This window comes from Amycolatopsis vastitatis (genome assembly GCF_002234595.1).
Classification (GTDB): domain Bacteria; phylum Actinomycetota; class Actinomycetes; order Mycobacteriales; family Pseudonocardiaceae; genus Amycolatopsis; species Amycolatopsis vastitatis.
In genome coordinates this window covers 1-57,671 of sequence record NZ_NMUL01000010.1, presented here as the reverse complement: position 1 = coordinate 57,671, position 57,671 = coordinate 1, and the positions used below count along the sequence as shown (strand labels likewise).

Here is a 57,671-nt window from a genome sequence, read left to right as displayed (position 1 = left end):
ACGTCCACGGTGAACACGATCGCTTCGCAACCGGCGTCCTCCGCCCGGCGCACGAGCTCCAGCGACCGCTTTTCCTCGCGCAGCCAGTACAGCTGGAACCAGGCCCGGCCGCCGACGGCCGCGACCTCCTCGAGCGGAACGCTGCTCAAGGTGCAGATGGTGTACGGCACCCCGGCGTCGCGAGCCGCGCGAGCGGCCGCCAGCTCGCCCTCGGGATGGAACAACCGCTGGTACGCGACCGGCGCGACCGCCATCGGGAGCGCGGCGCGCCGGCCGAAGAACTCGGCCTCGGTGGTGCTGCCGGTCAGGTCGCACAGCATCCGGGGGATCACGAAGATCCGTTCGAGTGCCGTGCGGTTGGCCGTCAGCGAAGCCTCGGCGCCGCTGCCCCCGGCGAGAAAGTCCCAGATCTCGCCGGGGAGGACGTCCCGGGCGGCACGTTCGAGGTCGGCCAGGGAGACGTACGTCATCGCCGGACGGCGCCGAGCTCGCTCTGTCCGGTCCGCTCCAGCTCCACGGCCTCGTACAGGGCCTTGATGTTGGAGCTGCCGAAGGTCCCCGCGCCCTGCCGCTCGATGATCTCGAAGAAGATGGTGTGGCGCGGGTGCGTGGAGGCGGCGAAGATCTGGAACAGCTGGCCGCCGTGGTCCTCGTCGGCGAGCACGTTCGTCGACCGGAGGTCGTCCAGCGTGTGCGTCTGCAGCTCGATCCGTTCGCCGAGCATGTCGTAGTAGGTCCCCGGAGTCTTCAGGAACTCCACCCCGCGCCCGGACAGCGCCCGGACCGCACCGACCGCGTCGTCGGAGTTGAACGCGATGTGCTGGACGCCCGCCCCCTGGTGGGCCTTGAGGAACTCGTCGATCTGGCCGGGGTCGGCGTTGCTGTCGGGCTCGATCAGGGTGAGCGTGACCGCACCCGACGCGCTCTGCACCACCGTGGAGTTCATCGCCTGCCTGCCGACCACGATGTGCTCTTCGAAGATCTGCCGGAACCCGAAGGCCCGCTCGTAGAACGCCACCGTGGGGCCGAGGTCACCCGAGTTCAGGCAGACGGCGAAGTGGTCGAGACCGAGCAGCTCCACGTCTCCCCCGCTCCGGCCGGCGAACTCCGGTGCGGCGGCTTCGCCGCTCTGGACCAGGGTGTGCACGACGTCGCCGAACCCGCCGATGGTGGCCGTGACGATCGGGCCGTCCGGGCCGGCGTCGGCGAGCCGCACGGGTTCGCGCACGGCGGCGGCCCCGCCCCGCACCGCGGCCTCGAAGGCGGCGGTCACGTCCGGAGTGCGCAGCGCGATGTCGGCCACGCCGTCGCCGTGCGTCTGGAGGTAGGAGGCCGCCGGGTGCCGGTCCGACGTCGGTTCCGTGAGCACCAGCTTGATCGGCCCCTGCCGCAGCGTGACGCTCCGGTGGTCCGCCGACCGGTCGGTACCGGCGACGGCGAAGGCGTACTTGTCCACCCAGGTGAACGTGGCCGCCTCGAGGTTTTCCACATACATTTCGACGTAGTCGATCTCGAAATTCTGGACAGTCGAATCGGAAGTCAAGACATTCCTCCGTTAAATAGAAGTAACGCTCATTCCCCAGGATGGCTCCAAGCCCCTTGCGTATCAACGGTGTCCGGTTGACACCGCGGACGGCCACAGCGCCTCGGAGTCCATAGTGGACGGATGGGTCAGCGCGCCGTGAACCGCACCGGGAGCTCCCGGTACCCCTGCACGACGATCGCCCGCAACCATTCCGGCTCCCGTTCCAGCTCCACCCGGGACACCCGCTCGGCCAGCACCCGCAGCACGACCGACAGCTCGATGCGCGCGAGCGCGGACCCGAGGCAGTGGTGCATGCCGTGCCCGAAGGTGATGTGCCGGTTGGGTTTTCGCTCCGGCACGAACGCGTCGGGGTCGTCGAACTCGGCGGGGTCCCGGTTCGCGGCGGGCAGCCACGCCACCACCGGGGTGCCCGGCGGGAGGTCACGGCCGTTGATCGTGACGTCGGCGGTCGTCACCCGGAGCACGTGCATCGCGGGCGAGGTCCAGCGCAGCACCTCCTCCACGACGGTGTCGGCGTCCGCGCTCCCGTCCCGCAGCGCGGTCAGCAGGCCGGGCACCGTCGCCAGCGCGTGCACCGCGCCGGTGATCGCGTGCCGCGTGGTCTCGTTGCCGCCGATCAGCACGTTGTCGCAGTTGAGCAGCACGTCGTCGATCGTGAGCTCGTCGTCGGTCACCAGCGTGCTGACGAGGTCGTCGCCGGGGTCCTTGCGGCGCGCGGTGATCAGTTCGTCGAAGTAGACGAGGATCTCGGTGTGCGCCTGCCGTGGCGTCATCCCGTCGAACAGCTCGTCCTCGCCGCCGAACGCGTGGTTGGTCAGGTCGATGAGCATGTCCTCGTCCTCGGCGGGCACGCCGAGGATCTCGCACACGACCGCGGCGGGAATGCGAGGGCCGATCGCCGTGGCCACGTCGCACACCCCGCCGTCGAGCACCCCGTCGAGCAGGCCGCCGACCTCGGTCCGCACCCGCTCCGCCAGCTTGCGCGCGGCCGCCCGGGACAGCAGCGGCCCGACGAGCTTGCGCAGCTTGCGGTGCTGCTCGTGTTCGGAGACCACCATCATCCGGCCGCCCGAGTTGTCGGGGTGGTCGCGGTCGAAGCCGATCATCATCCCGTACTCGGAGGTGAGCGGCGCCGACGGCGCGAGGACCGCGGCGCACGCCCGGTGCGAGAACACCGACCAGAAGCCGCCGGGGGAACTGCCCGGTTCGCTCCACACCATCGCGTCTTCCGCCGCGAGCTCGCGCCAGCGGGTGTGCCGCTCCAGGGTCGTGTACAGGTCGGGGTTGCCGAGGTCGACGGCGTTCGTCGTCTGCATGAAGGGTCTCCAGGTCACGTCAGGGCGGCGTCGAGCACCTTGGCGAGCTCGGCCACGGTGGGCGCGTCGAAGAAGGCCTGCACCCGCAGGCGGACCCGCAGGCTTTCGCGGATGCGGGACACCAGCCGGGTGGCGAGCAGCGAGTGGCCGCCGACGTCGAAGAAGCTGTCCTCCACGCCGACGCTGCTGACCCCGAGCACTTCGGCGAACAACGCGGCCAGGTGGATTTCCGTCGGCGTGCTCGGCGGCCGCCCGGAGACCGCGCGCCCGGCGTCCTCCCGTTCGGGAGCGGGCAGCGCGGCCCGGTCGACCTTGCCGTTCGGGGTGGTGGGCAGCTGCGGCAGGCTGACGACCACGTCGGGGACCAGGTAGGCGGGCAGCTGCTTCCGCAGCGACGGCAGCAGGTCTTCGGCACTCACCCGCGTGCCCCCGGCACCGACCACATGGGCCACGAGCCGGTTGTCGTGCTCGGTCACCACCGCCTGGGCCACCCCGTCCACCGCGAGCAGCGCGGACTCGACCTCGGCAGGCTCGATCCGGTGACCGCGCACCTTCAGCTGGTCGTCGGCCCGGCCGACGAAGACGAGCTGGCCGTCCGGGCGTGCCCGGACCCGGTCACCGGTGCGGTACATGCGCTCCCCCGGGCCGGCGAACGGGTCCGGCAGGAACCGCTCGGCGGTCGCGGCCGGCCGGTGCAGGTAACCGCGGGCGAGGCCGGGGCCGGTCATGTACAGCTCGCCCACGGTCCCGTCCGGGACGGGGGCCAGCCGGTCGTCCAGGACGTAGGTGTGGACACCGGTGATCGGCCTGCCGATCGGCGGCGTGCCGTCACCGGTCAGCGGGTCGCTCGCGGTCACCGCGACCGTGGCCTCGGTGGGGCCGTAGGCGTTGATCATGACGCGGCCGGAGGCCCAGCGTTTCGCGACCGGAGCCGGGCACGCCTCGCCCGCGACCAGGAGGGTCAGCCCCGGGGGCAGGCCGCCGGCTTCCTCCAGCGGTGCCAGCGCGGACGGCGGCAGCGTCACGTGGGTGATGTGCTGGTCCCGGACCAGCCGGGCGAGCGGCTCGCCGGGGATGAGGTCCGGCGCGGGCGCCAGCACCAGGCAGGCGCCGGCCAGCCAGATCGGCCAGAACTCGGCGACGGCGGCGTCGAAGCTGGGGGAGGCGAAAGCCAGCAATCTGCTGTCGGGCAACAGGTTCTGGCGGTGCACGTAGTCGGCGGCCAGGTTCGGGATGCCCCGGTGCGTGACCACCACGCCCTTCGGCTGCCCGGTCGAGCCCGAGGTGAAGATGACGTACGCGGGGTGACTGGGCAGCAGCGGGGCGAGCCGGTCGGAGTCGTCCAGGTCCGGCTCGGGACGGCCGGTTTCCGCCGGCGCCACGCTCAGCACGACGGGAGCGCCGGCCGCGTCCTGCCCGGGCAGGCACAGCAGGCACTGCGCCGCCGTGTCGGCCAGCATGTGCTGACGGCGTTCCTCCGGGTAGTCCGGGTCGATCGGCACGTACGCACCGCCGGCCTTGTGCACGGCCAGCATCGCGACGGCGAACTCGATCGACCGCGGCATCGCCAGTGCGACCAGCCGCTCCGGGCCCACCCCGTGCGCCACGAGCCGCCGCGCGAGCCGGTTGGCCTGCGTGTTGAGCTCGGCGTAGGTCAGCGTGGTGGTCCCCATCGCCACGGCGGGCCGGTCCGGCACCGCGGCGGCGGCCGCCTCGAACAGGGCGGGCGCCGTGGACGGGGGCACGATCGCGCCGGTCATGCGGTCTCCTCTAGAGGTCTTTCGGGGGGTCCGGGTGGCGAAGCCCCCGGCCCGGGGCGAAGCCCCGGCTGCAATACAGGTCTTTCGGGGGTCCGGGTGGCGGAGCCCCCGGCCCGGGGCGAAGCCCCGGCTGCAACACAGGTTTCGGGGGGCCGGGTGGCGGAGCCCGGTCGTCACACTCGCCGTTCGGCGGGGGTCCGGGTGGCAGCGCGCCCGGCCCCGGTCGGCACAGCGGGTTCGGTGCGGAGGAACCGGATCAGCTCGCGGTTCACCATCTCGGGCTTCTCCAGGTAGCCGAAGTGCCCGCACCCCGGGATCGTGCGGTGTGTGGCGCCGGGGATCGCGTCGGCCAGTTCGGCTCCGGCGGACGGCGGCGCCACGAGGTCGTGCTCGAACGAAACGACGTGGCAGGGCACCTTGATCCCCCGGTAGGCCTCGCGGCGGTCGGGCAGCGCGCTCAGCAGCAGCTGCGCCCGGACGCCCGGCCCCCGGTTCTCCGACGCCGCGAACAGGTCGAGCCAGTCGGCGGCGAGGTCGTCGTCGGCGAGCGTCGCGGGGCCCAGGTTGTGCATCGCGCGCACGGCGGCGCGGTAGCCCGGCGGCAGCTCGGTCCCCTGTTCGATCAGTTCCGCCTCGGCCTCCGCGAGCACCCGCTGGACGTGACTGCTCCGGCCGCAGGCCGCCATCAGCACGACGGCGTCCAGCAGGTCCGGGCGGGCGAGGGCCAGCTCCTGCGCGATGTACGCGCCCATCGACGTCCCGACCACGCGGCACGGCGTCGCGTCGAGGTATTCGAGCAGGGCGGCCACATCCGCGACGAGGTCGTCGACGGTGAACCCGTCCGCGCCTTCGTCGCTGGGCGCGATTCCGCGATTGTCCATGGTGATCACCCGGAAACCGGCGGCGCGCAGCGCGGGTACCTGGTGCAGGTCCCACACCGAGCTCGGCGCCCCGGTGCCGGTCAGCAACAGGACCGGCGGGCCGTCCCCCTGGTCGTGGTAGGACAACCGGATCCCGTCTCGAGTCGTCATCAGCATGCTGCTCCTCCCCCGTGGAGATATCGGAGGTCATCCCACGCCGGTGACCGTACCGGCAAAGATCGAGTCATCGGAGTGGCCAGGAATGGACACGGACGGAAATACGCGGAAACGACCGGCGTCCACGGCTTTTGCTTGACACCTCGAAGGCGTGACTAAATCCTAGTATTCATGGATTCTTACGGTCTGTCCACTCAATTGAGCATGGAAACGCTGCACGGATCGCTCAACGATCCGGCCATCTCGTCGATGAACCTGCTGAACGAATTGATCGACGAATACCCTGTGGCCATTTCCATGGCGGCAGGCCGGCCGTACGAAGAGTTTTTCGACATCCGCCTCATCCACGAGTACCTCGACGCCTACTGCGAACACCTCCGCCGCGACCGGAAACTCGACGAAGCGGGGGTCACGCGCACGCTCTTCCAGTACGGCACCACGAAGGGCGTCATCGCCGATCTCGTCGCCCGCAACCTCGCCGAGGACGAGGGCATCAAGGCCGCCCCGGAATCCGTGGTGGTCACCGTCGGCGCCCAGGAAGCCATGTTCCTGGTGCTGCGCACGCTGCGGGCGGCCGAGCACGACGTGCTCCTGGCGCCCGCCCCCACCTACGTCGGCCTGACCGGGGCGGCGCTGCTCACCGACACCCCGGTCTGGCCGGTCCGGTCGACCGAGAACGGCATCGACCCCGACGACCTGGTCCTGCAGCTGAAGCGGGCCGACGAACAGGGCAAGCGGGTCCGGGCCTGTTACGTGACCCCGAACTTCGCCAATCCCACCGGCACCAGCATGGACCTGCCGGCCCGCCACCGCCTCCTCGAGGTCGCCGAGGCCAACGGCATCCTGCTCCTCGAGGACAACGCGTACGGGCTCTTCGGGGCCGAGCGCCTGCCCACGCTCAAAGCCCTCGACCGCTCGGGGACCGTGGTCTACATCGGATCCTTCGCCAAGACCGGCATGCCCGGCGCCCGCGTCGGCTACGCCGTGGCGGACCAGCAGGTGGCCGGGGGCGGCCTGCTCGCCGACCAGCTGTCGAAGCTCAAGGGCATGCTCACGGTGAACACCTCCCCCATCGCCCAGGCGGTGATCGCCGGGAAGCTGCTCCTCAACGACTTCAGCCTGACCAAGGCCAACGCCCGCGAGATCGCCGTCTACCAGCGCAACCTGCGGCTCATGCTCGGCGAGCTCGAGCGGCGGCTCGGCGGCCGCGCCGGCGTCCGCTGGAACACTCCGACGGGCGGGTTCTTCGTCACCGTCACCGTTCCTTTCACCGTCGACGACGACCTGCTGGCCGTCGCCGCCCGCGACCACGGCGTGCTGTTCACCCCGATGCACCACTTCTACGGCGGCAAGGGCGGGTTCAACCAGCTCCGGCTGTCGATCAGCCTGCTCACCCCGGAACTGATCGAGGAGGGCGTCTCCAGGCTCGCCGCGCTCATCACCGCACGCCTCTGACGACGACGGCCTCCGCTTCGGCGGAGGCCCCCAAAACGAATCGTGGGCAGCCGCCGAAGCGGCTGCCCACTCTTGTCTTTCGCCTTTCACGGACGGTCGCTGCCCGAAAGCACCGCCACCAGCAAGACGTCCTGATGACGTCCCCCGGCGAACACGAGCGGGACTCGCTCGGTCACGTCGAATCCGGCTTGCCCGAGCTCCCGCACCACCCGGTCCGCGTCGACGAGCCGGATGCGGCTCGTGCAGACGGGGAAGGGGTCCGCCGTTTCGTCGGCGGGGCAGACGGTGACCTCACGGGTCTCCTCGGCGGGGATCAGCCTGGTGTGCAGCACGTACCGCCGGCCACTCGCCCCCGGGATCTCCTGGGAACGCTCCAGCGTCTCCGGTTTGCCTGCGTTCTTCTCCGGAACACCGACCAGGAACTTCCCGCCGGGCTCCAGATGATCGCGGACCGACGCGTACAGACCGGCCCGGCCCGCACCGCCCAGGAGGTTGATCGAGCCCGGGCTGACGACCACCGTTCCGAAGCGCTTGCCCACCGAGAAGGCGCTCATGTCCCCGCGAACCACGGTGCACCGATCACGAGCGCTCGCCGGCGCGGCGGTCAGCCGCTCACGGAGAACGGCGAGCATGGCGGGTGACAGTTCGAGAACCGTCATTTCCCGGCCGAGCTCGAGGAGCGGGAAGGTCAGCCGGCCCGTTCCGGCCGCGAGCTCCAGCACCGGTCCGGGCGACGGCCGGATGCGGGCCGCGTATTCCCGGGCTTCCCAGGGGTCCTCATGCATGATGTCGCGATAGATGCCGGCAGCCTCCTCTCCGTAGAAATCGCACAGAACGCCTCGTTCCCCCGCCGCGGCCAGCAGCACGTCCGCCCGAGCGGTACGCGCCGGTCCGCTCACCATTTGATCACTCACCGGACCAGAATACGGTTTGTGATTTTCTTCGACACTGGTGAGAAATGGACAAATCAGGCCCTCGTTACGAGTCCCCAAAAAACGAAAAAATGGGCAGCCGCCGAAGCGGCTGCCCATTCTTGTGTTTCCGAAGTACGGCGTCAGATCAGGTAGCCCTCGAGGAACGCGCGCTCGGGAACGGTGAACCGCCGCGGCTTGCCGGTGTCCGGGTCGACCGGCGCCGCCGTCGAGCGGGCCTCGAGGAACACCTCGTCGGCCGAGCGGACCTCCCCGGCCAGCTCGCAGCTGGCCCAGCTGACCTTGGTCACCCACGACTCGATCCGCACCGCGCGGTCCCGGAACTTCAGCGGTTTGCGGTAGGCGACCTCGTGCCGGACGATCACGAACCCGACCGACGGCAGCCCGTCGCTGTCCTCCCGCAGCGCGCCCGCGAAACCGAGGTAGAGGTCGATCCGGGCGTCCTCCAGGTACTCCAGGAACCGGGCGTTGTTGACGTGGCCGTGGGCGTCGATGTCGGCGAAGCGGATCTGGCGGTGGTAGACGTGCCGGGAACCGCTCCCCGCTTCGACCGGAAGGGCGGGGGCCGTGGGCTCGGTGACGACCTCGGTCATCGGGTATCCCTCATCTTCGTCGTCTTCGTAACGGATGACAGGGCGGGCCGTGGCACCGGCCCCGGGCTGTGCGCCGCCGCCCCGGGACTTCGGAAGTCCCGGCTCACCCTCCTTGCGGGACCCCTTCCACCTTCACCGGTCCGGCGTTGGCGTCGAAGGAGTTGCCGCTGTACGCGGGGCCCAGCACGGAAGCGGCATACGTGACGGGCGCGGCCAGGATGGCCGCGGCACCGAGCGCGAGCCCGGCCCTGACCACAGCGGCGGAGGCGGGCTTGCCCACCCGCCCCAGCACCAGCACGACGATGGCGGCCACGCCGAGGGCGAGCGTGCTCAACAGCGCCAACGGCAGGAAGCCGAGATAATCGGACCACAACCAGGCGGCCCAGACCAGCTCGGCCAGGACCGCCGCCGGCAGCAGCCAAGCCGCCCTGCCGCCGCGCCGGTACGCCTGGGAGAACCGCACGATGCCCAGGCCGGCCAGTGCGGCGACCGGCGGGGCGAGCGAGGCGACGTACGCGGTGTGCGGGACATCGGTCGCGCTGAAGGTCAGGCCGAACGTCAGCAGCCACACGCCCCACATCACCAGCCCGCCGCGCTCCGGGTCGGTGCGTTCCGCGTGGCGGCGCCACCAGAGGCCGCACAGCAGGGCCAGCAACGTCAGCGGGTACAGCCAGCCGATCGCGATGCCGAGGCGCCCGGCGAGCAGCTTGGCCGCGCCGCCGTCCGCTTCCGGGCCCGCGCCGGGTGCCGCGGCCGGCCCGTTGCCCGGCGTTCCGGCCGGGCCCTGGGGCGCCCCGGGCAGACCTTCCCCGTTCAGCTCACCGGGCGTGAGGTGCTGTCCCGGGCCGACGACCGCCCTGACGCGGCCGTTGTTCGGCACGGTCCCGGGCAGCGCGATGCCGAGGCGGCTGAGACCGTTGTGCCCGAACACCATGGTGAAGGCGCTGTTGTTCGTCGTGCCGTTGATGGCGGGCCGGGCGCCGGCCGGCGTGAAGGTGTAGAGCGCGATCCACGACAGCGACACCGCGATCGTCACCACCCCGGCCACCGCCAGGTGCCCCAGCCGGCGGCGCAGCCCGGCCGGCGCGGCCAGCAGGTACCCGATCGCCAGCGCGGGCAGGATCATCCACGCCTGCAGCATCTTGGCCTGAAAGCCCAGCCCGACCCAGACGCCGGCCCACACCAGCGACCGCAGCCGGGCTTCCATGACGGCACGCTGGTACGCGTCGGCGGCGAGCACCAGGCACATGACCAGCGCGCCGTCCTCCATGCTGTGCCCGAACATCGACGCGGCCACCGGCGTGAAGGTGAAGATGCCGGCGGCGAGCAACCCGGGCACCACGCCCGCCCACCGCCGCACGACCCGGTACATGACCAGCACCGAGATCACGCCCTCGATCACCTGCGGCAGCGCCAGCGACCACGCGTGATACCCGAAGATCCGGGCGGAGACGGCCTGCGGCACGAACGACCCGGCGAGCTTGTCGAGCGTGACCGTCGCGTTCGCGTCGATGGCCCCGTAGAACAGCGCTTTCCAGCTCTCGGACATGCCCTTGACGGCCTGCGAGTACAGCGGCGCGAAGTCGGCCCGCGGCAGATTCCAGGCATGGAGCACCGCCGCCACGGCCGCGATGGCCAGCAGCGCCGGCCGGGCCCATCCCGGCTGACCGGCCGGCGAGCGCCACACCATCCAGCGGGGAGACCGGCCGCCGGGCACGGCGTCCCGGGACGACGAAGGCAGAGAAGCGAGTACTTCGGACAACTCCGATGCCTCCAGGTGTGACGTGTCGGTGGTGGCCGGTCAGGACCCTCATCCCACGCGAGCGGCGACGAGCACACTCCGCTCCAGGTGACCGGGCAAATCCCTGCCGGGCCGTGCGCCTTCGCCCGCGGCCGGGAGATGAGGGGTGATGCGGTGCCGGCGGTCAGGCCGCCCTACGCCGGAACCGACGGCTTTTCGCGGCTGACCGAGCCCAGCAGCAGTTCGGCGGCCACGCTTGTCCCGTCGGTGCGGATCGTGCCCGCCACGGTCATCGCCTTGGCGCGGGTTTCCGGGGCCAGGACCGTGGTGAGCGCGGCCGACAAGGAGCCGAAGGTCGGGGTCTTGTCCTCGTGCACACCGATACCGAGCTCGGCCACCCGGCGGGCGAAATACGGCTGGTCCGCCTTCTGCGGCACCACGACCTGGGGAACACCGGCCCGGGTGGCCACCGTCGTCGTGCCGGCGCCGCCGTGGTGCACGACCGCGGCCACCCGGCCGAACAGCACCCGCTGGTTCACTTCGCCGACGGCCAGGCAGTCGGCGCCGTCGTCGATCAACGCCAGCTCCGCCCAGCCGTGGGCAAGAATCACGCGGTGGCCCTGGGCGCGGATCGCTTCGATGGCCACCTTGGCCGCGTCGGCGGGCGCGGGCCCGCTGCCGTAACTCACGTACACCGGCGGCGGACCGGCCTCGAGAAACGCCTCCAGCTCCGCGGAGAGCGGTCGTTCGTCGGGCAGGATCCACGCACCGGTCTGCTGGACCTGGATGTCCGTCTGACCCAGCGGGGCCAGGACCGGGTCCGCCGCCAGCAGGGGCCGGTCACCGAAGCCGTAGTCGAAGACCTTCTCCACCGGCGGCAGGCCGAGTGCGGCCCGCCGGCTGTTGAGCGCGCCGCCGAACAGCCTGAAGGCGCCCTCGTTGTGCTGGTCCCGCTCCGGCGGCAGGTAGTCCGGGCAGTAGAAGGTGTAGTGGTAGGGGATCCCCAGGCTTTCGGCCACCGACCGCGCGGCGACCGCACTGGTCTGCAGGCCGGTCGCCACCACCGCGTCGCACCCTTCGGCAGCGACCTGGAGCTTGCCGAACTGCTCGGCGATCATCGCGTCCGCGAGTTCGGGCGCCCCCGGCGGCAGCCCGGCCCTGCGTGCCCCTTTGCGCACCGCCGGGCCGATCTGCACCAGCGGCACGTCGACCTCGGCCAGTCGCTCCACGTAGTCCGGCGGTGCGGCCATTCGCACCTCGGCACCGAGCTCCCGCAGCTTCAGCGCCAACGCCACCAGCGGCTCGACGTCCCCGCGCGTTCCGTTCCCCGAAAACAACACCCGCATTCGCATCCCCCTGTTCAGTGGACGACCGGCCAGGTCGTTTCGCCGTACTCGTGCTGCGGTGAAGTTTTCCGGGAATACTCTTCGAGACGGGCGAACAAGTTCCGCTCGGGTCCGTCGAGCATGCCCAGCTGGGACGGATATTTCGCCACCGCTTCGAATTTCCGCGTCCGCACCTCGGCCCCGACGGGGGCGAAATCGGGAGAGCCGAGCCCGAAACCGTCGGGGAGCTCGACCGCCCGCGCCTTCCCGAACAGGGCATAGGGGAGGTCTTCCCACAGCCGGATCGGAACGTTCTTGTCGCGCGCGGCGAACAGCGCGGCATTTCGCGCGGTCACGTGGTCGCGGTTGCCGCCGACGGCCGCACACGTGACGACGAGCGTGGGATCGATCTCCTCGATCACCGACTTGATGTCGTCCCTGATCTCGGCGACGAGATCGGGATCGATGCCCGGCCGCCGTTCGTCCTGTGTCGGCCCCACCACGCGGTCCGTCAGCCACCGGCCGTCCGGCGACCTGCGGTAGATGGAGTCGAGGAACCGGCCGTGCCGGTGGTCCACCCCGAGGTGGCCGAGCGCGGCGGCGTCTTCCTTCCGCCGGTAGAGCGGTGCGTCGTCCTCCGGCGAGAGGCCCCAGACTTCGTGCATCTCCTCCGCCACCGGGGAATACGGAGGCGGCGCGGTACCGGCGAAGACTGTGTAGACAGTCACCTTCACGCCGTCCTGCGCCGCCTCGGCAACGCCGGCCCCGAACGAGAGGGCCGCGTCGTCCAAATGCGGGGATATCGCCAACAGCCGGGACACCTCCGGATTCCGGAACATCATGGCAACTCCAGTTGACCGACCCGGTTGTACCAGTGCCGTCCCGCCTTCAAATGGGCGACCACGGCCTTCTGCAGCCGCGTGTGCTGCGGGAGCTCGTCCAGCGGCTGGCCGTTGTACCGGAACACGAACTCCAGAATCGACCGGTCTCCGATCATGTACGGCTCGGAGTCGATCAGCGTCCAACCCCGCCTGAGCCGGACGATGTGGGAGTCCTCTTCGGTGAGATATTCCGCCAGCTGCGGGTCGTACATCCACGACATGCCGGTCGTCACCCGCGCGCCGTGCTCGGGGAAGTGCCGGTCGAAGAACGGCCGGGCCCGGCGCAGCGATTCCTCGAAGATCTCGGGAACGAGCCGCCCACCCCGTTCGGGAATGTGCAGGCCGAGTTCGGGTTCGCCGTCGCGCCCGATCCCCAGGTCGAATTGCAGACGACCGAGCCGGAAGACGATGCCCCTCAGGATGCAGGCGGTCCAGTACTGCTTGCTCATCCCGCCCTCGCCGAACTTGCGGCGGTGGACCTCGACCAGCTCCCCCAGCTGGTCCAGGGTGTCCCAGGTGATCGCCTCGGGAACGTCCCGGCTTGCGTGGAACCGGCGCACGGCCGGAATCGTCGCGAGGAAGACGTACACGTGGAAGTAGCGTGCGACCGCGCCGATGTCGGACGGCAGCGACGGCGCGGCACTCCGATGCGTCTTCCAGTCGCCCATGCGAACGACGATCGCGTGGTGGGTGCGCTCGAGCAGCCACCACACGGCCGGGTCGCGATCCGGCCGGGGAAGGGCGGCCACGATCTCCTCGACGTCGGCCTCCGGCACCTCCAGCCGCCGCAGGAGCTCACGTGCCTCGTCTCCCCGCGGCAGCCGCACCGGCTCGCCAGGCGGGCCCACCTCGTCGAGCTCGGCCAGCCACGCCGTGATCTCCTCCCCGTCGCCCAGCTTCAGGTCGTTGCGCACTACCTCGGCATCCATCAGCAACCGCCCTCTTCGCCGCGGGTGACCGGCCAGGTTTTTTCGCCGTAGCCGCCTTGTGGTGAAAGTTCCCCGGCATGCTCGTCCAGCCCGCCGAACAAATCCTTGCCCGGCCCGTCGAACATCGAAAGCAGCGACGGGTAGCCCCGCACGGCCTCGAATTTCCGCGTCCGCATCCCCGGTTCCACGGCGCCGAATTCGGAAGAGCCGAGCCGGAAACCGGGCGGCAGCTCCACCGTGCCCGACCGGAACAGCACATACGGAAGGTCTTCCCAGAGCCGGACCGGTATGTCCTTTTCGGACGAGGCGAACAGCGCGGCGTCTCGCGCGGCCTTGTCGTCGGGATGACCACCGATCGCCGCGCTCGTGACGACGAGTGCCGGGGCGACCTCGTCGATGACCGCCTTGAGGTCACCCTGGATCTCGGCGACGAGATCGGGGTCACTGCTCGGCGCGTCCTTGTTGGTGGCCAGCTTCTGCTTGCCCTCCTTGTGGTCGGTCAACCACTGGCCGTCGGGCAGCTTGCGGTAGATGGAGTCGAGGAACCGGCCGTGCCGGTGCCCCAGCCCCAAAGGGGTCAGCGCGGCGACGTCCTCCTCCCGGCGGCAGAGCTGCACGTCGTCATCCGGCGAATAGCCCCAGATTCCGTGCATCCGCTCCGCCGCCGGGGAGTACGGGGGCGACGCCGTGCCGGCGAACGCCGAATAGACGGTCACCTCCGCGCCGTCCCGCACGGCCTGGGAGAGACTGCCTCCGAGGGACAGGACCGCATCGCCGAAATGCGGGGATATCGCCAGAATCCGGGCCGCGCCGGGCAGTGCGAACATGGGGTTCAGTTTGGTGACCGCGTTGCCACGCATCAACACCTCCAGGCTGGACGTATTCCGGGCGTACCGGTCCGGTTCACACGGAAACCGGCGGCGTTTCCTGGGTGACCGCGTCGAGCAGCAGTTCCGCGGCCACCGTCGCCCCGTCGGTGCGGATCGTGCCGGCCACCGCGGTCGCTCGCGTGCGGGTTTCCGGGGCGAGGGCCGTGGCGAGCGCGGCCGACAGGGACTCGACGGTCGGGGTCGGACCGTCGTGCGCCGCCCCGACACCCAGCGCGGCCACCCGCCCGGCGAAGTACGGCTGGTCCGCCATCTGGGGAACCACGACCTGGGGGACGCCGGCCCCGGTGGCCGCGGTCGTCGTCCCCACCCCGCCGTGGTGGACGACGGCGGCCACCCGGCGGAACAACGCCTGGTGGTTCACCTCGCCGACGGCGAAACAGTCGTCCCGGTCGTCGATCAGGGTCAGGTCCGCCCAGCCGCGGGACAGGATCACCCGGCGGCCCAGGCCGCGGATCGCCTCGATCGCCACCCTGGCGGCGTCCTCGGGGGCGCGCAAACTGCCGAAACCCACGTACACCGGCGGCGGACCGGCCGCCAAGAACGCCTCCAGCTCCGCGGAAAGGGGCCGTTCGTCGGGCAGGATCCACGCCCCGGTCTGCACCACGTCGAGGTCCGTCGGCTGCAGCGGGGCCAGGACCGGGTCCGCCGCCAGCAGCGGACGATCCGTGTAGCCGTAGCCGAAGATGTCCGCCACCGGCGGCAGCCCGATCGCGGCCCGTTCCTCGTTGAGCGGGTCCCCGAACCGCCGGTAGGCACTCTGGTTGTTCCGTTCCCACAGCACCCGGTTGTCGGTCACGTCCCGGGCGGGCGGCTCGCCCAGCGGTGGCGGCGGCGGATAGTACGGCGACGGCAGAAAAATGGGGCAGTGACAGGCGTAGACGTAGGGGATGCCCTGTTTCTCGGCCACCGACCGCACCGAGACCGCGGCGGCCAGCACCCCGGTCGCCAGCACCGCGTCACACCCCTCGACCGCCGCGGGAACCTCCGCGAACTGCGTGGCGATCGCCTCGGCCGAGAGCCGGGGCGCGTCCTTGGGCGACGGCTTCCCGTGCACCTTCGCGCGCGCCGACCCGCCGATCGGCACCAGCGGCAGTCCGGCCTCGGCCAGCCGGGCCCCGGAGTCCGGCGGTGCGCACACCCGCACCTCGACGTCGAGTGCCCGCAACCGCACCGCCAGGGCGACCAGCGGGTCGAGGTCCCCGCGTGATCCCGTCGTCGACAACAACACCCGCATCGCGCAATCCCCTGTTCCCTGTCACCGGCCGTCGGCGAACTGATCCACGTGCCGCCCCGTCACACCGGACGGTGCGGCAGCCACTTCATCCCGTCGGGCGAGGTCACCAGGCCGCCGGGGAACAGCGGCAGCTCGGGCTCGGCGTCCTCGCCGAGCACAACCCGCATCTGCTCCTGGCCGCCCTCCTGCATCACCTGCCGGACCACGTGCGACTTGAACAGCGGCACCATGTTGGCATCGTCGCCGCCGGCCATCTGGTCGACGGCCGCGGCGAACTCGGCACTGTGCTCGGCGATCCGGGTCTTCGCCGCCAGCACCGCCTCGCCGGAGGACAGGCCGCCCACCAGGTCGACGAACGACTCGATCTCGGTGTGCTCGACGTCCTTGGTGACCTTCTTGGCCGACCAGAAGTACGACTCCTCGTCCACGTGCATCTCGTAGAAGGCGACGAGGAACTCGTAGTACACGCTGTACTCGCGGCGGTACCGTGCCTCGAACTCGGTCAGCGCGGTCTTCTCGTCCATGTCACCGTCGAGGACGCTGTTGATCGAACGAGCCGCGAGCATCGCGCTGTAGGTGGCCAGGTGCACTCCGGAGGAGAACACCGGGTCCACGAAACACGCGGCATCGCCGATGAGGATCATGCCCGGACGCCAGTAGGACGGCTGCTGGTAGGAATAGTCCTTGCGCACCCGCAGTTCGCCGTAGTTGCCGGAGGTCACCCTGGTCGCGCCGGAAAGGTACTCCGAGATCAGCGGGCATTCGGCGATCAGGGCGTTGAGGGCGCTCTCCCGGTCACCTTGGATCTTGTCCGCGTCCTCCCGGCGGACCACCGCGCCGACGCTGGTCAGCGTGTCGCTCAGCGGGATGTACCAGAACCAGCCACTGTCGAACGCGACGCTCAGGATGTTGCCCGAATACGGCTCGGGCAGCCGCTTGCCGCCCTCGAAGTAGCCGAACAGGGCCAGGCTGCGGAAGAACTCCGAATATTCGCGTGAGCCACCGACTTTGGAGTACAGCCGGCTCTTGTTGCCGGACGCGTCGATCACGAAGGTCGCGGACACCTCGCGCTCGTTGCCGTCCGCGTCGGTGTACCGCACACCGGTGATGCGCTCGCTGTCTTCCAGCACCTCGGTGACCGTGCAGCCCTCTCGCACGTCCACGCCCTTGCTCCTGGCGTTCTTCAGCAGGATGTGATCGAACTTCGCCCGCTCGACCTGGTAGGCGAACGCCTTCGGCCCCGTGATCCGTGGCGAGACGGAGAAGGAGAACGTCCACGGCTCCGGGCGGGCACCCCACCGGAACGTGCCACCGCGCTTGACCGGGAAGTTCGCCGCCGCCAGCTCCTCCGAGACCCCGAGCATCTTGCACACCCCGTGCACCGTGGAGGGCAGCAGGGACTCACCGATCTGGTAGCGGGGGAAGACCTCCTTCTCCAGCAACAGCACCCGATGCCCCTGCATCGCCACGAGGGTGGCCACGGTCGAACCGCTCGGCCCGCCACCAGCCACCACCACATCGAACTGTTCGACCGACATTCGCCACCATTCCTCTATCGAGTGCCAATTTGTTGCGGCTGTTTTCCGACCGTACCGCGATCACGTATTACCAGGCGACCGGCAATTGGTCAGGACAATCGATGAACGCGTTCCTGAGTTTGATTTCCTCGACGGGCACGGCCAGGCGCAGCCCGGGAAGCCGGCGCCACAGCGTTTGATAAGCCATGCGCAGCAGCGTTCTCGCCACCGCCGCGCCGATGCAGTAGTGGATGCCGTGCCCGAACCCGACGTGCGAACCGGAAACGCGGTTCGCGTCGAGGACGTTCGCGTTCGGCGTCAGCGCTTCGTCCCGGTTGGCCATCAGGATCGAGCACAGGACGTACTCCCCCGCCTTGATCAGGTGGCCGCCGACGACGACGTCCCTGATGGCCAGCCGCGGGTTCGGCTGCTGCACGGGCGAGAGGTACCGAAGCAGTTCGGCGACCACCCGGTCCGCCTCCTCACGGCCGGCGAACAGCAGGTCCCGCTGGCCGGGGTGGTCGAGCAGCGCGAGGACCCCGAACCCGATCATCCCCGCGACGGTCTCGACACCACCGAGGATCAGCGCCGTGAACACGCCCCTCAGCTCGGCGTCGGTGACGTCGTCCCCGTGCTCTCGCACGAGCGAACCGATGAACCCCTCGTCGGGGTCCTTGCGCTGCCGGGTGATGAGGCCGTTCAGGTACCGGTTGAACGCCGCGCTGTCGGCCGCCCTGGCCTTGAACCCGCGGCTGAGCGAGACGTTCTGCCGGACCCGGCGGATGAACTCGGTCCGGTCGTCGCGCGGGATGCCGAGCAGTTCGCACAGGGCTCCCCCGCCGACCGGGTCCGCGAATAGCGCCTGGACGTCCGCGGGCGGCCCCGCCGCCTCCAGCGCGTCGATGCGTTCGTCGATCAGCTCCTGCATGGCGGGTTCGAGCCTGCGGATCCGCCGGGCCGTGAACTCCGGCGTCAGCATCCCCCGCAGGCGGGTGTGCTCGGGCGGGTCGTAAACCGACAGCTGCCCCACGAGATCCGGCGGGATGGGCTCGTCACCGATCGATTCCGCCGAGCTCCACCGAGGCCGCGTCGTGAAATTTTCGTGATCACCGAGAATCTGCCGCACGACGTCGTAGCCCAACGCTTGCCAGACGTAATTCGTGCGTAGCTGCGTCGAGGCGTTTCCGACCATCCGCACCAGCGGACCGTGCGCCCGGAGCTCGAACATGTCCTCGTGCGGATCACAAAGCGTTCTCAACATGTAGTTGGCCGTCGGCTCCACGATCGGCGCTTCCTGATCGACATCGTGATCCATACGGGAAAAACTCCTTCACTCGGCAACGCAATCTTCGCCCGCGGTCCGGAAACAAGTCCAGCACCGCACAATGGACAATGCGGATCACCACGCGACCATCAGCTCGGACAATCCGTACGCGGGAGTGGTCAACCGGAACCGGGTTTCCCGGCCGGGATCAGCCAGTCTCAGCGCAGGAAAACGCTGCCACAGCATGCGGTAGACCGAGCCGAGCGTGAGCCGGGCCATGGCGGCCCCCAGGCAGTGGTGGACGCCGTGTCCGAACGCGACGTGCGGGACGGGCTCGCGCGTGACGTCGAGGCGGTCCGCGTCCGGCAGCAGCGCGGGATCCCGGTTGGCCATGGGAAGAGAAAGGGTGACCGTCTCCCCCGCCTTGACCACCTGGCCCGCGAGGGTGACGTCCTCCTTGGCGATCCGGGGTGTCGGGGCATAGGTGACCGTCAGGTACCGGATCAGCTCTTCGACCGCCCGGTCCGCCGCTTGGTCGTCGCCCCGGAACGCGGCGATCTGCGGGGGGTTCCGCAGCAGGGCCAGCACGCCCAGCCCGATCATGCCGGAGATGTTGTCGTCGCCGGCCAGGATCAGCTGCACGCAGGCGCCTCTCAGCTCCTCGTCCGTGACCGTGTCGCCGTGCTCGGCGACGACCGTCCCGACGAACCCTTCGCCGGGGTCCTTGCGTTCCCTGGCGATCATGGCCAGCAGGTAGCGGGAGAACGCGTCGCCGGCGGACGCCCGCCTCCTCGAGCTCAGCGACGCGTCGAGATGCCGGTGGTAGAGCTGCATGAACTCGGCGCGGTCGTCCCGGGGCACCCCGAGCAGCCCGCACAGAACGGGTCCCGGCACCTGGTCGGCGACCAGCTCGACCAGGTCCGCCGGGGAGCCCTCCTGTTCCATGGCATCGAGCCGTTCGGTCACGACCTCTTCGATGGCCGGCCGCAGGCGCCGCATCTTGCGCAGGGTGAACGCCGGGGTGAGCAGCTGCCGGAGCCGGGTGTGCTCGGGCGGGTCGTAGTCCATCAGGTTGCCGACCAGCTCGCTCGGCCGGTAGATGCCCGTCCCGCCGATCTCGTCGCGGCGGTCCCAGCGGCGCCGGGTGCTGAACCGCCGGTGGTCGCCGAGCACCTCCCGGACGACGGCGTAGCCCGTGGCCAGCCAGGTGGTCTCCGCGTCCGCCCCGGACCCGATGGTGATCTTCGTCAGCGTTCCGGCGGCGCGCAGTTCGTCGGCCGGGTCGAAGCCCTGCCGTCGCGTGTGGACCGGCGGCGATGCGTCACCACTCAACGGGAAGCTCCTCGACCGCGAAGGGGGCCGGCCTGCCCGGCTTGAACCGCAGGTCCTCCTCCGGGACCGCCAGCCGGAGCGCCGGGAACCGGCGGGCCACCGCGGGCAGCGCCACGCGCAGCTGGAGCCGGGCCAGCGGCGCGCCGATGCAGTGGTGGATGCCGTGCCCGAAGGCGATGTGCTCGGGGTTGGGCCGGGTGATGTCGAACCGGTCCCCCCTGGCCCGGTTGACCGCCAGGATCGAACAGGTCAGCACGTCGCCGGCGTGGATGTCGTGGCCGGCGATGCGCACGTCGACGAGGGCGGTCCGGGGCGACGGGGTCTCGACGATCGATCCGTAGCGGAACACTTCCTCGGCGGCGCCGTTCGCGAGGTCCGGTCGCTCGCGAAGCAGCGCCAGCTGCGCGGGGTGGGTGACCAGGAGCAGCACCGCGATCGCCAGCTGGGAGGCCATCTGCTCGACCGCGCCGATCATGATCCCTTCGGCGAGGCCGGCCAGTTCCTCATCGGTGACGTCGTCGCCGTGGTCGCGCACGATGCCCCCGATCATCCCTTCGCCGGGGTCGAGGCGTTTGCGGGCCGCCAGTTTCTGCGCGTAGTTGACGACGCCCAGCCCGGAGAGGTTGCGCTGCCGGGGAATCCGGCTTTCCCGGCTTTCCCGGAACATCCGCGACAGCTCGGCCTGGTCGTCGCGGGGGACGCCGAGGAAGTCGCAGGCGATCAGCGCCGGGATGGGCCAGGCGGCGTTCCGGACGAAGTCGGCGGGCGACCCCATGCTGTCGAAGTCGTCCAGGCACTCTTCGACGACCTCTTCGACGCGGGGCCGCAAGGCCTCGATCCGCCGGACGGTGTTCGCCCGGGTCACGGTCCCGCGCAGCCGGGTGTGCTCGGGAGGGTCGTAGGCCTGCAGGATCCCCGGCAGCCAGGCACGCTCCGCCTCGTCGTCGACCGGGCGCATCGAACTGAACCGCTCGGGGTCGGCGAGGATCTCCCGGACCTCGTCGTAGCCGGTGACCAGCCACTGCTTGCGGCCGTCCAGCCCCGGCTCGGTTTCGTACTCGTGCAGTGGCCCGGTCTTTTCCAGCTCGCAGAGCTCCGGCACCGGATCGAGCCGGAGCCGCTGGTGCGGCAGCGGAACAACCATGATTCTCCTCAGCTTCGGGCACTACCAGTCGAGCGGCAGGGCTTTCACGTCGAACGGCGGCGGTCCCAGCTTGATCTCGCGGTCCGGTTCGGCCAGCCGGAGCGCGGGAAAGCGGTGCGCCAGCGCCGGGATCGCCGTCCGGAACACCAGCTCCGCCAGTGGCCTGCCGAGGCAGTGGTGGATGCCGTGCCCGAACGCGACGTGCGGCGTTTTCCCCCGGGTGATGTCGAACCGGTCCTCCGGGCCCGGGAAGCTCCGGCGGTTCACCCCGATCAGCGAGCACGTGACGGTGTCGCCCGCCTTGACGAGGTGCGCGCCGATGCGCACGTCCTCCCGCGCGATGCGCGGGGTGAGCTTCTCGTCGGTGGTGAGGTACCGGACGACCTCCTCCAGCCAGTCCGGGACGACGTCCGGCTTCTCCCGCAGCAGCGCGAACTGCTCGGGCGCCTCGACCATCAGCCACGCTCCCGCCACGAGGAACCGGGCCACCTGGTCCCCGCCCGCACCCATGACGAACGCGGCCAGCCCGGTCAGCTCCGCGTCGGTGATCTCGTCCCCGTGTTCGCGGACCACGACGCCGAGCATGTCGTCGCCGGGGTCGCGGCGGGTGCGGGCCGCGATCTGGCCCATGTACGTCATGAACTTGTTCCCGGCCGCCACGCGCCGGCTCCCCGTCCGCTCGGCCCGGCTGGCGAGCAGGCTGCGCGCCAGGCCGGCCTGGTCGTCCCGGGGAACGCCGAGGAAGTCGCAGGTCGCCGTCGTCGCGATGGACCACCCGAAGTGCGGCACGAAGTCCAGCGGGCCGCCGACGGACTCCATCGCGTCCAGGCAGTCCCCGACGACCCGCTCGATCCGCGGCCGGAACTTCTCCATCCGCCGGACGGTGAAGGCCGGCGAGACGACCCGCCGGAGCCGCGTGTGCTCCGGCGGGTCGTACTGGGTGATGAAGCCGGGGAAGGTGATGCCGGCCGCGGTCCCGCCGTAGAGCAGCCGGGAACTGAACTTGTCCGAGCCGAGCACCTGCCGGACCTCGTCGAACCCGGTGGCGAGCCACGCGGTCCGGCCCCCGGGGGAGCTCTCGGTGCCCAGTTCGGTCATCGGGCCCGCCTGCATCAGGGCGTGCAGCTTCGGGACCGGGTCGAAGCGGTCCCGCCAGTGCAGTTCCGTCGGCAGGGTGACGTTGAGCTCCTCGAACTCTTCCACCTCACAGGTCCTTTCGCGTCGACCGGCCGGCTGTCCAACCGTCCGCATCGAGCGGCTGGACACCTTCTCTCAAGCGCCGACTTCCTCGACGAGGCTCTTCGGCCGCAGGTCCGTCCAGTTCTCCTCGACGTAGGCGAGGCATTCCTGGCGGCTCGCCTCGCCGTGGACGCGGGTCCAGCCGGCGGGCACCTCGGCGAACGAGGGCCAGAGGGAGTGCTGTCCCTCGTCGTTGACGAGCACGAAGAAGGAGCCGTCTTCGTTGTCGAAGGGGTTGGTCATCGTTGTGTCCTTTCCCGCTCCGGTCGCGGCCGGAGCTTGTCGGCGACGATGGCCCCGATCTGGGCCAAAGCCGCGGGTTGCAGCATTTCCATGTGGCTGGTGGCGATTTCGTGGGGCTCGACGGTCCCGGTGGTCAGCGGCTGCCAGCTGGCGATCGCCTCCGCCGCCGGCAGGTGCGATGGCCGGTCCACAGTGGCCACGAAGAGCAGGACGTCGCTGCCGAAGCTGCGCGAGGTGTGCATCGGCCCGATCCGGGAGAGGTGCTGCATGACCCCTTCCAGCCGCGCCCGGGCACCGGCCTCCCCGGCGATTCCGGCCGCGAGCTCGACCTGCTCCTCCTGCTGCTTGTCGAAGTCCCGCGCCTCCTGGTCCTCCGCGTCGCCGCGCGGGCGCCGGAACTTCCCCTTGTCCGTGGGATAGGCGTCGAGCAGGGCGAGCAGGCCGACCTGCTCCCCCACCGCCTCGAGCAGCGCGGCCATCTCCTGCGCGATCCGCCCGCCGAGGGACCAGCCGAGGAGGTGGTACGGCCCGGACGGCTGCAACGCGCGGATCTGGCGGACGTAGTCGGCCGCCATCTCCTCGACGCTGGCCGCCGGCGGCTCGGACCGGGCCAGGCCGCGCGCCTGCACCCCGTAGACCGGCTGGTTCTGCGGAAGGCTACGCAGCAACGGCGCGTAGTTCCAGCTCAGTCCACCGCTGGCGTGGACGCAGTACAACGGCGGCCGGTTGCCGCCCGCCCGCAGCGGCAGCAGCACCTCGAAGTCGCCGGTGCCGGTCCGCACCGAAGCGCTCGAGCGCCGCCGCTCGCCGACCACGGTCAGGGTGCCGGCGGCGGACCGGCGGGCGAGCAGGCCCGTGGGGAGCATCCGCCGCTCCGCGGTCCCGGACGGGCCGGCCACGGTCTCCTCGGCCGGGACGGCGTCGACCGCGGCGCCGGTGAGGTAGAGGTCCCCGACGGCGCCGGGGACGACGGGGCTCAGCCGGTCGTCGAGCACGAGCGCGCCGAGCGGCCCCGCCAGGCCGGCGGCCACGGCGGGCACCGGCCCGGACCACGTCGCCGATTCCTCGGCCGGACGTTCGCGTTCGGCGTCGTCCAGGAAGACGTCCAGCTCGCTGACGCGCCGCCGCGGATCCTCCGCCACCTGTTCCAGCACGCGGACCAGCCGACGCGCCAGCGACTCGGCCGTGGCCGGGTCGAACAGGTCCGCGGCGTAGTGCAGGGTGCCGTCGATGCCGTCCTCGTGGTCGTCCTCGTCGCGGTGCTCGGTGAGCTTGAAGGCGAGGTCCAGCTCGATGGCCGGCGGCTCGACGGCTTCCGCGGTGGTGCGCAGGGCGGGCAGCTCCATCGCGTCCCACGCGCCGATGTCCTCCTCTCGCACCTCCAAGGCCACCTGGAACACGGGGTGGCGCGACAGCGAGCCCGGCAGGTCCAGCAGCTCGACGATCCGTTCGAACGGCACGTCCAGGTGCTGGCGCGCGGTCCGGGCCGCCTCCTGGACCCGGGTGACGACATCGACGAAGGCCGGGTCGCCCGAAACGTCCGTCCGCAGCGCGAGCGGCCGGGCGAACGGGCCGATCACCGGCTCCAGGTCGATGAGGTCGTCGTCCCGCGGCAGCGTCGTGCCGAGCACCAGGTCCTCGCCGGCGCCGAACCTGGCCAGCAGCATGGCGAGCGCGGCGTGCACCGCCTGCTGGGTGTGCGCGCCGAGCGAATCCACCGCCTCCATCAGCCGGGCGTGCGGGCCGGCGTCCAGCCGCAGCGCGACCGTGCCGGTCCGCCGCGACGGGACGGCCGAACGCGGGCGGTCGAACGGGAGCACCGTCTCCCCGTCGACGCCGGCCAGGTGGTCCCGCCAGAAGCCGATCTGCTCGTGGATCAGGCCGTCCTGCTCCTGCTCGTCCTGGAGCAGCCGGCGCTCCCAGATCGCGTAGTCGGCGAACTGCAGCGCCAGCGGCGCCCGCTCCGGGGCCCGGCCCGCGCGCCGCGCGCCGTACGCGGCGGCCAGGTCGCGGAAGAGCACGTCCAGCGAGTCGTCGTCGGCCAGGATCCGGTGCACCTCCAGGTGCAGCACGTGCTCCTTGTCCGAGAGCCGGAACAGCTCACTGCGCCACGGCACCTCCCGGGTGAGGTCGAAGGCCCGCTCCCGCCCCTTGGCGAGCAGCCGGGGCAGCTCGTCCTCGGTGGCGGGCTTCGGGATCAGCTCCACCGTCAAGGCGTCGTGGATGTGCTGGTGCACGCGCTGCGCGTCGCCCGGGAAGGTCGTCCGGAGGATTTCGTGGCGCGCCGCGATGTCCCCGAGCGCCGCCGCCAGCGCGGGCACGTCCAGCTTGCCGCGCAGGCGCAGCGCGACCGGGATGTGGAGACCGGCCGCCTCCTCCCCGGGACGCGCCAGCAGCCAGCTGCGCAGCTGCCGGGCGGTCAGCGGCACCCGGTCCGGCCGCGTGGCCGCTTCCAGCGCGGGGCGCGACTTCGCGGCCAGCGCCCGGGCGACACCCGCGGGGGTGGCCGCGGAGAACAGCTGCCGGATGGGCAGATCCGCGCCGAGCTCCTCCCGGATCCGCGCGATGAGCCGCATGGCCAGCGCCGAACTGCCGCCCAGGTCGTGGAAGGCGTCGTCGACACCCACCTGCTCGACGCCGAGGATCTCGGCGAACAGCGCGCACAGCACCTTTTCGGTCTCGCTCTCCGGCGCCTTGTCCGACGCGTGTCCCGCGAGATCCGGAGCGGGCAGGGCCCGGCGGTCCACCTTGCCGTTGGGCGTGACGGGCAGGCCGGGCAGGACGACGACGGCTACGGGAACCATGTACGCGGGCAAGACCAGCGCCAGCTGCCGCCGGATCTCGTCCGGCCCCGCGTCGTGGCCGTCGGAGACGACGTAGCCCACGAGGCGTTTTTCGCCGGGCTGGTCCTCCCGTGCCACGGCGACGGCCTCGACCACGCCCGGCTGGGCCGCCAGCGCGGCTTCCACCTCGCCGAGCTCCACCCGGTAGCCGCGGATCTTGACCTGGTCGTCGGCGCGGCCGAGGAACACCACCTCCCCGTCGCGGTTCCAGCGCGCCAGGTCGCCGGTGCGGTACATGCGTTCCCCGTCGAGGAACGGGCACGCCACGAACCGTTCGGCCGTCAGGCCCGGGCTGTCGAGGTACCCGCGCGCCAGCCCCGTGCCCGCGATGTACACCTCGCCGGCCACGCCCGGCGCGACCGGGCGCAGGAAGGCGTCGAGGAGGTAGATCCGCCGGTTCGTCATGGGACGGCCGATCGGGAGCTCCGGCCCGGTCCGCTCGCCGGGCTCGATCGGCTTCCACGTCGCGCACAGGGTGGTTTCGGTCGGGCCGTAGGTGTTCCGCACCCGCAGGCCGGGCTGGACCCGGCGCAGGTGCTCCACGGTGTGCGCGGGCACGACGTCGCCGCCGGTGCCGACCTCGGCCAGGCCCGCAAACGCTTCCGGAGCGGTTTCCGCCAGTGCGCGGAAGGTGCCGGCGGTGAGGTGGACGGCGGTCGTGCCCCGTTCGACGGCCTGCCGCAGCCCGCCCGCGTCGAGGACGCCCGGCTCGGTGAGCAGGACCCGCGCCCCCGCGACGAGCGGCACCCACATCGCGTAGAGCGAGGGGTCGAAGACGTGCGTCGCGTGCATCAGCACGCCGTCGCCGGGGCCGATCCGCCAGCCGGTGTCGCCCGCGAGACCGGCGACGGCGTCGTGCGGGACGGCCACGCCCTTCGGGAGCCCGGTGGACCCCGAGGTGTACATGACGTACGCCAGGTCGCCGCCGCCCGGCCGGTGCTCCGGCGCGGTGGCGGCGCAGGCGCCGACCGCCGCGCGCGTCTCCGGCGCGTCGAGGACGATCGCGTCCTCCGGGGCGACCGCGCGGGTGGCCTCGGTGCACAGGACGGTCGAGACCGCCGAATCGGCGAGGACGTACGCGATCCGCTCGGCCGGGTGTTCGACGTCCACCGGGACGTAGGCGGCGCCCGCCTTCCAGATCGCCAGGAAGGCGATCAGCAGGTCCGGCGACCGGTCCATGGCCACCCCGACGCGGTCACCGCGGCCGACGCCCCGGCCGGCGAGGTAGCCGGCCAGCCGGTTCGAGGCCTGGTGGACCTCGGCGTAGGTCAGGTCCGTGCCATCCGCGCCGGTGATCGCGACGGCGTCCGGCGCCGCGGCCACGCGCTTTCCGAACAGCGCGACGACGGACTCCCCCGGCACCGGCCCCGTGGTCGCGTTCCAGTCGTCCACCACCAGGGCGCGCTCGGCTTCGCTCAGCAGGGTCAGCCGGCCGACGAGGACGTCGGGCTCGGTGACCAGCCGCTCCAGCACGCGAGCCAGCGCGCCGACGACCGATTCGGCGGCCGCGGGGCCGAACAGGCCGCGGTCGTAGTCGAGGATGAGCGGCATCTGCTCGCCCGGCCCGGTGATGAGCGTGAACGGGTAGTGCGAGGAGTTGCGTCCCCGCTTCACCGGGCGCAGGGCCAACCCGCCGTCCGGCGCGTGGTCGAGTCCACTGCGGGGGAAGTTCTCGTAGATGACGAGCGTGTCGAAGACGGCGCCGGGACCGACGACGGCCTGCACGTCCTGGAGGCCGAGGTGCTGGTGGGCCATCAGGGCCGACTGGGTGCGCTGCAGCCCGGCGAGCATCTCGAGCGCCCGCTGCCCGCCGTCGAGGCGGACCCGCACCGGCAGGGTGTTCATCAGCTGGCCGACCATCGACTCCACACCGGCCACCTCGGCGGGCCGCCCCGAGGCGGCCGCGCCGAACACCACGTCGGTGCGGCCGGCGAGCTGCGACAGCACGACGGCCCACGCGCCCTGCACGACGGTGTTCACGGTGAGGTCGTGGCCGCGTGCCAGCCGCGCCAGGCCGTCGGTCAGCTCCGGGGACAGCTCGATCACCGTGGTGTCGATGTCCGGGACGCGGGCCGGATCGGCCGGCGCGACGGTGGTGGGGGTGTCCAGCCCGGCGAGCTCGGCGCGCCACGCCGCCCTGGCCGCCTCCTTGTCCTGCCGGCCCAGCCACGCGAGATAGTCCCGATAGGACACCGTGGCGGGCAGCCCGGACGCGTCGCCGCCCGCCGCGTAGATCTCGGAGAGCTCGCGGTGGATGATCGGCGCCGACCAGCCGTCCAGCAGGACGTGGTGCAGCGTGTGCACGAGGCGGTGCCGCTCCGGGCCGAGCCGGATCAGGTGCAGCTTCATCAGCGGTGCCACGTCGATGCGGAGCCGCTCGGCCAGCTCGTCCGCCGCCAGCCGGTCCACCTCGCCGTCGGCGATCTCGTCCGGCAGCCCGGAGAGATCCGTTTCGCGCCAGGGGATTTCGGCGTCGCGGGCGATGACCTGCACCATCTGCGCGCCGCTGACGTAGCGGAAACAGGCCCGCAGCGCGGCGTGCCGGTCCACCACGGCCTGCCACGACGCCCTCAGCCGCACGGGGTCCAGCGGCCCGTCGATGCCGTAGACGGACTGGACGGTGTAGGTGTCCTGCCCGTCGTGGTCGAGGGCGGTGTGGTAGAGCATTCCCTCCTGCAGCGGCGAAAGCGGCCAGACGTCTTCCACGCCGGAGCGCGGCTTTGCCCGGGTGTCGTCAACGGTCACGGTTGCTCCTTAGGAAAGTTGACCGCCGGCCAGTCCGGCCTCGAGCTGGTCCAGCTGGTCGGGGGAAAGATCGACGAGCATGCCGTCGGCGGGCTCCGCTGCGGCCCCGGCGGTCCCGCCTTCGGCCGGGAACTCCTTGACCAGCACCGCCAGCCGTTCCGGCGTCTTTTCTTCGAACACCTGCCACGGGGTGAGCTCCAGCCCGTTCCGGCGGGCCCTGGCCGACAGCTGCATCGAGAGGATGGAATCCCCGCCCAGCTCGAAGAAACTGTCGTCGGCGCCCACGCGGTCGAGGCCGAGCACGTCCGCGAACAGCTCGCACAGCCGTGCCTCCATGGCCGTGCGCGGGTCGCGTTTCGAGGCCATCCCGGCGAAGTCGGGCGCCTGCAGCGCTCGCTGGTCGAGCTTGCCGTTGGGGGTCAACGGCATCCGGTCCAGCGGCACGAACGCCGCGGGCATCATGTACTCCGGCAGGCGCTCGGCGGCCAGCTCGCGCAGCGCGGGCACCAGCGCGCCGCCCTCGCCGGTCTCCGCGGCCGGGACGAAGTACGCCACCAGCTGCTTGTCGCCCGGCCCGTCCCGGCGGACGGCGACCGCCACCTGGGCGACCCCCGGGTGCTCCGCCAGCACGGCCTCGATCTCGGCGGGCTCGACCCGGTAGCCGCGGATCTTGACCTGGGCGTCGACCCGGCCCGCGAAGAGCAGCTGACCTTCGGCGGTCCAGCGGAACAGGTCGCCCGAGCGGTACATCCGCTCGCCGGGGGCGAACGGGCTGGCGACGAACCGTTCCGCCGTCAGGCCGGGACGGCCGAGGTAGCCGCGGGCCAGCCCGGCGCCGGTGATGTAGAGCTCGCCGACCACGCCGGGCGGCACCGGCTGCAGGAAGGCGTCGAGCACGTAGTGCCGCACGTTGCGGATCGGGCCGCCGAGCGGGACCTGGTCGTGTCCCGGGGACAGCGGGGCACTCATCGTCGAGCAGATCGTCGTCTCCGTCGGCCCGTAGGCCTGGATCACCCGGCGGCCCGGGGACCAGCGGTCGACCAGCGCGGCCGGGAGTGCCTCGCCGCCCGTCAGGAACGTCTCCAGGGTGGCGGGCAGGTCGTCCTCGGACGCCAGCACACTCGGCGACACGGTCAGGTGCGTGATGCCCCACCGCCGCAGCGCGTCGCCCAGCGTCACCCGGGGCGGCATGCTCGCCGCGTCCGGCAGGACCAAGGTCGCCCCGGCCAGCAGCGACATGTACAGCTCGGAAACCATGGCGTCGAACCCGATCGCGGACAGCTGCAGGACCCGCGAGGAGGACGTCACGCCCATCCGCTCGATGTGGGCGCGCGCCAGGTTGCCGAGCCCGGAGTGGGTGACCAGGACGCCCTTGGGCACCCCCGTCGACCCCGACGTGTAGATCACGTACGCCGCGTCGAGCAGCCCCACTTCCGGCAGCTCCACCCCGGGATCGGCGGCGGGCAGCTCGTCCAGCACGAGCACCTCGCCGGCGAACCCCTTCGGCACGACCTCCCGGGTCGCCGCGGTGCACACGAGCACCTCGGGCGCCGAATTCGCCAGCATGAACTCGACGCGCTCGGCCGGGTAGTCCGGATCGACCGGCACGAACGCCCCGCCGGCCACCAGCACCCCGAGCAGCGTCACCGCCAGCTCCGCCGAGCGCCCGACCACGACGCCGACGCGGGTCTCCCGCCGCACGCCCAGGCCCGCGAGCAGCCGCGCCAGCGTCTCCACCTCGGCCAGCAGCTCGCCGTACGACAGGCTCCGCACCGCGTCCACCACCGCGACCGCGTCCGGTGCCCGCCGCGCCTGCGCGCGGAACAGCTCCGGCAACGTCTCCGCCACCGGCGGCGCGTCGGTGCGGTTCCACTCCTCGACGACCCGGCGGCGCTGCGCCTCGCCGATCAGGCCGATGCGCCCCACCGGCGTCCACGGATCGGCCACGACCTGCTCCAGCGCCCGCACGATCGCCGTCCGCATCTCCTCGGCCTGGCGCCGGTCGAAGGCGTCCGGCCGGAAGACGATGTCACCGCGGACGCCGTCGCTTTCCGACGCGCGCAGGGACAGCGGGTAGTGCCCGTAGTGCCCGCTCTCGTTCAGCAATCCGGCCGGCCGGATGGTGACCGCGTCGGGGTCGTCGGCCGGACGCGGCGGACGCGGGTAGTTCTCGAACAACACGAGCGTGTCGAACGCCGCGCCCTGGCCGGCCAGCTGGTTGATCTCGGCCAGCCCGATGTGCTGGTGCGCCATCGTCGCGACCTGGCGCGCCTGCAGCTCCGTGAGCATGTCGAGGAACGGTGTGGCGCCGGCCAGCCGGGCGCGGACCGGCAGCGTGTTGATGAACAGGCCGACCGCGGACTCGACGCCGGGGATCTCGGGCGGACGCCCGGCCACCGTCGTCCCGAAGACGACGTCGTTGCGGCCGGTCAGCCGGGCCAGCAGCAGCGCCCAGACGCCCTCGAACAGGGTGTTCATCGTGACGCCGTGGCGGCGCGAGAACTCCACCACCCGCCGGCTCGGCTCTTTGCCGAGTTCGAACTCCACGCGCTCGCGCTCGACGGGCGCGGTGATCGTCTCCGGCGGCACGACGTGGGTTCCCTCGTCGAGCTCCGCGAGTTCGGCCCGCCACGTCTCCCGGGCGGCTTCCTTGTCCTGGCGGGCGAGCCAGACCAGGTAGTCGCGGTAGGACGTCGGGGCGGGCAGCGCCCCGCTGTCACCGCCGGCTTCGTACGCCGCCATCGCGTCGGCGGAGAAGATCGGCAGGGACCACCCGTCGGCCGAGATGTGGTGCGAGGTGACGACCAGCCGGTGCCGCCGGTCCCCGAGGCGCATCAGGTGCAGGCGCAGCAGGGGCGCCCGGGTCAGGTCGAACCGCTCGGCCTGCTCCTGGGCCGCGAGGCGCTCGAACTCCGCCAGCGCGGCGTCCTCGGGCAGGTGGGACAGGTCGGTTTCCCGCCACGGCAGCGTGACTTCGCCGGCGATCGCCTGCGCGGCCTCGCCGGACTCGAGCTGGTGGAAGCTCGCCCGCAGCGCGGGGTGCCGGTCGACGAGGGCCTGCCAGGCCGCGCGGAAGCGGGCGACGTCGAGGGGGCCGTCGACGGCCAGCGCGAGCATGGCCGCGTAGACCTCCGGGCCGCGCTGGTCGGCGGCGTGGAACAGCAGGCCTTCCTGGAGCGGGGAAAGCGGCCAGATGTCCACCACGTCCGGCACCGCGGCCTCGATCTCCGCCACGTCCCGCTGGGTCAGCGTGGCGAGCGGGAAGTCGGACGGCGTGTGCCCGCCGGCGTCGCCACCGGCGTGCGCGGCCAGGCCGCCGAGCATGGCCAGCCACGCCTGCCCGAGCGACTCCGCCTCGGCGTCGCCGAGGAGCCGCCCGGCCCACGTGAGGGTCAGGGTGAATTCGGGTCCGCCTGCCGAGTCCAGCACGACCGCGTCGATCTCCACGGCGTGCCGCAGCGGCGTGTCCTGTTCGGTCGCGCCGCCGATGGTTCCGGTCGGTTGCCAGGGCTCGACGTCTCCGGCGGGCCGGGACGAGAAGCGGCCCAGGTAGTTGAACCCGATCTCCGCCTTCGGCAGCGCGGCGAGGGCCGGCCCTGTCTCGGCGTTGAGGTACCGCAGCATCCCGTAGCCGAGACCGCCGTCGGGCACCGCCCGCACGTTTTCCTTGACCTGCTTGAGCAAGCGGCCCGCCGCGTCGGCACCGGCGATCGCTTCGGCCGGGTCGATCCCGGTGACGTCCAGCCGGAGCGGGTGGACGTCGGTGAACCAGCCGACCGTCCGCGACAGGTCCAGCTCGTCGAGCGGCTGACGGCCGTGCCCTTCGACGTCCACCACCACGGCGGTGCCCCCGCGCCAGGCGGCCACCGCGCCGGCCAGGGCGGCCAGCAGCACGTCGTGGACACCGCAGTGGAAGGCCGAGGTGACCTTCTCCACCAGCACGCCCGCGTGCTCCCGCGGCAGGGTCCAGGACCGGCGTCCCGCGGTCGACACGGTGTCGCGCCCGGGGTCCAGCTCCCCCAGCCGCGGCCGGGCGTCCGCCAGGATCTCCGTCCAGGTCGCCAGTTCCGCGGTCCGGGTCGCGGCCTGGGCGGCCAGCGTCCGCGCCCACCGCCGGAACGAGACGTCCACCGGGTCGAGCGCCGGTTCCCGGCCCGCCGCCACGGCTTCGCAGGCGGCCTGCAGGTCCGGCAGGAGGATGCGCCACGACACGACGTCGACCACGAGGTGGTGCGCGGCCACCACGAGCCGGCCCGCCCGGCCGGGTCCCGCGTCGACCCACACGACCCGGATCACCACGCCCGCGGCGGGGTCCAGCCGGGCGGCGGCGTCACCGGCGCAGCGAGCGCCAAGCTCGTCCGGATCGGCGGTGCCGGCTTCGACGCGCTCGACGAGGGCCGCCGCGTCCACCGCACCCCGCTCGGCCACGACGAGCCGCGGCGCTTCGCCCGCGGTCTCGGCGATCCGGCTTCGCAGCATGTCGTGGGTGTCCAGCACCGCCGCCAGCGCGCGGACCAGCGTGCCCACCGACAGGTCGCCGGGCGCGCCCACCGTCATCCACTGCGTCGGCGCGCCACCGGTCAGGGCCCCGGGACCGCGTTCGGCCAGCGCGCGGAGCACCGGCGTCAGCTCGACCTCGCCGACGCCGTCGGCGAGCCCGGCCCTCGTCCCGCTGCCGCGTTCGGCGGCCGCCGCGATGCCCGCCGGCGTCTTGTGTTCGAAGACCTGCTTCGCGCCGAAGACGAAGTCGTCGCGTCGCGCCCGGGCGGCCAGCCGCATCGAGAGGATCGAATCCCCGCCCAGCTCGAAGAAGCTGTCGTCGGCGCCGACCCGCTCCAGCCCGAGGACTTCGGCGAACAGCGCGCACAACACGCGTTCGGCCTCGGTGCGCGGCTCGCGGCCGGCCGCCTTCCCGGGGAACCCGGGGGCGGGCAGGGCCGCCCGGTCGATCTTGCCGTTGACCGTCAGCGGGAAGCCGTCCAGCACCACCACCACGGCCGGCACCATGAACGACGGCAACCGCGCCGCGAGGTGCCCGCGGACCGCTTCGGGATCCGGTCCCGCACCCGCTTCCGCGGTCACGTAAGCAATCAGCCGCTTGTCGCCCGTCCGGTCCTCCCGCGCCACGACGACCGCCTGCGCGACGTCGGGCACCTCGGTCAGCGCCACCTCGACCTCGCCGGGCTCGACCCGGTAGCCGCGGATCTTCACCTGGGCGTCGGCCCGGCCGGCGAACAGCAGCTCACCCTGGTCCGTCCAGCGCGCCAGGTCGCCGGTGCGGTACATCCGCTCGCCGGCGGCGAAGGGGTTGGCGACAAACCGCTCCGACGTCGACGCGGTGCCGCCCAGGTAACCGTGCGCGAGGCCGGCGCCGGCGAGGTACAGCTCGCCGGTCACGTTCGGCGCCACCGGCTGGAGGAACGCGTCGAGCACGTAGGCCTGCCGTCCGGCCAGCGGCCTGCCGATCGGCAGGGTGTCGCCTGTTTCGTCTCCCGGCTCGAGAACGAGCCAGGTGGCGCAGAGAGTGATCTCGGTGGGGCCGTAGAGCTGCCGGACGCGGACCTCCGGGCACGCCTGGCGCATCCGGACGACGGACGCCAGCGGCACCGCGTCCCCACCGGTCAGGATCTCGCGCAGCCCGGCGAAGGACTCCGGCGCTTCCTCGGCCACCGCCCGGAAAGCGCCCGCAGTCAGGTGGACGGTCGTCACGCCACGGGAGATCGCTTCGCGCAGCCGCTGCGCGTCGACCGCGCCCGGTTCCGCGACCATTACGCGGGCTCCGCCGACCAGCGGCACCCAGATCTCGACGAGCGAGGCGTCGAACGCGTGCGACGCGTGCAGCAGCACGCAGTCGCCCGGGCCCTGCGCCCAGCCCGGGTCGCTCGCCAGGGCCGCCACGCTCGCGTGCGGCACTGCGACGCCCTTCGGCACCCCGGTCGATCCCGACGTGTACATCACGTACGCGATGTCGTGTGCTCCGACCGCCAACGGCGGTACTTCGTGCCGCGCGTCACGGACCTCCGGCGCGTCCACGACCACCGGCTGGACCCCGGACGGCACCGCGGCGCGGGTCGCTGCCGCGCAGACGGCCAGGGAAGCGCCGGCGTCGGCCAGCATCCGCTCGATCCGTTCCGCCGGGTAGTCCACGTTCACCGGAACCTGCGCGGCGCCCGCCTTCCAGACCGCGAGGAGAGCGACGAGCAGGTCCGCACCACGTTCCAGCACGACGCCGACGCGGTCGCCCCGCCGCACTCCGGCGCCGACGAGGTACCCGGCCAGCAGGTCCGATTCCCGGTCCAGCTCGGCATAGGACAGGGTGCGGCCGGAGTCCACGACCGCCACCGCGTCCGGGGTGACGGCGGCCTGCCGCCGGAACAGCTCCGGCACCGGCGACGTGGCCGCCGCTTCGCCGGTCGCGTTCCAGTGCTCCACCACGGCCGCGCGCGTCGGTTCGCTCGTCACGGCCAGGCGGCCCACGGGCAGCGAAGGCTCCGCCACCAGCCGCTCCACGACCCGGACGACCTGCCTGGCGACCTCGGCCGCGGTTTCCCGGCCGGTCCGGTCCGGCCGGTAGGACACGTTGACCCGCAAGCGGATCCCGGGGGAAACGCTCATGGCCAGCGGATGGCTGGTGCCGGTCCGGGTGACGACCGAGCTGATCGCGACCCCGCCGTCGGCACCGAGACCGGTGGCGTCGTGCGGGTAGTTGACGACCATCACGATGGTGTCGAAGACCGCAGCCGTCCCCGCCGCCTTCTGGATCTCGGGCACTCCGAGGTACTGGTGCTCGGTCAACGCCGACTGGCGCCGCTGCAGGTCCTGGAGCAGCTCCAGCACCGGCCGGTCGCCGTCGAGGCGGGCGCGGACCGGGACGGTGTTGACGAACATGCCGACCGTCCGCTCGACGTCCGGCACCTCCGCCGGGCGCCCCGACACCACCGACCCGAACACCACGTCCGTCCGGCCCGCCAGCCGCGCCAGCACCAGCGCCCACGCGCCGTGCAGGATCGTGCTCACGGTCAGGCCGTGCCCGCGGGCGAATCCGTCGAGAGTGCGGGTCGCTTCCTCGGACAGCCATTCGGAAAGCTCGTCCGGCATCACCATCGTCTTGCCCGCGTCGGCGTCCACCAGGGTCGGTTCGTCCGAGCCGGCCAGCTCGGACCGCCACGCCGCCCGGGTCGCCTCCGCGTCCTGGCGGCTCAGCCACGCCAGGTAGTCCCGATAGGACGGAGGTGCCGTGGGGACCGGTTCACCCGCGTAGGCGGCCGACATCTCGCCCAGGACGATCGGGGTCGACCAGCCGTCCAGGAGCACGTGGTGCGACGTCACGACGAACCGGTGCCGGTCCTCGCCGAGCCGGATGAGCAGCAGCCGCAGCAGCGGCGGCCGGGTCACGTCGAACCGGTCCGCCTGGTCCTCCGCGAGCAGGCGGTCGACCTCCGCGGCCGCGTCGGCCTCGCCGAGGTGCGACAGATCCGCCTCACGCCAAGGGATTTCGACGTCGCCCGCGACGACCTGCACCGTTTCGCCGGACGCCAGCTGGTGGAAGCTCGCCCGCAGCGATGCGTGCCGCGCGGCCACCTGGTGCCACGCCGCCCGCAGCCGTCCCGCGTCGAGCGGCCCGTCGAGGTCCAGGATCCGCTGGCTCTGGTAGACGTCGACGCCGTCCTCGTCGTAGGCCCGCTCGAAGAGCATGCCTTCCTGGAGCGGCGACAGCGGCCAGACGTCCGTCAGCCCGGGCGCCGCGGCCCCCAGCTCCGCGACGTCTTGCTGCGTCAGGCCGACGAGGTCGAAGTCGGAGGGAGTGTGCCCGCCCGCGCCGGGCTGCCCGGCCAGGGCCGCGAGACCGGTCAACGTCTCCAGCCAGGCCGCGCCGAGCCGCTCCACCGTCTCGGGGCCGAGACCGTCGATCACGAGCCGCAGCCGGGCGCCGGCCGGCGTGTCCCGGACGTCCGCGCCGATCTCCAGGGCGTGCGCGCCGGTCAGCTCCGCGCCGCCGCCCAACGCCCCCTCGGTCACCTGCCACGCGGTGTCCCCGGCGGCGCCACCGGACCGGCCGAGGTAGTTGAACCCGATCCGCGCGGACGGCAGTTCCGCCAGCCTCGCCCCGGTTCCGGGGTTGAGATGACGCAACAGCCCGTAGCCCAGCCCGTCGCCGGGAACGGCACGGACCTGGTCCTTCACGATCTTGAGCAGCTCCCCGGCCGGCAGGCCGGCGGCGGGGACTTCGAGGCGGACCGGGTGCACGCTGGTGAACCAGCCGACAGTGCGCAGCAGGTCTTCGCCGTCGGCGGCGTGGCGGCCGTGGCCTTCCACGTCCACCAGGAACCCGGCACCGTCACCGCGCAGCCGCGCCACCGCCCCCGCGAGGCCCGCCAGCAGGACTTCCTGGATGCCGCAGTGGAACGCGCCCGGCAGGTGGGCCACCAGGTCGCGCGCTTCGGGCCCGGACAGCGTCCGGGACCACGAATGCGGCTGCGCGGTGCGCTGCTCCGGGAACGGCTCGGCGCCGTCCAGCACGGCGACCCAGTGGTCGAGCTCGGCCACGGTCCGCTCGCTGAACGCCTGCTCGGTCAGCTGCCGCGCCCACTGCCGGTACGACGTCGCCGCGGGTTCGACGACAGGGGTTCCGCCGCCGGCCGCCTCGTCGTAGGCCGCCCGCAGGTCCGGCAGCAGGATGCCCCACGAGACCGCGTCGACGACCAGGTGGTGCGCCACCAGGACCAACCGGCCCGGCTCGGCGGTCCCGGCGTCGACCCACACGGCCGCCACCATGGTTCCCGCCGACGGGTCCAGCGTGCCCGTCGCGGTCCGGGCCTCGCGCCCGGCGACCTCGTCGAGGTCCCCGGCTCCGGCCGCTACCCGCGTAACCAGGCCCGCCGCGTCGACCGCACCCCGCTCGGCCACCACCAGCCGTCCGTCTGGCTCGACCCGGGCCCGCAGGACGTCGTGCCCGTCGAGCACGGCCTGCAGCGCGGTCACCAGCGCGTCCGGGTCGAAGCCCGCCGGGGTGACGACGACCCGCACCTGCGCGAAGGAGGGACGCACCGCGTCCTCGCCCAGCGCGCGCATCACCGGCGTCCGCGGGATCTCCCCCACGCCGCTGTCCACAGTGGAGCGTCGCGTCCCCGGCGAAGCCGCGGCCAGCGCCGCCAGCCGTTCCGGGGTCCGGTGCTCGAACACCAGCCGCGGGGTGAGGGAAATCCCCTCCCGGCGCGCACGGGCGGCCACCTGCATCGACGAGATCGAGTCCCCGCCCAGCTCGAAGAAGCTGTCCTCGGGACCGACCCGGTCCAGGCCGAGGACTTCGGCGAACACCGCGCACAGGATCCGCTCGGCTTCGGTGGCCGGCTCCCGGCCGGCCGCCTTCGCGGCGAAGTCCGGCTGGGGCAGGGCTTGGCGGTCCACCTTGCCGTTGACCGTCAACGGCAGTTCGTCCAGCACCAGCAGCGCGGCCGGGACCATGAACTCGGGCAGCGTCCCGGCGAGCTGTCCGCGCAGCCGCTCCGGGTCGGCGTCGTGGCCCGCTTCGGCCACCACGTAACCGAGCAGGTGCTCGTCCCGCGCGGCCACCACGGCCTGCGCGACACCGGGCAAGCCCGCGAGGGCCACCTCGACCTCGCCGGGCTCCACGCGGTACCCGCGGATCTTGACCTGGTCGTCGGCGCGGCCGGCGAACACCAGCTCGCCCCGGTCCGTCCAGTACGCCAGGTCGCCGGTCCGGTACATCCGCCCGGCCGGAGCGAACGGATCGGCGACGAACCGCTCGGCCGTCAACGCCGAACGCCCCAGATAGCCTTGCGCCACACCGGCTCCGGCGACGTACAGCTCACCCGCCACCCCCGGCGGCACGGGCCGCAGGAACGCGTCGAGGACGTAACCGCGACGGCCCGCGAGCGGGCGTCCGATCGGCAGCACCGGTCCCGGCTCGTCGCCGGGTTCGAGCAGCCACCAGGTCGCGCACAGCGTCGCCTCGGTCGGGCCGTAGAGATGCCGCACCCGCACGTCCGGGCAGGTCCGCCGCACCCGTTCCACCGCCGCCGCCGGCACCGCGTCACCGCCGGTCAGGATCTCGCGCAGCCCGGCGACCGACTCCGGCGACTCCTCGGCCACCACGCGGAAGGTCCCGGCGGTCAGGTGGGCGGCCGTGACACCGGCGGCCACGTACCCGGCCAGCGCCTCGCCGTCCACCGCACCCGGTCCGGCCAGCACCACCCGGGCGCCCGACAGCAGCGGCACCCACATTTCGAACAGCGAGATGTCGAACGCGTGCGAGGCGTGCATCAGCACGGCGTCGCCGGGACCCACCTCCCAGCCCGGCTCGCCGACCAGCGCCGCGACATTGCCGTGCGACACCGCGACGCCCTTCGGCGTCCCCGTCGACCCCGACGTGTACATCACGTAGGCGAGATCGTCGGCCGTGGCACCGACGGACAGCCGGGCGCCCTCCGCCACCGCTTGCCGTGTCTCCGGATCGTCGAGGACGACCGGCTCGAGCCCGCCGTCCAGCACGGCGTCCCGGTACGCCCGCGTGCACACCACGGCCGCCGGTTCCGCGTCCGCCAGCATGAACTTCACGCGTTCGGCCGGATAGGCCGGATCCACCGGCACGTACGCCGCGCCCGCCTTCCACACCGCCAGCAACGTCACGATCAGCCCGGGCGACCGGTCCATCACCACGGCCACCCGGTCCCCGCGCCGGACGCCCCGGCCGCTCAGGTAGCCGGCGAACCGCTCCGCCTGCCCGGCCAGTTCCCCGTACGACATCGTCCGGTCACCGTCGACGACCGCGACGCGATCGCGGTGGCGCTCCACCTGGCGGTCGAACAGGTCCGGAGCCGGCAGTTCCGGCGCCGCCTGCGGTGCCGCGCTCCACTCGTCCACCGCCGCGCGCTCGGCCGCGCTCGTCACGTCGACGTCGGCGACCGTGATGTCGTCCGCGCTCGTCAGCTGACGCAGGATCCCGGTGAACCGCTCGACGATGGCGAGCGCGGTGCCGCGGTCGAAGAGATCCGCCCGGTAGTCGAGGTTGAGCAGCATCGACTCGCCGGGGACGGCGACCAGCGTCAGCGGGTAGTGGGCGGCTTCCTTGCCCTGGTTGATCCGGATGCCGAAGGCTTCGCCGGAGTCCGGTTCGCCGAGCTCACGGGGAAAGTTCTGGAAGACGAGCAGGGTGTCGAAGATCGCGCCGGGCCCGGCCGCCTTCTGGATGTCCGCGAGCCCCACGTACTGGTCGGGGATGAGCGCCGACTGGCGCTTCTGCAGTTCCGCCAGCAGGTCGGCGACCGGCGCCGAGCCGCGCAGCCGCACGCGTACCGGAACGGTGTTGAGGAACAGCCCCACCATTCCCTCCACACCGGGCAGATCCGGCGGGCGCGCCGACACGACGGCCCCGAACACGACGTCGGTCCGGCCCGCCAGCTGCGCCAGCACCAGCGCCCACGCGCCCTGCACCACGGTGTTCAGCGTCAGCCCGCGGCGGCGGGCCAGCTCGCCCAGCGACCGCGTGAGGTCCGCCGGCAGGTCGACCGTGACGTTCTCCGGCATCCCGGGCGCCTGCCCCGGATCGGCGGGCGCCACCAGCGTCGGCTCCTCGGCACCGCGCAGCTCCGCGGCCCACGCCGCCAGCGTCCGTTCCTTGTCCTGCCGGTCCAGCCACGCGAGGTATTCGCGGTAGGACCGCACCGCCGGCAGGTCCGCCGGTGCGTCACCGGCCGCGTAGAACAGCGAGAGCTCGTCGAAGACGATGGGCATCGACCAGCCGTCCATGATCGCGTGGTGGCAGGTGACGACCAGGCGGTGGGCGGTGCCGGAGAGCCGGATCAGGGTCAGCCGCAGCAACGGCGCGTTCGCGAGGTCGAACCGCTTCGTCCGGTCCTCCTCGGCCAGCTCGCGCACCGCCTCCTCGGGATCTTCGAGGTGGGAAAGGTCCGCCTCCCGCCACGGCAGCTCCACCTGCCGGGCGATGAGCTGCACCGTCTCACCCGACTTGCGCTGGCGGAAACACGCGCGGAGCGCGGCGTGCCGGGCCAGCACCGCCTCCCACGCGGCGCGCAGCCTGGCCGCCTCCACCGGCCCGTCGAGGTCCAGGATCCAGTGGCCCACGTAGAGGCCTGGCCCTTCGTCGTCGTACACCGTGTGGAAGAGCAGCCCTTCCTGGAGCGGCGACAACGGCCAGAAGTCCTCGATCCGCGACTGAGCCATCAAATATCTCCCTCGATCACCTGCGAGCCCCGCAAAAAAAGAATCATTCACTGGCGGACGTCGTCGAATTCGGACTCGAATTCCTCGATTTCGTCCCGGCCGAGACCGACGAGATCGGCGTCGGACGCGGGTTCGGCCGGTTCGGCCGCGGGCACGCCGTCCGGATCGACGATCGTCGCGAGTCCCGCGGGCGTCCGGTGTTCGAACACCTCCACCACGCTGAACGGCATTCCGGCCCGGGTCGCCCGCGCCGCCAGTTTCACCGAATGGATGGAATCCCCGCCGATTTCGAAGAAACTGTCGTCCACGCCGACCCGGTCCAGGCCGAGCACCTCGGCGAAGAGCGTGCACAACGCCCGCTCGACCTCCGTGCGCGGCTCCCGGCCGGAGACCCGCTCGCCGAAGTCGGGATCCGGCAACGCTTCCCGGTCCACCTTCCCGTTCGCCGTCACCGGCAGCGCGGCGAGCACGATCACTTCCGCGGGCACCAGGTACTCCGGCAGCACCCTGGCGACCTGGTCGCGCAGCCGGGCCGGATCCACGTCTCCGCCGGACACGACATAGCCGATCAGCCGCCCGTCACGGGCCACCACGACCGCCTGGTCGACACCCGGCTGCCCAGTCAGCACCGCCTCGACCTCGCCCGGCTCCACGCGATGGCCGCGGATCTTGACCTGGTCGTCGGCCCGCCCGGCGAACACCAGCTCGCCCTCGTCGGTCCAGTAGGCCAGGTCCCCGGTCCGGTACATCCGCTCCCCGGGCCGGGACGGGTCCGCCACGAACCGCTCCGCGGTCAGCGCCGCGCGGCCCAGGTAGCCGTGGGCGACCCCGGCGCCGCCGATGTACAGATCACCCGCGACGCCCGGCGGCAGCGGCCGCAGGAAGACGTCCAGCACGTACAGCCGGCGGCCCGGCATCGGCCGCCCGATCGGGAGCACCGGCCCGGTCTCGTCGCCGGGCTCGATCGCCTTCCACGTCACGCACAGCGTGGTTTCCGTCGGGCCGTAGGTGTGCCTGACCCGCAGCCGGGGGCACGCCTGCCGCACCCGCGCCACGACGTCGGGCGGGACCACGTCGCCGCCCGCGGCCACCTCGCGCAGCCCCGCGAAGGATTCCGGCGACTCCTGCACGAGCGCCCGGAAGTGGCCCGCGGTGAAGTTCACCGCGGTGAGGCCGTCCGCCACGTGCGCGGCGAGCCGCGCCGCGTCGACCACGCCCGGTTCGGTGATCATCACGCGCGCCCCGGACACGAGCGGCACCCACAGGTCGTACAGCGAAGCGTCGAAGGTGTGCGGAGCGTGCATCAGCACCGCGTCACCGGCGTGCACGTCCCACCCCGGGTCCCCGGCCAGTGCCGCCACGCCCCCGTGCGAGATCGCCACGCCCTTCGGGGTCCCGGTCGAGCCGGAGGTGTACATCACGTAGGCCAGGTCGTCCGCGCCGACCGGGACCAGGGCGACGTCGCCATCGCCCGCGTCCTCGGCCAGGACCCGCTGGTGACCCGGCGGCACCGCATCCGCGGTCTCCGCGCTGCACACGACCGCCGCGACGGCGGAGTCGGCCAGCAGGAACGCGACCCGGTCCGCCGGGTAGCCCGGATCGACCGGCACGAACACCGCGCCCGCCTTCCACACCCCGAGCCACGCCGCGGGCACTTCCGCCGACCGTTCCAGCACCACCCCGACGCGGTCGCCGCGCCGCACGCCGCGCTCCACCAGGATCCGCGCCAGCCGGCCGGACCACCGGTCGAGCTCGGCGTAGGACCAGGCCCGGTCCCCGGCCGTCACCGCCGTCGCGTCCGGTTGCCTGTCCACCTGACGGCGGAACAGGTCCACCGCCGATGGCGCCCCGTTCGCGGCGCCCGTGTCGTTCCACCGCTCGACGACCTGCTCACGCCCGGCGTCGTCCACCACGTCCAGGCGGCCCACCGGCGCCTCGGGCTCGGCGATCATCCGCTCGAGAACCCGGGCGAGGCCGTGCAGTGCGTCCTCGGCGGTGCGGGCGTCGAGCAGCTCCGGCTGGTACTCGATGTCGGTCTGCAGGCTCTCGCCCGGCATGATGCCCAGGAGGATCGAGTACGGCGCCGACTGGTGGAACTCCTTCAGGCTCAGCCGGAGAGCGCGATCGGCTCCGGCTTTCGCCGCCGGGTCCACGTAGTTCTCGAACGACACGATCGTGTCGAAGCTCGCCCCGGGCAGCTTCTGGATCTCCTGCAGCCCGAGGTGCTGGTGGGAGATCAGCGCGGACTGCCGCTCCTGCAGCTCCGTCAGCATCCGCAGGACCGGCTGCCCGCCGTCCAGCCGCACCCGCACCGGCACGGTGTTGATGAACAGCCCCACGACCTGCTCCACGCCGGGCACCTCGGGGGGCCGCCCCGAGACGACCGCGCCGAACACCACGTCACGACGGCGCGCCAGCCGGGCCAGCACCACCCCCCACGCCCCCTGCACCAGCGTGTTCAGCGTCAGCCCGTGCCGGCGGGCGAAGCCGGCCAGTGCGGAGGTGAACTCCGGCGAATAGCGGACGACTTCCCGGGTCCGCGGTCCCGGCGCCTTCTTGACCCGTTCGGGAAGGGCGAGTGCCGCGCGTTCGGCACCGGCCAGCTCGGCCTGCCAGGCCGCCCGGGCGGCTTCCTTGTCCTGCTCGTGCAGCCAAGCCAGGTAGTCCCGGTACGAGCCGGCGGCCCGCAGCCCCGACGCGGTGCCACCCGCCGCGTAGATGTCCAGCAGCTCCGACTCGAGGAGCGCCCGCGACCACCCGTCCATGACCAGGTGGTGGCTCGTCGTCACCAGGCAGTGTTTCTCCGGAGCGAGCCGGATCAGCATCAGCCGCAGCAGCGGCGGCTTGGCGACGTCGAACCGCTTGGCGCGCTCCTGCTCCGCGAGCTTGCCCACCTCGGCCTCGACGTCCTCTTCGGACAGTCCGGACAGGTCGTGTTCGGTCCAGGGCAGCTTCACCTCACGGGGAATGAGCTGGACCATCTCGCCGGACTTCCGCCGGTGGAAGCACGCCCGCAGGGCCGCGTGCCTGCCGAGGAGCGTCTCCCAGGACTTCCGGAACCGCTGCGCGTCCATGGGCCCGTCGACGAGCAGCAATTGCTGGATGAGGTAGATGTCGGGACCCTCGTCGTCGAGCGCGGCGTGGTAAAGGATTCCCTCCTGCATCGGCGACGGCGGCCAGACTTCCGCGAGCGCCGTTCCGGAGAACGTGGTCGGAGTGTTCACGAAATCAAGCCTCCATTGCCGTGCGCCGCCATTACTGGAGTTCCGCCGCGATCGCTTCGAATTCCTCGACCTCGTCCTGGTCCAGATCCAGCAGATCGAAGTCGGAAGCCGTGTGTCCCCCCGCGGAAGGATCATCCGCTTGGCGGGCCAGCCCTGACAACGTGTCCAGCCACGCCTGGCCCAGTCGTTCGATTTCGCCGTCGCCGAGCGAGCCTTCCGGCCATTCCGCCATGAGCGTCAGCACGGGCCCGTCCGGCGTGTCCTGCACGATCGCGTTGACCTCGAGCGCGTGCGGCAATCCCATTCCCGGTTCCAGCGAACTGCCGATGTCGCCGACCGGCTGCCACGCGCGGACGTCATTCCCGTCACCGGTGACGAACCGGCCCATGTAGTTGAACCCGATCCGCGGCGACGGCAATTCCGCCAGCACCGGTCCCGTTTCGGCGTTGAGGTGACGCAGCAGCCCGTAGCCGAGCCCGTCGCCCGGCACCGCCCGCGACTGCTCTTTGACCGCCTTGAGCAACCGCCCGGCCGCCGGGCCGCCGGCGAGAACGTCCGCGGGATCGATGCCCGCCAGGTCCAGCCGCACCGGGTGCACGCTGGTGAACCAGCCCACCGTCCGCGACAGATCCATCCCGCCGGCGGGATGACGGCCGTGGCTTTCCACGTCCACCAGCACCTCGTCCCCGCCGCGCCACCGCGTCACCGCCCCAGCCAGCCCGGCCAGCAGGACCTCGTGCACCCCGCAGTGGAACACCACGGGAGCCCGCCCCACGAGCACGGACGTCTCGGCCTTCGGCACCGCCCACGACCGCGAGCGCACCGCCCCGGCCGCGTCACCGCCCACGGTCAGCCCTCGCGCACCGACGGGCTGATCCGCACCGACGATCGCCTTCCACGCCGCCAGTTCCCCGACGCGCTCCGCGGAGACCGCCCACTCCGCCAGCAGGCCCGCCCACCGCCGGAACGACACCCCGACCGGTTCCAGCGCCGGCTCCCGGCCCGCGGCCGCCGCCTCGCACGCCGTCCGCAGATCCGGCAGCAGCACGCGCCACGACACCCCGTCGACCGCCAGGTGGTGCACGACGACCACCAACCGCCCCGGCCCGCCCGGGCCCGCGTCGACCCAGACGACCTGGAGCATCACCCCGGCCGCCGGGTCCAGCCGGCCCACGGCGTCCCGCGCCGCTTCCTCCGCGACCTCGTCCGGCGAACCGTCACCGGCTTCCACCCGCGTGACAGCGCCGCGGACGTCCACGGACCCGCGCTCGCCGACCACCAGCCGGCGGCCTGCCGCGTCGTCGACGACCCGCGCCCGCAGCACGTCGTGCGTGTCCACCAGGGCCGCCGCCCCCGTCACCAGCGCCTCCTCCGTCAGCTCCGGAGGCGCTCCCACCACGACCCACTGCGCGAACCGCGGGCCCACGACGCCGTCCCCCAGCACCGACATCACCGGCGTCCACGGGATCTCGCCCACGCCGTCCGCCTGCGGTGAAGGGGCCGGCTCCAGCAACGGCGAGCCGGCCAGCTGCGCGATCCGCTCGGGTGTCCGCCCGTCGAAGACGTCCGCCGCGGCGAACGTCAGGCCGGTGTGCCGCGCCCGTGCCGCCAGCTGCATCGCGAGGATCGAATCCCCGCCCAGCTCGAAGAAGCTGTCGTCCACCCCGACCCGCTCCAGTCCGAGCAGCTCGGCGAACAACCCGCACAGGACCCGCTCGGCCTCGGTGGCCGGCGTCCGGGCGGGTGCGCCGGCCGTGAAGTCCGGATCGGGCAGCGCGCGCCGGTCGATCTTGCCGTGCGCCGTCAGCGGCAAGGCGTCCAGCGCCACCACCGCCGCGGGCACCATGTACTGGGGCAGCCGGGACGCGAGGTCCTCGCGCACCGCCTGCGTGTCGATGTCGGCCGGCGTCACGTAGGCCAGGAGGCGGTCCTCGCGGACGGTCACCGCGGCCTGGGTGATCCGGGGGTAGCCGGACAACGCGAACTCGATCTCGCGGGGTTCGACCCGGAACCCGCGGATCTTGACCTGGTCGTCGGCCCGCCCGGCCGACACCAGCTCACCCTCGTCCGTCCAGTACGCCAGATCCCCCGTCCGGTACATGCGTTCACCGGGCACGAACGGGTCGGCGACGAACCTCTCGGCGGTCAGCGCCGGACGGCCCAGGTAGCCGCGGGCCACGCCGATCCCGGCCAGGTACAGCTCGCCGGTGATCCCGGGCGGCAGCGGGCGCAGGAACGCGTCCAGCAGGTACCCGCGGACACCCGGAACCGGTTTCCCGAACGGGATCGGGTCCTGGCCCGGCGAGAGCGGCATGCTCATCGTCGCGCAGATCGTGGTCTCGGTCGGCCCGTAGGCGTTGATCATCCGCCGTCCGGCCGACAGGCGGTCCACCAGGCCGGGCGGGCAGAGCTCGCCCGCCGCCACCACCGTCTCCAGCCGGGACGGCAACGCGTCGACGGTGCCCAGCACCGACGGCGGCGCCTTCACGTGCGTGATGTCCCAGCGTTCCAGCGTCTCGGCCAGCGACACCCGCGGCGGCAGGTCCTGCTCGGGCGGCATCACCAGGGTCGCCCCGGACAGCAGCGCCATCATCACTTCCGACACGATGGTGTCGAAGCCGAGCGCCGCGAACTGCAGGACCCGGGAGGACGGCGTCACCCCGAACCGGTCGATGTGCGCCATCGCCAGGTTCCCCAGCCCCGAGTGGGTGACGACGACCCCCTTCGGCGTTCCCGTCGACCCCGACGTGTAAATCACGTAGGCCGCGTCACGCGGGCCCACCCGCGGCAGGTCCGCCTCCGGGACGTCGGCCAGGTCCAGCTCGTCGATGACGACGAGCCGGTCCGCGAACTCCCCCGGCACCGCCGCGCGCGTTTTCCCGGCGCACACCACGGACATCGGGTCCGCGGAGCGGAAGATCCAGCTCTTGCGCTCGTCCGGGTACGCCGGATCCACCGGGACGAACACCCCGCCCGTCAGCGAGACGCCCAGCATCCCGACGAGCCACCAGGACGACCGGCCCACCACCAGGCCCACCCGTGACTCCGGCCCCACCCCGCGGTCCCGCAAGACCGCCGCGAACCGCACGGCCCGGTCCCACAGCTGTCCGTACGACAGCTCGCCGTCGGCGTCGATCACCGCCACGTCGGCCGGACGGCTCGCCGCCACCCGGCCGATCAGCGCGGGCAGGGACTCCCCCGCCAGCAACGCCGGCACCGGGCGGTGCACCGTGCCCGCGCCCACCGCGACCCGCCCCACCGGGCGGGAGGGATCGGCGGCCACCTGCTCGAGGGCGCCGACGAACCAGCCGAGCACCGAATCAGCGACGGTCCGGTCGACCTGCCCCGGCCGGTAACCGAGCTGGATCCGGCAGCGGTCCCCCGGGATGATGCCGAGGGTCACCGGGTAGTGCGTCCCCTCGATCGTGCCGAGGTACCGGAAGCCCTCGGCGAAGTCCCGCGGGTAGTTCTCGAACACCAGCAGCGTGTCGAACACCGCGCCGGGCCCGCCCGCCTTCTGGATCTCCGGCAGCCCCAGGTGCTGGTGCGGCATCAGGGCCACCTGCCGGTGCTGCAGGCCGGTGAGCATGTCCAAGACCGGCTGCCCGGCCTCCAGCGGAACCCGGACCGGCACCGTGTTCATCAACAGCCCCGGCATCGACTCCACCCCGGGGAGTTCCGCGGGACGGAGGGCGACCGTGGTGCCGAACACCACGTCGGTCCGCCGCGCGAGCCGCGCCAGCACCATCGCCCACGCGCCCTGCACCACCGTGTTGAGCGTCAGCCCGTGGTCGCGGGTGAACTCGAGCAGCCTCGCGTAGAGGTCCGGCGGCAGGTGGGTGACGCGGTAGCCGTAGCCGTCGTCCGTCCCCGCCGCCGTCTTGGCGATCAGCCCGGGCTCGCCGACGCCGGACAGCTCCGCCCGCCAGGCCTCGACGGCCGCGTCCTTGTCCTGCCGGTCGAGCCAACCCAGGTAGTCGCGGTAGGAGGCGGCACCGGACCGGTCGGGGAACCGCCCGCCGGCCGCGTACGCCTCGGCCACCTCGTTGAGGACGACCGCGACCGACCAGCCGTCGGTGAGGATGTGGTGGTTGACGACCAGCAGGCGGTGCCGGTCGTCCCCGAGCCGGGCCAGCACCAGCCGGAACAGCGGTGCCTTGGCGAGGTCGAACCGCTCCTGCTGTTCCCGCCGGGCCAGCGCGTCGACGGCCGCTTCGGCGTCGGCGGCCCCGGTCAGGTCGACTTCCCGCCACGGCAGGGTGACGTTCCCGGCGACGGCCTGCACCGTCTTGCCCGACGCGAGCCGGTGGAAGCTCAGCCGGAGTTCGGCGTGGCGGGCGAAAACCGCTTCCCACACCGCGCGCAGCCGGGGCACGTCCAGCGGCCCGGTCAGCTCCACGATCCACTGCGTCTGGTAGATGTCGGGGCCCTTGTCCTCCAGCGACGACTCGAAGAACAAGCCGGCCTGGAGCGGGGCCAGCGGCCAGACGTCCTCGGCGCCGGGGACGGCGATCGCCAGCTCCGCCTCCTCTTGCGCGGTCAGGACAACCGGCGCGCCTTCGACCGGGCTGCCCGCCGGTACGGCTCCCGCCACGGCCGCCAGCCGGGCGGGGGTCCGCTCCGCGAACACCTGGGACGGCGTCACCAGCAGCCCGGCTTTGGCCGCCCGGGCCGCCAGCCGCGTCGCGACGATCGAATCCCCGCCCAGTTCGAAGAAGCCGTCGTCGACGCCGGCCCCGGCCACGCCGAGCAAATCGGCGAACAGTCCACAGAGGACACGTTCGGCCTCGGTGGCGGGGGCCCGGCCCGTGGCCTTCGCCGCGAAGTCGGGCGCGGGCAGCGCCGCCCGGTCCACCTTGCCGTTGGCGGTCAGCGGCAGCGCGGCCAGCCGGAGCACCGCGGCCGGCACGAGGTGCTCCGGCAGCACGGCTTCGAGCCGTTCGCGGACGAGCACGGGATCGGTGTCCTCGTCCGCCACCACGTAGGCGATCAGGCGCCCGTCGATCGCCACCACCACGGACTCGTGGACGCCGGGCTGGGCGGTCAGCGCGGCCTCGACCTCGCCCGGCTCCACCCGGAACCCGCGGATCTTCACCTGGTCGTCGGCCCGGCCCGCGAACAGCAGCTCGCCGTCCGCGGTCCGCTGCGCGAGGTCGCCGGTCCGGTACATCCGCTCCCCGGGCCGGGACGGGTCCGCCACGAACCGCTCCGCCGTCAGCGCCGCCCGGTCCAGGTAGCCGTCCGCCAGGCCGGCGCCGGAGAGATACAGCTCGCCGACCACCCCCGGCGCCACCGGCCGCAGCGAGTCGTCGAGCACCTGAGCCCGGCGGCCGGGAAGCGGACGGCCGATCGGCAGCACCGGTCCCAGCGCGTCACCCGGCTCGAGCACGTGCCACGTCGCGCACAACGTCGTTTCGGTCGGGCCGTAGAGGTGCCGCACCCGCACTCCGGGGCAAGCCGCCCGCACCCGGGCCACCGCGTGCGCGGGCACCAGGTCGCCGCCGGTCAGTACTTCCCGGAGGCCGGTGAACGATTCCGGCGATTCTTCCGCCACCGCACGGAAACTCCCGGCGGTCAAGTGTGCCCGCGTCACCCCGGCCGCGATCGCCTCACGCAGGCGCCGGGCGTCCACCTGGCCCGGCCCGGCGATCACCAGGCGGGCCCCGGACACCAGGGGCACCCAGATCTCGAACAGGGAAGCGTCGAAGGCGTGGGGCGCGTGCACGAGGACCGCGTCGTCGGGTTCCACGGCCCAGCCGGGATTTCCCGCCAGCTCCGCGACGCTCCGGTGCGGGACGGTCACGCCTTTCGGGGTTCCCGTCGAGCCGGAGGTGTACATCACGTACGCGGGGTCCCCGGGGCGGGCCGCGGCCGTCGCCGCTTCGCCGTCCTCCTCATCGGTGACGACGATCGGCTCGATCCCCTCCGGCACGCCGCCGCGCGTCGCGGCCGAGCACACCATCAGGGACACCCCCGAGTCCGCCGCCATGAACGCCACGCGCGGCGCGGGATAGCCGGCGTCCACCGGTACGTACGCCGCCCCCGCCTTCCAGACGGCGAGCAGCGCCACCACCAGGTCGGCCGAACGGTCCAGCATCACCGCGACCCGGCCGCCCCGGCGGACGCCCCGGCCGATCAGCCGGGCGGCCAGCCGGCCCGCGAGTTCGTCGAGCGCCTGATACGTCAGCACCCGGTCGCCGTCGACCACGGCCACCGCGCCGGGAGTCCGGTCCACCCGCCGGGCGACCAGCTCCGGCACCGTCGGGGTGGGGTGCGCTGCGGAATTCATCGTCATCCTCCACGAACCACCTGGTGCACCGCCGGCGCGGGCCCGTAGTCCCGTGGCTCGGCTCCAACGCTTCCCGGCTCGGCTCCGTTGCCTCCCGGCTTGGCGAACTGCGTGTGGTACAGCTCCGCGTAGAGACCGCCCTCGGCCAGCAGCTCTTCGTGCGTCCCGCGCTCCCGGACGCCGCCGCCGTCGATCACCAGGATCTGGTCGGCCTCGCGGATCGTGGACAGCCGGTGGGCGATCACCACCGAGGTGCGGTCGCGCAGGGCGGTCTTCAGCGCCCGCTGGACGGCCGCTTCCGACTCGGAGTCCAGGTGCGCGGTGGCTTCGTCGAGCACCACGATCGAGGGCGCCTTCAGCAGCAGCCGGGCAATGGCCAGCCGCTGCTTTTCCCCGCCCGACAAGCGGTAGCCGTGATCGCCCGTGACGGTGTCGAGCCCCCGGCTGAGGGATTCGATCAGGTCCCAGATCTGGGCGCCCTTGCACGCTTCGATCAGCTCGTCTTCGGTGGCGGTCGGCCGGGCGTAGAGCAGGTTTTCCCGGATCGTGTCGTGGAAGAGGTAGGTGTCCTGGCTGACCACGCCCACGGTTTGGCGGAGCGCCTCGAAGGACAGGTTCCGCAGATCGTGCCCGCCGACGCGCACGATCCCCGAGGTCGGGTCGTACAGCCGCGACACCAGGTGGGTGAGGGTGCTCTTCCCCGCGCCGGACGGACCGACGAGCGCGGTCATGGTCCCGGCCGCCACGTGCAGGCTCACGCCGCGCAGCACATCCGGCGTCACTTCCCCGCGCTCCCGCCGGACCCGCACGTTCTGCTCCAGCGACGGCAGCGAAACCTCGTCCGCGCCGGGATAGCGGAACGACACGTCCTCGAACTCGATGTCCGGCGCCACGTCCTTCGGGAGCCCGACCGCGCCGGGCCGTTCCTCGATGAGCGGCTTCAGATCGAGCAGCTCGAAGATCCGGTCGAAGCTCACCACGACGGTCGTCGCGGTCTCCTGGATCCCGGACAGCTGGGTGATCGGCCCGAACAGCCGGCCGAGCAGGGTCGCGATGGCGACCAGCGTGCCCAGCTGGAACAGCCCGTCGAGCACGAGCCCGCCGCCGATTCCGTAGATGAGCGCCGTGGCGAGCGAGGCCATCAGGGACATGACGACGAAGCCCAGCCGGGCGTACACCGACAGGCGCACGCCGGTCCGGCGGATCCGCCCGGCCCGGTCCGCGTACTCGGCCATCTCCTCCTCCGGACGGCCGAAGAGCTTGGAAAGCATCGCGCCCTGCACGTTGAACCGCTCCTGGAGGACTCCGCCGAGGCCGCCGTTCTCCTCCATCAGCTGCCGCGTGTACCGCTGGATCAGCCGCCCCGCGTAGATCCAGGGCACGAGGAACAGCGGGATCAGCAGCACCGAGACGAGGGCGACGAGCCACGAAAGGTAGAACAGCTCGACGACGACCAGCACGACGGTGATCACGCTGGTGGCCCCGATCAGCAGGGAGTAGAAGGCCTGCTGGGCCATGACCAGGTCGGTGTGCAGCCGGCCGACCAGCACCCCGGTCTGGGTGCGGGTGAAGAACGCGATCGGCAGCCGCCGGACGTGGTCGAGCGCCTGCACCCGGAGGTCGTAGGTGACGCTCATGCCGATCCGCCCGGTGATGTAGGCCGACAGCAGCTGCAGCAGCGCGCCGGCCACCGCGCAGGCCGCGGACAGGGAGGCCATCAAGGCCACGAACCCGGCGTCGTTCTTGAGGATGCCGTCGTCGACGAGCTTCATCAGCAGCAACGGCGTCGCCACGACGACGAGCGACTCCAGCGCGGCGACGAGGAAGAAGAGCGCCACCTTGCCGAGGTGCGGGCGGAAGTAGGCGAACACCCGGCGCAGCGTCCCCTGGCGGATCTTGGTCTTCCAGGGGTCCGGGTCGTCGTCGCTCTTCTTCACCCCCCCGAAGCGCATCACCACGTCCATGCAGGTTCCCTTCTCCACACGCTAAGCCGGCGATCCCCATCGTGCTGAATCGAATCGATGTCCACGAGTGGCGCCGGGCGCGAATCGCCTTCGGCGTCACGGAAAGAGCCCCGCTCGGCGAAAACCGGTGCCGGCGCGGCAAAAGCGGGCCGGCCGTCGCCGATCCGGCCGAATGGCTCGGTGGCGGTCGGACGCCGCGCGGGGATCGGTCCTTTTTGGCCGGACGCCTAGTGCCGCCCGTCTCCCGGCGCCACCTGAACCGCGGCGTTCTCGCGCACCGGCCCGCCGCGTTCGCCGGGGATCCGCGCGTGGCCGGCCACACCCCGCCGCAGCAGGTCCGTCACGCCGTCCAGATCGCCGGACCGCAGTGCCGAGGCCGCCTCGGCGAGGTCGGCCGCGATCCGCTCGAGCACCCCGGCCACCGGCTGGGTGTTCCCGGCCAGGATCGCCCGCCACAGCAAGGGATCCCCGGCGGCGATGCGCGTCACGTCACGCAGCCCCCGGCCCGCCAGTCCCAACGCGACGTCGTCACCGCCCGCCAGGCTGGCCGCCACCGCCGACGCCACCACGTGCGGGGCGTGCGACACCAGTGCCACCGCCGAGTCGTGTTCGCCCGGGTCCACGGTGACGGCGTCCGCCCCGCACATCGACACCAGTTCCCGCACCCGCCGCAGCGCGTGCGCGTCCGTCTCGGGGCGGGGGCAGAGCGCCCACGCCCGTCCCGAGAACAGGTCGGCGCGGGCGGCGGCCGGGCCGGAACGCTCCCGGCCGGCGAGCGGGTGTCCCGGCACATACGAGGTCAGGTCGCACCCGAGCCGCTCCGCTGCGGCGATCGGATCGGCCTTGACGCTGGCCACGTCGGTGTAGGCCGGTGCGGTCTCCCGCTTCTGCAGTTCCGCCAGCCGTTCCGCAACGACGGGCGGCGGCACGGCGATCAACGCCAGATCCACGTCCTCGCCGGCCCACTCGTGACCCGCGCCGAGTTCCCGCGCCAGCCGCGCGGCGTGCGCGTCGATGTCGGAAAGGTAGACAGCCACGCCCTTCGCGCGAAGGGCCAGCGCCACCGAAGTGCCGATCAGTCCGGTACCGACGACAAGCGCTTTCTCGAGGGTCACCGGTCTTTCTTAAGCCGCCCAACGGGCGAAGTCCAGCCGCCCGGCTTGGGCACCGGGCCTCCACTGTCCGATGTGGACCGCGACGCCGGTCCCGGTGCGTTCACCGCACCGGGACCGGCGTCGCGCACGCGGCCCTCAGCCGGCGGCCAGATCGGTCGCCCGGTTCTCCAGGTGATCCGCGAACTCCGCCCAGACCCGGGCGTGGTCCCGGGCGAAGCCGGCGATCACGCCGTAAAGGTGCGGCGGGACGCCGTGCAGGATCCTTTCCCACTCCTGCCCGTCGATGGAGTGCATGGTGAGCATGCGCAACAGGATCCGGCCGACCTCGTTCAACCGCAGCGCAGGGTCGGTCTTGAGTCTCTCCAGCAGGGCGAGCCGATCCCGGTCCACGGTGCTGCCGAAGTCCGGCTCCGACAACCGCAGCGGGTGCGGCTTGGCCGGCAGCCTCCTGGTCCCGTCCGGGGTCGGGCTCTCGCCGCGCTCCAGCCTGCCCCGCACGTCCCGGACCGTCTCCGGGGAGATGCCGACCTGCTTGGCGACCTGCCGCAGCGACAGGCCAGGGTCGTTGCGGATGAGCTCGGCCGCGAGTCTTCTCCTCTCCGAACCGTCGGCGGGCCGGACGCGCCCGTCCCGTCCGATCCTGGCGTCGGCCCCGTCCTCGCCCGCCCGCCTGCGCAGGTCGGCCACCGTGCCGGCCGAGATGCCGGTCGCCGAAGCCACCCGCCGATCGGACCACTGCGGGTGCGTCCCGATGATCTGGACGGCCGCGCGCTTGCGATCGGCGAGCGACAGCGGCAGGCCGTGCCTGACGTTCGCTTCGACCGCCAGGACGAAGGCGTCCGACTCGGTGCCGTCGACCAGCCTGGCCAGGATTTTCGTATCACCTCGTACCCGTGCCACCTTCAGCCTGTGCAGGCCGTCCAGGACCTGCATCGTCGGACGATGAACGAGAATGGGCGGAAGCTCCCCCTCTGCCGACAACAGCGTCTCGACGTGCTCCGGATCCTCACCCGAGGTTCGTGGTGAGCTTGCGGAAGACAGCCGGGACAGCTCGATTTCGACGACGGGAAGAGCGAACGTGTCAACTCTCGTCGGATCCACCTAGCCCCCATGGGATCGTCAACATTGCGGTGCGGCAGAGAACCGCACCGTCCAACTGCTCGACCTCGGTGGTTGGACACCACGATCCCGTCCGCTCCGGCCACAGCCACGCGGCGGGTGTCCTCGACGGTGAGGATCCCCTTGAAGACCACCGGCGCGCGCGGACCTACTCCGCGGTCTCCCGGTGGACGGCATCAGCCTGCGCTCCGGCGAACCGCCGGAGCCCAAGGGCGTGCTCCCCTCGCCCCGGGTGGAAGCCGCCGAACGAGCGTCCGGCGGCTTCCACCCGGCCAAGGTCTGAGTCCGTCAGCCCGACCAGGGCCGACGTTCGGGTAACGCGAGGACGCAGAGCGTGTTCGATCTCGAGTTCCCGGCAAGTGCCTGGCGCGGCTCGGTGGTTTGCTCGGCAGGATTCCCCATTGCCTCGTGACCCCCAGTCACCGCACCCCTTGGTCCCCAATGAGTGCGCACCACGGCAGCATGGCATGACTGATCGCCGTCGGCAATTGACGAAGAATCGTGATTCACCGGCGGAGCGCGCCGTCCAGGTTCGAGGTCCGGTCTTCCCTAATGGACTAATTGCATTGACTCACACATCGGGCATACGTACAATGCGGCGAATCATACAAATTCGGCTCGGATGTAAACCCCGCGGCCTTTTCGGCAAATCCCGTTAACCCGATTGCCGGGCTTGATCGCCTGCGTGGAATAACTATAATTCCCGCGCGCCGCGTTCGCCCGCCGGGGCGGATCCGCGAGCCGGCCGGTGACACTCGGTCACCGTCCGGACGGCCGGAAGCCTGCCGGTCACCGGCGTGTCCTCGGGTCCTGGCTGGGGTCGGCGTACATGGGCGGGCAGCCGTGCTCGATCGCCTCGGGACGCAGTTCGTAGTGCCAGGGTTCGTTGCGGTAGATCTGGCACAGCCCGTACCGGGAGCCGTGCTCGGACAGCCACCGCGCGGACTCCGGCGGCCCGATGTCGACCGCCACCCCCGCCACGTGCGCGGACGTCTCCGGGGTGGCCACCCACCGGGCGGCTTCTTCCTCGGATCCGTACTTCGCGATCGCCCCGCGCAGAAGCCGGTCCTGGTACTCCGGGGACCGCCAGCCGCTGTTGACGCGGAGCTCGACCCCGTCGTCGGCGGCGGCGGCACCGGCCCGGCGCAGCGCGGCGAGGAGCGGCGGATCGAGGTTGACCACGCCCGGAACATCTTCGTCGAAGACCGTCACACCGGCGGGGACGGCGCCACCGGCCAGGTCGAGCCGGCCGCGGAGGCCGAGCGCTTTCGCGATCCGGGCGAGGACGGCTCGCGGTCCGGCGACGAGGAGACGGCGAATCCGGCGTTTCGCGGGGACGACGACGCCGGCGAGCCGACGGGTTGTCGTCCTTGCCGGTCCGCTGGAGGCCACGGGTCCAGTGAAGACAGCGGGGTGTTGCCAGGGCGTATGCGGTTTTCGATATGCCGGCGATATCCCGGCTGCTCGTACCATCGAAGGATGCGCGTGCTGATCGTCGAGGACGAGCCCTATCTGGCCGAAGCGGTCCGCGACGGCCTGCGCCTGGAAGCGATCGCCGCGGACATCGCGGGCGACGGCGACGCCGCGCTGGAGCTGCTGGCCGTCAACACCTACGACATCGCCGTCCTCGACCGGGACGTCCCCGGGCCGACCGGTGACGAGATCGCCGAGCGGATCGTCGCCTCCGGGAGCGGCACGCCGATCCTCATGCTCACCGCCGCCGACCGGCTCGAAGACAAGGTCACCGGGTTCGGGCTGGGCGCCGACGACTACCTCACGAAGCCGTTCGAACTGCGCGAGCTCGTGCTCAGGCTGAGAGCGCTCGATCGGCGGCGGGCCCACAACAGGCCGCCGGTGCGGGAGATCGCCGGCCTGCGGGTGGACCCGTTCCGCCGGGAGGTCTACCGCGACGGCCGCTACGTCGCGTTGACCAGGAAGCAGTTCGCCGTGCTCGAAGTCCTCGTCTCCGCCGAAGGCGGTGTCGTCAGCGCCGAAGAGCTCCTGAAACGGGCTTGGGACGAGAACGCCGACCCGTTCACCAACGCCGTGCGCATCACGGTCTCGGCCCTGCGCAAGCGGCTCGGCGAACCCTGGATCATCGCCACCGTGGCCGGCGTCGGGTACCGCATCGGCACCGCGCCCGGGGGATCAGCCGGTGCGTAGGGCGCCGGGGATGAGTGTCCGCCTCAAGTTCACCCTCAGCTACGCCGGCTTCGTCATGGTCGCCGGCGTCCTGCTGCTTTCCGCCGTGTGGGTGTTCCTACTGCGGGACGTGCCCGCGGTGGTGGCCACCGCCGGCGGTGTGCTGCAGCGCTCCGTCCTCGCGCGCAACTTCGCGCCGGCCGCCGGCTCGGTGCTGGTCTTCCTGCTGGCGTTCGGCTTGCTGGGCGGGTGGGTGCTCGCCGGCCGCATGCTCGCCCCGCTGACCCACATCACCGACGCCGCCCGCACGGCCGCGGACGGGTCGCTCTCCCACCGGATCCGGCTGGAGGGCCCGGAAGACGAGTTCCGCGAGCTCGCCGACGCCTTCGACACCATGCTCGCCCGCCTCGAAGCGCACGTCGCCGCGCAGCGGAGGTTCGCCGCCAACGCCTCACACGAACTGCGCACCCCGCTGGCGATCACGCAGGCACTGCTCGAGGTGGCCCGCACCGATCCGGCCAAGAACCCCCGCGAGCTCTTCGACCGCCTGCACGCCGTGAACGCCAGGGCGATCGACCTCACCGAGGCGCTGCTCGTGCTCAGCCGCGCCGAGCAGGCGACGTTCACCCGCGAACGCGTCGACCTGTCCCTCCTCGTGGAGGAAGCCGTCGAGACACTGCTCCCGATCGCCGAGAAACGCGGCGTCGCCATCGAGGACTTCGGCGACGTCACCCCGGCCGTGGGGTCGGCGGCGCTGCTGCTGCAGATGACGACCAACCTCGTGCACAACGCCATCGTGCACAACCTGCCGGAACGCGGGACCGTGTGGGTCGACACCGGCGTCCGCTCCGGAACCGTGGTGCTCACGGTGGAAAACTCCGGCGAAGTCCTGTCCCCGCAACTGGTCCCGACGCTGACCGAGCCGTTCCGGCGGGACACCGAGCGCCTGCGCACCGACCACGCGGGCGTCGGCCTCGGCCTGGCCATCGTCAAGAGCATCGCCGAGGTGCACGACGGATCCCTGACGATCACCCCGCGCCGCGGCGGCGGGCTCCGGATCACCGTCGAGCTGCCCGCCTTCGGCCCCGCCTGGTCACCTCACCAGCGGCCGGAGGGTTTCCGCTGAGAAACGCTGGAGTCGCGCAGCGGTGGCTGCCAGACCTGCCGTTCCGGGACTTCGCCGTCGTCGCCCGGCTGGTCGAGCGGGTCGACGCCGTTCTGCCACCGGGCCCAGTGCGCCGCGCACATCCGCCGCCAGAGGGCCGGCTCGTCGCACTGGTACCGGCGGCAGACCCGCACCCGTTCCCGCTGATCGCTCACGTACTTGCTCCACTCGCCACGACTTCGAAACGTTTCGCGTTCAACTACCATAGCGGTCACGGCGTTGTCGAGGCCCGGAACGCCACCACGCACGGCCTTCCGTCCCCGCGTGGTTAACCCTCCGCTAACCGGGAAAGCCCCCGGGACCCGCCGGTCCCCGGCGGGTGCCACCCCGGACGACGGAGGGACTGACGTGTTCCGTCACACGAAGCTGTTGCAGTTCGAAGCCAAGCCCGAGAAGCCCGACCCCGTCTACGCCCGCAAGCTCCAGGAACTCATCGGCGGTGCGTTCGGTGAGATGACCGTGACGATGCAGTACCTGTTCCAG

General features: G+C 72.1%; 31 protein-coding genes and 1 pseudogene (1 of these 32 running past the window's edge). 4 read left to right on the top strand and 28 right to left on the bottom strand.

The window, feature by feature from the left end:
- The 5 genes from CF165_RS12755 to CF165_RS12730 form a co-directional block, all read right to left on the bottom strand.
- A protein-coding gene (locus CF165_RS12755; protein ID WP_093947707.1) for an alpha-hydroxy acid oxidase crosses the window boundary here: on the bottom strand, positions 1-470 show its 5' end (the start). Its footprint begins 607 nt before the window's first position; the window shows 470 of its 1,077 coding nt (coding positions 1-470); the start codon lies at positions 468-470; its stop codon lies off the left edge, out of view.
- A complete protein-coding gene (gene hppD, locus CF165_RS12750; RefSeq protein WP_439098504.1) occupies positions 467-1,495 on the bottom strand; it encodes a 4-hydroxyphenylpyruvate dioxygenase in 1,029 nt (342 codons plus the stop codon). Before hppD ends, CF165_RS12755 begins: the two co-directional genes overlap by 4 nt.
- A 176-nt stretch (positions 1,496-1,671) precedes the next feature.
- Positions 1,672-2,862, bottom strand: a complete 1,191-nt coding sequence (locus CF165_RS12745; RefSeq protein ID WP_093947705.1) for a cytochrome P450 — start codon at positions 2,860-2,862, stop codon at positions 1,672-1,674.
- Between the two features lie 14 nt (positions 2,863-2,876).
- On the bottom strand, positions 2,877-4,622 hold the full coding sequence (locus CF165_RS12740) for an amino acid adenylation domain-containing protein (RefSeq protein ID WP_093947704.1): 1,746 nt from the start codon (positions 4,620-4,622) through the stop codon (positions 2,877-2,879).
- A 173-nt stretch (positions 4,623-4,795) separates the two neighbouring features.
- Entirely contained in the window at positions 4,796-5,659 is an 864-nt protein-coding gene (locus CF165_RS12730) for an alpha/beta fold hydrolase (RefSeq protein ID WP_093947703.1), read from the bottom strand.
- Between the two features lie 171 nt (positions 5,660-5,830).
- Here CF165_RS12730 and CF165_RS12725 point away from each other — a divergent pair, with 171 nt between their 5' ends.
- Positions 5,831-7,114 carry an aminotransferase-like domain-containing protein gene (locus tag CF165_RS12725; RefSeq protein WP_093947702.1) on the top strand — a complete coding sequence of 428 codons (1,284 nt, stop codon included), beginning with the start codon at positions 5,831-5,833 and terminating at the stop codon, positions 7,112-7,114.
- An 86-nt stretch (positions 7,115-7,200) separates the two neighbouring features.
- Here CF165_RS12725 and mpaM read toward each other — a convergent pair whose 3' ends face one another.
- From mpaM to CF165_RS12610, 22 genes and pseudogenes are all read right to left on the bottom strand, one after another.
- Positions 7,201-8,145, bottom strand: coding sequence for a daptide-type RiPP biosynthesis methyltransferase (gene mpaM, locus CF165_RS12720; RefSeq protein WP_240521559.1), 945 nt, complete (start codon positions 8,143-8,145; stop codon positions 7,201-7,203).
- A gap of 23 nt (positions 8,146-8,168) precedes the next feature.
- Positions 8,169-8,639 (bottom strand): acyl-CoA thioesterase, encoded by a 471-nt coding sequence (locus CF165_RS12715; protein ID WP_093947700.1) that lies wholly within the window; start codon positions 8,637-8,639, stop codon positions 8,169-8,171.
- Positions 8,640-8,742: 103 nt separating this feature from the next.
- On the bottom strand, positions 8,743-10,401 hold the full coding sequence (locus tag CF165_RS12710) for an ArnT family glycosyltransferase (protein ID WP_240521558.1): 1,659 nt from the start codon (positions 10,399-10,401) through the stop codon (positions 8,743-8,745).
- Positions 10,402-10,574: 173 nt separating this feature from the next.
- Positions 10,575-11,726 (bottom strand): glycosyltransferase, encoded by a 1,152-nt coding sequence (locus CF165_RS12705; protein ID WP_093947699.1) that lies wholly within the window; start codon positions 11,724-11,726, stop codon positions 10,575-10,577.
- 14 nt (positions 11,727-11,740) lie between these two features.
- Positions 11,741-12,547, bottom strand: a complete 807-nt coding sequence (locus CF165_RS12700; protein ID WP_240521557.1) for a PIG-L deacetylase family protein — start codon at positions 12,545-12,547, stop codon at positions 11,741-11,743.
- Positions 12,544-13,515 carry an acyltransferase domain-containing protein gene (locus tag CF165_RS12695; protein ID WP_158226767.1) on the bottom strand — a complete coding sequence of 324 codons (972 nt, stop codon included), beginning with the start codon at positions 13,513-13,515 and terminating at the stop codon, positions 12,544-12,546. The genes CF165_RS12700 and CF165_RS12695 overlap by 4 nt, the downstream gene beginning before the upstream one ends.
- Positions 13,515-14,342, bottom strand: a complete 828-nt coding sequence (locus tag CF165_RS12690; protein ID WP_093947868.1) for a PIG-L deacetylase family protein — start codon at positions 14,340-14,342, stop codon at positions 13,515-13,517. The genes CF165_RS12695 and CF165_RS12690 overlap by 1 nt, the downstream gene beginning before the upstream one ends.
- A 76-nt stretch (positions 14,343-14,418) precedes the next feature.
- The gene (locus tag CF165_RS12685) at positions 14,419-15,639 is read right to left on the bottom strand and encodes a glycosyltransferase (RefSeq protein ID WP_093947697.1); all 1,221 of its coding nucleotides are present in this window, start codon (positions 15,637-15,639) and stop codon (positions 14,419-14,421) included.
- Positions 15,640-15,698: 59 nt separating this feature from the next.
- Positions 15,699-17,177, bottom strand: a complete 1,479-nt coding sequence (locus CF165_RS12680) for a tryptophan halogenase family protein (protein WP_093947696.1) — start codon at positions 17,175-17,177, stop codon at positions 15,699-15,701.
- A gap of 67 nt (positions 17,178-17,244) precedes the next feature.
- Positions 17,245-18,471: a cytochrome P450 gene (locus CF165_RS12675; protein ID WP_093947695.1), complete on the bottom strand. Its 1,227-nt coding sequence runs from the start codon at positions 18,469-18,471 to the stop codon at positions 17,245-17,247.
- A gap of 84 nt (positions 18,472-18,555) precedes the next feature.
- The gene (locus CF165_RS12670; RefSeq protein ID WP_093947694.1) at positions 18,556-19,752 is read right to left on the bottom strand and encodes a cytochrome P450; all 1,197 of its coding nucleotides are present in this window, start codon (positions 19,750-19,752) and stop codon (positions 18,556-18,558) included.
- A complete protein-coding gene (locus CF165_RS12665) occupies positions 19,742-20,896 on the bottom strand; it encodes a cytochrome P450 (RefSeq protein ID WP_093947693.1) in 1,155 nt (384 codons plus the stop codon). Before CF165_RS12665 ends, CF165_RS12670 begins: the two co-directional genes overlap by 11 nt.
- 21 nt (positions 20,897-20,917) lie before the next feature.
- Positions 20,918-22,147 (bottom strand): cytochrome P450, encoded by a 1,230-nt coding sequence (locus CF165_RS12660; RefSeq protein ID WP_093947692.1) that lies wholly within the window; start codon positions 22,145-22,147, stop codon positions 20,918-20,920.
- A gap of 21 nt (positions 22,148-22,168) precedes the next feature.
- On the bottom strand, positions 22,169-22,378 hold the full coding sequence (locus CF165_RS12655) for an MbtH family protein (protein WP_093947691.1): 210 nt from the start codon (positions 22,376-22,378) through the stop codon (positions 22,169-22,171).
- Entirely contained in the window at positions 22,375-27,966 is a 5,592-nt protein-coding gene (locus tag CF165_RS12650) for a non-ribosomal peptide synthetase (RefSeq protein ID WP_093947690.1), read from the bottom strand. Before CF165_RS12650 ends, CF165_RS12655 begins: the two co-directional genes overlap by 4 nt.
- 9 nt (positions 27,967-27,975) lie before the next feature.
- Positions 27,976-40,170, bottom strand: coding sequence for a non-ribosomal peptide synthetase (locus CF165_RS12645; protein ID WP_093947689.1), 12,195 nt, complete (start codon positions 40,168-40,170; stop codon positions 27,976-27,978).
- A 47-nt stretch (positions 40,171-40,217) separates the two neighbouring features.
- Positions 40,218-49,629, bottom strand: a pseudogene (locus CF165_RS12635) (amino acid adenylation domain-containing protein).
- Between the two features lie 56 nt (positions 49,630-49,685).
- Positions 49,686-51,647: an ABC transporter ATP-binding protein gene (locus CF165_RS12630; RefSeq protein ID WP_093947686.1), complete on the bottom strand. Its 1,962-nt coding sequence runs from the start codon at positions 51,645-51,647 to the stop codon at positions 49,686-49,688.
- 227 nt (positions 51,648-51,874) lie between these two features.
- Positions 51,875-52,762, bottom strand: a complete 888-nt coding sequence (locus tag CF165_RS12625; RefSeq protein ID WP_093947685.1) for a prephenate dehydrogenase — start codon at positions 52,760-52,762, stop codon at positions 51,875-51,877.
- Positions 52,763-52,897: 135 nt separating this feature from the next.
- Positions 52,898-53,695, bottom strand: coding sequence for a helix-turn-helix domain-containing protein (locus CF165_RS12620; RefSeq protein WP_500676256.1), 798 nt, complete (start codon positions 53,693-53,695; stop codon positions 52,898-52,900).
- The gene (locus tag CF165_RS54205) at positions 53,665-53,973 is read right to left on the bottom strand and encodes a hypothetical protein (RefSeq protein WP_500676257.1); all 309 of its coding nucleotides are present in this window, start codon (positions 53,971-53,973) and stop codon (positions 53,665-53,667) included. Before CF165_RS54205 ends, CF165_RS12620 begins: the two co-directional genes overlap by 31 nt.
- A gap of 697 nt (positions 53,974-54,670) precedes the next feature.
- Positions 54,671-55,273 (bottom strand): M15 family metallopeptidase, encoded by a 603-nt coding sequence (locus tag CF165_RS12610; RefSeq protein WP_240521555.1) that lies wholly within the window; start codon positions 55,271-55,273, stop codon positions 54,671-54,673.
- 87 nt (positions 55,274-55,360) lie between these two features.
- Here CF165_RS12610 and CF165_RS12605 point away from each other — a divergent pair, with 87 nt between their 5' ends.
- Together CF165_RS12605 and CF165_RS12600 are read left to right on the top strand one after the other, a co-directional pair.
- Complete coding sequence (locus tag CF165_RS12605; protein ID WP_093947681.1) at positions 55,361-56,044, top strand: response regulator transcription factor; 684 nt, start codon at positions 55,361-55,363, stop codon at positions 56,042-56,044.
- Positions 56,045-56,054: 10 nt separating this feature from the next.
- The gene (locus CF165_RS12600) at positions 56,055-57,149 is read left to right on the top strand and encodes a sensor histidine kinase (protein ID WP_093947680.1); all 1,095 of its coding nucleotides are present in this window, start codon (positions 56,055-56,057) and stop codon (positions 57,147-57,149) included.
- On the opposite strand, the gene CF165_RS12595 is transcribed toward CF165_RS12600, so the two are convergent.
- A complete protein-coding gene (locus CF165_RS12595; RefSeq protein WP_240521554.1) occupies positions 57,122-57,343 on the bottom strand; it encodes a hypothetical protein in 222 nt (73 codons plus the stop codon). The two genes, CF165_RS12600 and CF165_RS12595, sit on opposite strands and share 28 nt — an antisense overlap.
- Before the next feature lie 193 nt (positions 57,344-57,536).
- On the opposite strand from CF165_RS12595, the gene CF165_RS12590 reads away from it, so the two are divergent.
- On the top strand, positions 57,537-57,671 hold a 135-nt coding region (locus CF165_RS12590), incomplete at its 3' end, for a manganese catalase family protein (RefSeq protein WP_205660843.1).

Coding starts and splice junctions, on each gene's coding strand:
- hppD (WP_439098504.1), bottom strand. CDS start 1,495: ATGTATGTGGAAAACCTCGAGGCGGCCACGTTCACCTGGGTGGACAAG.
- CF165_RS12745 (WP_093947705.1), bottom strand. CDS start 2,862: ATGCAGACGACGAACGCCGTCGACCTCGGCAACCCCGACCTGTACACG.
- CF165_RS12740 (WP_093947704.1), bottom strand. CDS start 4,622: ATGACCGGCGCGATCGTGCCCCCGTCCACGGCGCCCGCCCTGTTCGAG.
- CF165_RS12730 (WP_093947703.1), bottom strand. CDS start 5,659: ATGCTGATGACGACTCGAGACGGGATCCGGTTGTCCTACCACGACCAG.
- CF165_RS12725 (WP_093947702.1), top strand. CDS start 5,831: ATGGATTCTTACGGTCTGTCCACTCAATTGAGCATGGAAACGCTGCAC.
- mpaM (WP_240521559.1), bottom strand. CDS start 8,145: ATGGGCAGCCGCTTCGGCGGCTGCCCATTTTTTCGTTTTTTGGGGACT.
- CF165_RS12715 (WP_093947700.1), bottom strand. CDS start 8,639: ATGACCGAGGTCGTCACCGAGCCCACGGCCCCCGCCCTTCCGGTCGAA.
- CF165_RS12705 (WP_093947699.1), bottom strand. CDS start 11,726: ATGCGGGTGTTGTTTTCGGGGAACGGAACGCGCGGGGACGTCGAGCCG.
- CF165_RS12700 (WP_240521557.1), bottom strand. CDS start 12,547: ATGATGTTCCGGAATCCGGAGGTGTCCCGGCTGTTGGCGATATCCCCG.
- CF165_RS12695 (WP_158226767.1), bottom strand. CDS start 13,515: ATGGATGCCGAGGTAGTGCGCAACGACCTGAAGCTGGGCGACGGGGAG.
- CF165_RS12690 (WP_093947868.1), bottom strand. CDS start 14,342: ATGTTCGCACTGCCCGGCGCGGCCCGGATTCTGGCGATATCCCCGCAT.
- CF165_RS12685 (WP_093947697.1), bottom strand. CDS start 15,639: ATGCGGGTGTTGTTGTCGACGACGGGATCACGCGGGGACCTCGACCCG.
- CF165_RS12680 (WP_093947696.1), bottom strand. CDS start 17,177: ATGTCGGTCGAACAGTTCGATGTGGTGGTGGCTGGTGGCGGGCCGAGC.
- CF165_RS12675 (WP_093947695.1), bottom strand. CDS start 18,471: ATGGATCACGATGTCGATCAGGAAGCGCCGATCGTGGAGCCGACGGCC.
- CF165_RS12665 (WP_093947693.1), bottom strand. CDS start 20,896: ATGGTTGTTCCGCTGCCGCACCAGCGGCTCCGGCTCGATCCGGTGCCG.
- CF165_RS12660 (WP_093947692.1), bottom strand. CDS start 22,147: ATGCGGACGGTTGGACAGCCGGCCGGTCGACGCGAAAGGACCTGTGAG.
- CF165_RS12655 (WP_093947691.1), bottom strand. CDS start 22,378: ATGACCAACCCCTTCGACAACGAAGACGGCTCCTTCTTCGTGCTCGTC.
- CF165_RS12645 (WP_093947689.1), bottom strand. CDS start 40,170: ATGGCTCAGTCGCGGATCGAGGACTTCTGGCCGTTGTCGCCGCTCCAG.
- CF165_RS12630 (WP_093947686.1), bottom strand. CDS start 51,647: ATGGACGTGGTGATGCGCTTCGGGGGGGTGAAGAAGAGCGACGACGAC.
- CF165_RS12620 (WP_500676256.1), bottom strand. CDS start 53,695: ATGCAGGTCCTGGACGGCCTGCACAGGCTGAAGGTGGCACGGGTACGA.
- CF165_RS12605 (WP_093947681.1), top strand. CDS start 55,361: ATGCGCGTGCTGATCGTCGAGGACGAGCCCTATCTGGCCGAAGCGGTC.
- CF165_RS12600 (WP_093947680.1), top strand. CDS start 56,055: ATGAGTGTCCGCCTCAAGTTCACCCTCAGCTACGCCGGCTTCGTCATG.